57 protein-coding genes and 1 riboswitch (2 of these 58 running past the window's edge) are annotated in these 55,878 nt (G+C 73.5%); of the genes, 40 read left to right on the forward strand and 17 right to left on the reverse strand.

Annotated elements, in window-relative coordinates:
* Both ACQPZA_RS09995 and ACQPZA_RS10000 read left to right on the forward strand, forming a co-directional pair.
* Window positions 1-11, forward strand: partial view of an aconitase X gene (locus ACQPZA_RS09995; protein ID WP_433279929.1) — the final stretch only. 1,270 nt of this gene lie to the left of the window's left edge; 11 of the gene's 1,281 nt are visible here — the last part of the coding sequence; the start codon falls outside the window, past its left edge; its stop codon occupies window positions 9-11.
* A complete protein-coding gene (locus ACQPZA_RS10000) occupies window positions 8-454 on the forward strand; it encodes an aconitase X swivel domain-containing protein (RefSeq protein ID WP_433279930.1) in 447 nt (148 codons plus the stop codon). Before ACQPZA_RS09995 ends, ACQPZA_RS10000 begins: the two co-directional genes overlap by 4 nt.
* Window positions 455-544: 90 nt before the next feature.
* Here the strand turns inward: ACQPZA_RS10000 and ACQPZA_RS10005 are convergent, their stop codons facing one another.
* The 5 genes from ACQPZA_RS10005 to ACQPZA_RS10025 form a co-directional block, all read right to left on the reverse strand.
* The gene (locus tag ACQPZA_RS10005; protein WP_433279931.1) at window positions 545-2,263 is read right to left on the reverse strand and encodes a thiamine pyrophosphate-requiring protein; all 1,719 of its coding nucleotides are present in this window, start codon (window positions 2,261-2,263) and stop codon (window positions 545-547) included.
* A 32-nt stretch (window positions 2,264-2,295) separates the two neighbouring features.
* Window positions 2,296-3,000, reverse strand: a complete 705-nt coding sequence (locus tag ACQPZA_RS10010) for an alpha/beta fold hydrolase (RefSeq protein WP_433279932.1) — start codon at window positions 2,998-3,000, stop codon at window positions 2,296-2,298.
* Between the two features lie 232 nt (window positions 3,001-3,232).
* Window positions 3,233-3,508: a muconolactone Delta-isomerase gene (locus ACQPZA_RS10015; RefSeq protein ID WP_433279933.1), complete on the reverse strand. Its 276-nt coding sequence runs from the start codon at window positions 3,506-3,508 to the stop codon at window positions 3,233-3,235.
* Between the two features lie 48 nt (window positions 3,509-3,556).
* A complete protein-coding gene (locus ACQPZA_RS10020) occupies window positions 3,557-4,693 on the reverse strand; it encodes a cobalamin-independent methionine synthase II family protein (protein WP_169399760.1) in 1,137 nt (378 codons plus the stop codon).
* A gap of 54 nt (window positions 4,694-4,747) precedes the next feature.
* On the reverse strand, window positions 4,748-5,419 hold the full coding sequence (locus ACQPZA_RS10025) for a GntR family transcriptional regulator (protein ID WP_433279934.1): 672 nt from the start codon (window positions 5,417-5,419) through the stop codon (window positions 4,748-4,750).
* Between the two features lie 224 nt (window positions 5,420-5,643).
* On the opposite strand from ACQPZA_RS10025, the gene ACQPZA_RS10030 reads away from it, so the two are divergent.
* From ACQPZA_RS10030 to ACQPZA_RS10100, 15 genes are all read left to right on the forward strand, one after another.
* Entirely contained in the window at window positions 5,644-6,402 is a 759-nt protein-coding gene (locus ACQPZA_RS10030; protein ID WP_433279935.1) for a 4-carboxy-4-hydroxy-2-oxoadipate aldolase/oxaloacetate decarboxylase, read from the forward strand.
* Complete coding sequence (locus ACQPZA_RS10035; RefSeq protein WP_433279936.1) at window positions 6,395-7,567, forward strand: hypothetical protein; 1,173 nt, start codon at window positions 6,395-6,397, stop codon at window positions 7,565-7,567. The genes ACQPZA_RS10030 and ACQPZA_RS10035 overlap by 8 nt, the downstream gene beginning before the upstream one ends.
* Before the next feature lie 97 nt (window positions 7,568-7,664).
* Window positions 7,665-8,954: a Rieske 2Fe-2S domain-containing protein gene (locus tag ACQPZA_RS10040; RefSeq protein ID WP_433279937.1), complete on the forward strand. Its 1,290-nt coding sequence runs from the start codon at window positions 7,665-7,667 to the stop codon at window positions 8,952-8,954.
* Between the two features lie 145 nt (window positions 8,955-9,099).
* Complete coding sequence (locus ACQPZA_RS10045; RefSeq protein WP_433279938.1) at window positions 9,100-10,719, forward strand: ABC transporter substrate-binding protein; 1,620 nt, start codon at window positions 9,100-9,102, stop codon at window positions 10,717-10,719.
* Between the two features lie 67 nt (window positions 10,720-10,786).
* On the forward strand, window positions 10,787-11,131 hold the full coding sequence (fdxA, locus tag ACQPZA_RS10050) for a ferredoxin (protein WP_169399755.1): 345 nt from the start codon (window positions 10,787-10,789) through the stop codon (window positions 11,129-11,131).
* A gap of 16 nt (window positions 11,132-11,147) precedes the next feature.
* Window positions 11,148-12,185 carry an ABC transporter permease gene (locus tag ACQPZA_RS10055; protein WP_433282744.1) on the forward strand — a complete coding sequence of 346 codons (1,038 nt, stop codon included), beginning with the start codon at window positions 11,148-11,150 and terminating at the stop codon, window positions 12,183-12,185.
* On the forward strand, window positions 12,178-13,110 hold the full coding sequence (locus ACQPZA_RS10060; protein ID WP_169399753.1) for an ABC transporter permease: 933 nt from the start codon (window positions 12,178-12,180) through the stop codon (window positions 13,108-13,110). Before ACQPZA_RS10055 ends, ACQPZA_RS10060 begins: the two co-directional genes overlap by 8 nt.
* Window positions 13,107-14,246 carry an ABC transporter ATP-binding protein gene (locus ACQPZA_RS10065; RefSeq protein WP_433279939.1) on the forward strand — a complete coding sequence of 380 codons (1,140 nt, stop codon included), beginning with the start codon at window positions 13,107-13,109 and terminating at the stop codon, window positions 14,244-14,246. The genes ACQPZA_RS10060 and ACQPZA_RS10065 overlap by 4 nt, the downstream gene beginning before the upstream one ends.
* Window positions 14,247-14,320: 74 nt before the next feature.
* Window positions 14,321-15,925: an ABC transporter substrate-binding protein gene (locus ACQPZA_RS10070; RefSeq protein WP_433279941.1), complete on the forward strand. Its 1,605-nt coding sequence runs from the start codon at window positions 14,321-14,323 to the stop codon at window positions 15,923-15,925.
* Window positions 15,910-16,968: an ABC transporter ATP-binding protein gene (locus tag ACQPZA_RS10075; protein ID WP_211175173.1), complete on the forward strand. Its 1,059-nt coding sequence runs from the start codon at window positions 15,910-15,912 to the stop codon at window positions 16,966-16,968. The genes ACQPZA_RS10070 and ACQPZA_RS10075 overlap by 16 nt, the downstream gene beginning before the upstream one ends.
* Window positions 16,968-17,819 (forward strand): MaoC/PaaZ C-terminal domain-containing protein, encoded by an 852-nt coding sequence (locus ACQPZA_RS10080; RefSeq protein WP_433279943.1) that lies wholly within the window; start codon window positions 16,968-16,970, stop codon window positions 17,817-17,819. Before ACQPZA_RS10075 ends, ACQPZA_RS10080 begins: the two co-directional genes overlap by 1 nt.
* Window positions 17,820-17,853: 34 nt before the next feature.
* Window positions 17,854-18,768, forward strand: a complete 915-nt coding sequence (locus ACQPZA_RS10085) for an SDR family NAD(P)-dependent oxidoreductase (RefSeq protein WP_433279945.1) — start codon at window positions 17,854-17,856, stop codon at window positions 18,766-18,768.
* Window positions 18,768-19,688, forward strand: coding sequence for an amidohydrolase family protein (locus tag ACQPZA_RS10090; RefSeq protein WP_433282746.1), 921 nt, complete (start codon window positions 18,768-18,770; stop codon window positions 19,686-19,688). The genes ACQPZA_RS10085 and ACQPZA_RS10090 overlap by 1 nt, the downstream gene beginning before the upstream one ends.
* Complete coding sequence (locus tag ACQPZA_RS10095) at window positions 19,688-21,355, forward strand: AMP-binding protein (RefSeq protein WP_433279947.1); 1,668 nt, start codon at window positions 19,688-19,690, stop codon at window positions 21,353-21,355. Before ACQPZA_RS10090 ends, ACQPZA_RS10095 begins: the two co-directional genes overlap by 1 nt.
* Window positions 21,352-22,650: an MFS transporter gene (locus tag ACQPZA_RS10100; RefSeq protein ID WP_433279949.1), complete on the forward strand. Its 1,299-nt coding sequence runs from the start codon at window positions 21,352-21,354 to the stop codon at window positions 22,648-22,650. The genes ACQPZA_RS10095 and ACQPZA_RS10100 overlap by 4 nt, the downstream gene beginning before the upstream one ends.
* On the opposite strand, the gene ACQPZA_RS10105 is transcribed toward ACQPZA_RS10100, so the two are convergent.
* Both ACQPZA_RS10105 and ACQPZA_RS10110 read right to left on the reverse strand, forming a co-directional pair.
* Window positions 22,613-23,416, reverse strand: coding sequence for an alpha/beta fold hydrolase (locus tag ACQPZA_RS10105; RefSeq protein ID WP_433279951.1), 804 nt, complete (start codon window positions 23,414-23,416; stop codon window positions 22,613-22,615). The genes ACQPZA_RS10100 and ACQPZA_RS10105 overlap by 38 nt on opposite strands.
* A gap of 86 nt (window positions 23,417-23,502) precedes the next feature.
* A complete protein-coding gene (locus tag ACQPZA_RS10110; protein ID WP_169398688.1) occupies window positions 23,503-23,781 on the reverse strand; it encodes a DUF6158 family protein in 279 nt (92 codons plus the stop codon).
* Between the two features lie 184 nt (window positions 23,782-23,965).
* Between ACQPZA_RS10110 and ACQPZA_RS10115 the strand changes: the two genes are divergently transcribed.
* Complete coding sequence (locus tag ACQPZA_RS10115) at window positions 23,966-26,152, forward strand: DUF6461 domain-containing protein (protein WP_433279953.1); 2,187 nt, start codon at window positions 23,966-23,968, stop codon at window positions 26,150-26,152.
* 43 nt (window positions 26,153-26,195) lie between these two features.
* Window positions 26,196-26,498: a hypothetical protein gene (locus ACQPZA_RS10120; protein ID WP_169398689.1), complete on the forward strand. Its 303-nt coding sequence runs from the start codon at window positions 26,196-26,198 to the stop codon at window positions 26,496-26,498.
* 30 nt (window positions 26,499-26,528) lie between these two features.
* On the opposite strand, the gene ACQPZA_RS10125 is transcribed toward ACQPZA_RS10120, so the two are convergent.
* A complete protein-coding gene (locus ACQPZA_RS10125; RefSeq protein WP_433279955.1) occupies window positions 26,529-27,404 on the reverse strand; it encodes a Rieske 2Fe-2S domain-containing protein in 876 nt (291 codons plus the stop codon).
* 114 nt (window positions 27,405-27,518) lie between these two features.
* Between ACQPZA_RS10125 and ACQPZA_RS10130 the strand changes: the two genes are divergently transcribed.
* Entirely contained in the window at window positions 27,519-28,136 is a 618-nt protein-coding gene (locus ACQPZA_RS10130; protein WP_433279957.1) for a flavodoxin family protein, read from the forward strand.
* A gap of 4 nt (window positions 28,137-28,140) precedes the next feature.
* On the opposite strand, the gene ACQPZA_RS10135 is transcribed toward ACQPZA_RS10130, so the two are convergent.
* Both ACQPZA_RS10135 and ACQPZA_RS10140 read right to left on the reverse strand, forming a co-directional pair.
* Window positions 28,141-28,845 (reverse strand): DUF1990 family protein, encoded by a 705-nt coding sequence (locus ACQPZA_RS10135; RefSeq protein ID WP_433279959.1) that lies wholly within the window; start codon window positions 28,843-28,845, stop codon window positions 28,141-28,143.
* A 5-nt stretch (window positions 28,846-28,850) separates the two neighbouring features.
* The gene (locus tag ACQPZA_RS10140) at window positions 28,851-29,066 is read right to left on the reverse strand and encodes a hypothetical protein (protein WP_433282749.1); all 216 of its coding nucleotides are present in this window, start codon (window positions 29,064-29,066) and stop codon (window positions 28,851-28,853) included.
* Between the two features lie 86 nt (window positions 29,067-29,152).
* Between ACQPZA_RS10140 and ACQPZA_RS10145 the strand changes: the two genes are divergently transcribed.
* Window positions 29,153-29,833, forward strand: coding sequence for a DUF1990 family protein (locus ACQPZA_RS10145; RefSeq protein ID WP_433279961.1), 681 nt, complete (start codon window positions 29,153-29,155; stop codon window positions 29,831-29,833).
* Window positions 29,834-29,843: 10 nt separating this feature from the next.
* On the opposite strand, the gene ACQPZA_RS10150 is transcribed toward ACQPZA_RS10145, so the two are convergent.
* The gene (locus ACQPZA_RS10150) at window positions 29,844-30,776 is read right to left on the reverse strand and encodes an alpha/beta fold hydrolase (protein WP_433279963.1); all 933 of its coding nucleotides are present in this window, start codon (window positions 30,774-30,776) and stop codon (window positions 29,844-29,846) included.
* A 47-nt stretch (window positions 30,777-30,823) separates the two neighbouring features.
* Window positions 30,824-31,441: a TetR/AcrR family transcriptional regulator gene (locus tag ACQPZA_RS10155; RefSeq protein WP_169398695.1), complete on the reverse strand. Its 618-nt coding sequence runs from the start codon at window positions 31,439-31,441 to the stop codon at window positions 30,824-30,826.
* Between the two features lie 96 nt (window positions 31,442-31,537).
* Between ACQPZA_RS10155 and ACQPZA_RS10160 the strand changes: the two genes are divergently transcribed.
* Window positions 31,538-32,176, forward strand: a complete 639-nt coding sequence (locus ACQPZA_RS10160) for a DUF5709 domain-containing protein (protein WP_169398696.1) — start codon at window positions 31,538-31,540, stop codon at window positions 32,174-32,176.
* Window positions 32,177-32,391: 215 nt separating this feature from the next.
* On the opposite strand, the gene ACQPZA_RS10165 is transcribed toward ACQPZA_RS10160, so the two are convergent.
* Entirely contained in the window at window positions 32,392-32,805 is a 414-nt protein-coding gene (locus tag ACQPZA_RS10165; RefSeq protein WP_169398697.1) for an SsgA family sporulation/cell division regulator, read from the reverse strand.
* Window positions 32,806-33,031: 226 nt separating this feature from the next.
* A complete protein-coding gene (locus tag ACQPZA_RS10170; protein ID WP_433279966.1) occupies window positions 33,032-33,502 on the reverse strand; it encodes a hypothetical protein in 471 nt (156 codons plus the stop codon).
* A 159-nt stretch (window positions 33,503-33,661) separates the two neighbouring features.
* Here ACQPZA_RS10170 and ACQPZA_RS10175 point away from each other — a divergent pair, with 159 nt between their 5' ends.
* The 3 genes from ACQPZA_RS10175 to ACQPZA_RS10185 all read left to right on the forward strand — a co-directional run bounded on the left by ACQPZA_RS10175 (window position 33,662) and on the right by ACQPZA_RS10185 (window position 36,817).
* A complete protein-coding gene (locus ACQPZA_RS10175) occupies window positions 33,662-35,353 on the forward strand; it encodes an AMP-binding protein (RefSeq protein WP_433279968.1) in 1,692 nt (563 codons plus the stop codon).
* 295 nt (window positions 35,354-35,648) lie between these two features.
* Entirely contained in the window at window positions 35,649-35,828 is a 180-nt protein-coding gene (locus ACQPZA_RS10180; protein ID WP_169398682.1) for a hypothetical protein, read from the forward strand.
* Window positions 35,829-35,851: 23 nt separating this feature from the next.
* Window positions 35,852-36,817 (forward strand): cobalamin biosynthesis protein, encoded by a 966-nt coding sequence (locus ACQPZA_RS10185; protein ID WP_433279970.1) that lies wholly within the window; start codon window positions 35,852-35,854, stop codon window positions 36,815-36,817.
* Between the two features lie 15 nt (window positions 36,818-36,832).
* Here ACQPZA_RS10185 and ACQPZA_RS10190 read toward each other — a convergent pair whose 3' ends face one another.
* Window positions 36,833-37,318 (reverse strand): VOC family protein, encoded by a 486-nt coding sequence (locus ACQPZA_RS10190; RefSeq protein WP_433279972.1) that lies wholly within the window; start codon window positions 37,316-37,318, stop codon window positions 36,833-36,835.
* 207 nt (window positions 37,319-37,525) lie between these two features.
* Here ACQPZA_RS10190 and ACQPZA_RS10195 point away from each other — a divergent pair, with 207 nt between their 5' ends.
* A complete protein-coding gene (locus tag ACQPZA_RS10195) occupies window positions 37,526-39,052 on the forward strand; it encodes a GMC family oxidoreductase (RefSeq protein ID WP_433279974.1) in 1,527 nt (508 codons plus the stop codon).
* 208 nt (window positions 39,053-39,260) lie between these two features.
* On the opposite strand, the gene ACQPZA_RS10200 is transcribed toward ACQPZA_RS10195, so the two are convergent.
* Window positions 39,261-40,124, reverse strand: a complete 864-nt coding sequence (locus tag ACQPZA_RS10200; protein ID WP_433279976.1) for an SURF1 family cytochrome oxidase biogenesis protein — start codon at window positions 40,122-40,124, stop codon at window positions 39,261-39,263.
* A 64-nt stretch (window positions 40,125-40,188) separates the two neighbouring features.
* On the opposite strand from ACQPZA_RS10200, the gene ACQPZA_RS10205 reads away from it, so the two are divergent.
* The 14 genes from ACQPZA_RS10205 (at window position 40,189) to ACQPZA_RS10270 (ending at window position 55,813) form a co-directional block, all read left to right on the forward strand.
* The gene (locus tag ACQPZA_RS10205; protein ID WP_433279978.1) at window positions 40,189-41,727 is read left to right on the forward strand and encodes a cobyric acid synthase; all 1,539 of its coding nucleotides are present in this window, start codon (window positions 40,189-40,191) and stop codon (window positions 41,725-41,727) included.
* Complete coding sequence (locus ACQPZA_RS10210; RefSeq protein ID WP_433279980.1) at window positions 41,724-43,799, forward strand: putative cobaltochelatase; 2,076 nt, start codon at window positions 41,724-41,726, stop codon at window positions 43,797-43,799. Before ACQPZA_RS10205 ends, ACQPZA_RS10210 begins: the two co-directional genes overlap by 4 nt.
* Before the next feature lie 13 nt (window positions 43,800-43,812).
* Window positions 43,813-44,427: a cob(I)yrinic acid a,c-diamide adenosyltransferase gene (gene cobO, locus ACQPZA_RS10215; protein ID WP_169398878.1), complete on the forward strand. Its 615-nt coding sequence runs from the start codon at window positions 43,813-43,815 to the stop codon at window positions 44,425-44,427.
* Window positions 44,428-44,461: 34 nt separating this feature from the next.
* Entirely contained in the window at window positions 44,462-45,436 is a 975-nt protein-coding gene (locus tag ACQPZA_RS10220) for an aldo/keto reductase (protein ID WP_433279982.1), read from the forward strand.
* A 63-nt stretch (window positions 45,437-45,499) separates the two neighbouring features.
* Window positions 45,500-46,888, forward strand: coding sequence for a cobyrinate a,c-diamide synthase (locus tag ACQPZA_RS10225; protein ID WP_433282751.1), 1,389 nt, complete (start codon window positions 45,500-45,502; stop codon window positions 46,886-46,888).
* A gap of 81 nt (window positions 46,889-46,969) precedes the next feature.
* The gene (locus tag ACQPZA_RS10230; protein ID WP_169398875.1) at window positions 46,970-48,013 is read left to right on the forward strand and encodes a patatin-like phospholipase family protein; all 1,044 of its coding nucleotides are present in this window, start codon (window positions 46,970-46,972) and stop codon (window positions 48,011-48,013) included.
* A 208-nt stretch (window positions 48,014-48,221) separates the two neighbouring features.
* Window positions 48,222-48,383, forward strand: coding sequence for an alpha/beta fold hydrolase (locus ACQPZA_RS10235; protein WP_433279985.1), 162 nt, complete (start codon window positions 48,222-48,224; stop codon window positions 48,381-48,383).
* 133 nt (window positions 48,384-48,516) lie between these two features.
* Entirely contained in the window at window positions 48,517-49,341 is an 825-nt protein-coding gene (gene cobM / locus ACQPZA_RS10240; protein WP_169398874.1) for a precorrin-4 C(11)-methyltransferase, read from the forward strand.
* The gene (gene cbiE, locus ACQPZA_RS10245) at window positions 49,338-50,537 is read left to right on the forward strand and encodes a precorrin-6y C5,15-methyltransferase (decarboxylating) subunit CbiE (RefSeq protein ID WP_433279987.1); all 1,200 of its coding nucleotides are present in this window, start codon (window positions 49,338-49,340) and stop codon (window positions 50,535-50,537) included. Before cobM ends, cbiE begins: the two co-directional genes overlap by 4 nt.
* A gap of 28 nt (window positions 50,538-50,565) precedes the next feature.
* The gene (cobJ, locus tag ACQPZA_RS10250) at window positions 50,566-52,263 is read left to right on the forward strand and encodes a precorrin-3B C(17)-methyltransferase (protein WP_433279989.1); all 1,698 of its coding nucleotides are present in this window, start codon (window positions 50,566-50,568) and stop codon (window positions 52,261-52,263) included.
* Between the two features lie 117 nt (window positions 52,264-52,380).
* A riboswitch (cobalamin riboswitch) is annotated at window positions 52,381-52,437 on the forward strand.
* 65 nt (window positions 52,438-52,502) lie between these two features.
* Complete coding sequence (locus tag ACQPZA_RS10255) at window positions 52,503-53,105, forward strand: precorrin-8X methylmutase (RefSeq protein ID WP_433279991.1); 603 nt, start codon at window positions 52,503-52,505, stop codon at window positions 53,103-53,105.
* A complete protein-coding gene (locus ACQPZA_RS10260; RefSeq protein WP_433279993.1) occupies window positions 53,102-54,037 on the forward strand; it encodes a sirohydrochlorin chelatase in 936 nt (311 codons plus the stop codon). The genes ACQPZA_RS10255 and ACQPZA_RS10260 overlap by 4 nt, the downstream gene beginning before the upstream one ends.
* 5 nt (window positions 54,038-54,042) lie before the next feature.
* Window positions 54,043-55,254: a uroporphyrinogen-III C-methyltransferase gene (gene cobA / locus ACQPZA_RS10265; protein WP_433279995.1), complete on the forward strand. Its 1,212-nt coding sequence runs from the start codon at window positions 54,043-54,045 to the stop codon at window positions 55,252-55,254.
* A 13-nt stretch (window positions 55,255-55,267) separates the two neighbouring features.
* Complete coding sequence (locus tag ACQPZA_RS10270) at window positions 55,268-55,813, forward strand: cyclodeaminase/cyclohydrolase family protein (RefSeq protein WP_433279997.1); 546 nt, start codon at window positions 55,268-55,270, stop codon at window positions 55,811-55,813.
* 6 nt (window positions 55,814-55,819) lie between these two features.
* On the opposite strand, the gene ACQPZA_RS10275 is transcribed toward ACQPZA_RS10270, so the two are convergent.
* Window positions 55,820-55,878 carry the 3' portion of a serine/threonine-protein kinase gene (locus tag ACQPZA_RS10275; RefSeq protein WP_433279999.1) on the reverse strand. Its footprint extends 1,474 nt past the window's final position, so the window shows 59 of its 1,533 coding nt (coding positions 1,475-1,533); its start codon lies beyond the right edge, outside the window — the gene reads right to left on this strand; it ends in the stop codon at window positions 55,820-55,822.

Here is a 55,878-nt window from a genome sequence, read left to right on the forward strand (position 1 = left end):
AGCTGCGATGACCCAGGAGGCTGCGGCCCAGCAGGTGCGCGCGCCGTTCGTGCTGCGCGGACGCACGGTCGTGCCCGGGGTCGTGGAGGGCGAGGCGCTCGTCTCGCACGAGACGATCTCCGGCTGGGGCGGGATCGACCCGGCCACCGGCACGATCATCGAGCGCCGTCACGAGCTCCACGGCGTCTGCTTCACCGGCAAGATCCTGGTCTTCCCCGGCGCGAAGGGCTCATCGGGCTGGTCCGGGTTCTTCCAGACCACCCGACTGCTGGGCACCGCGCCCATCGGGATGATCTTCACGGTGACCACGACGAAGGCCGCGCTGGGCGCGGTGGTCACCCGGGTCCCGGCCCTCACCGACCTGGACCAGGACCCGGTGGCGATGATCCGCACCGGCGATCGGTTGCGCCTGGACGCGACCGCAGGCCTGGTACACGTCACCCCACCCCCCTGACCCGCCCCCCGGCACCCCCCGCAGGGGGTTCAGGAAAGCCACTTTCAGGCCCTCTCCGGGCAGGAAAGTGGCTTTCCTGAACCTGGGCCGTCAGGCGCACTCCACGTCGACCAGGGCGTGGCGGCGCTCGTCCTGCACCGTGCGCAGGGCGCGCTGCAGGGCCGGCACCAGCTCCGCGCGCTGCGTGACCCGCAGACCCAGGCCCCCGGACGCCTCCGCGTAGGCGGCGAACCGGGGTGCCGGGTCCAGCCGGGCGAGCGGGGACAGCTCGGGGGCGGACGCGGCGTGGCCGTCCGGGTACATGCGGGTGGCCGAGGACTGCACGGCGCCCCAGTGCGCGTTGGTGCAGACGATCGTGAGGACCGGGAGGTGGTGCATGGCCATCGCCTGGTGGCACGCGGCGGGGTTGGCGAAGAGGTAGGCGCCGTCGCCGAGGGTCGCGATCACGGTGGTGGCCGGCCGGGCGAGCTGGAAGCCCATGGCCGCTGGTAGCCCCCAGCCGAGCCCGCCTGCCGGTGGCGTGCCGAAGTACGTGCCGGGCACGGTGGAGCCGAGCATCTCGGGGGAGGCCCAGTACTCGTTGACGACCACGGCGTCGGCCGGACGCACCTGCGTGAGCGCCGCGTTGAGGAAGGTCTTGGTGATCGGCCCGTCGGTGGTCGTCTCCTCCTCGAGAACGCGCGCGCGTGCCTCGCGCCAGCCGCTCACCCTGGCGGCCAGCCGCTCGGCCCGGGTCGGCTCGACGGTGCGCTCGGCCAGCGCCGCGATCAGCGCGGTCAGCAGCGCCGTGGTGTCGGCGGTGATCGTCAGGTCGGTGCGGTGCGTGCGCATCGGGTAGCGGGTGAAGCTGGGGTCGGGCCCGCACTGCACCACCACGGCGTCCTCGCGCGGGGCGGTGGAGCCCTGGATCCACGGGACGTCCAGGTCGAGCACGCACACCACGTCGGCGTCGGGCAGCACGGCGCCCACCGCGTACCCGGCGTGCAGCGGGTGGTCGGCCGGGACGTTGACGTGCCGCACCCCGGTCTCGACGACCGCGATGCCGAACCGGCGGCAGAGCTCCGCGAGCAGGGGCACGGCCCGGCGGTCGGCGCCGGCGTCGCCGGTGACGAGGAGGGGGAACTGCGCGGTGGCGAGGTGGTCGGCCAGCCGGGCGACGGCGGCCGGGTCGGGGTGCGCGACGGTCGGCGGCGCGGGGGCGGCGCCGGGCTCGCTGCTGAAGACCGGCCCGGCCAGCACCTCCCGCGGCAGCGACAGGTAGACCGGGCCGCGCGGCTGCGTGGTGGCGATGTCGAGCGCCCGGTCGACGACGTCCAGCACGTGGGCACCGTCGCGCAGCTCGTAGTCCCACTTCACGAGCTCGCGGAGCATCCCGGCCTGGTCGAACATCTCCTGCGCCCAGTGGATCGGGGCGTCGCGGGCCCCGAGCATCGAGTGCTCGAACAGGGGTGTCCGGCCCGCGGTGAGCAGCACCGGGACCCGGCTGCGGGCGGCGTTGAACACCGCGCACACCGCGTTGGCGGTGCCGACGCTCGTGTGCAGCATGACCGCCTGCACGCGCCCGTCGCCGAGGTAGGAGCCGTGCGCCATCGACACCGCGAGGTTCTCGTGGGCGCAGACGACCACGTCCGGCAGGTCGAGCCCGGAGTCCTTGCGGCGCGCGTACGCCTCGACGAGCGACGCGAAGTCGGTGCCGCTGTTGACGAACAGCCGGTCGACGCCGCGCCGGCGCAGCTGCACCAGGAACGCCTCGGCCACCGTCTCCGCGGCCTGGGTGGGTACGGCCTGGGTGGGTGCTGGCAACTCCATCGTTGCTCCCGGTCTCGTGCTCGGTTGGGTCGTCAGTCCGCCGTGTCGATGAGGATCTTGGCCAGGGCCTCCGGGGCCGTGACCATCGCTTCGTGCCCGGTGGGCAGGCTGAGCACGGGCCAGCCCGCGCTCTCGGCCCGCTCCGCGTGGGCGCGGAAGACCCGCATCCAGTCGGTGCATTCCACGAAGGTGGCGGGGACGTCCCGCTGTCGGCCGGTCAGGGCCAGTGGCTGCGTGTAGGTGCGCCAGGGGTGCGGTGTCAGCCGGGGCGTCAGCCACTCGACGTCGGCCTGGTCGGTGACCCCGAGCGCCTGCAGCGACCGCACCGGGATGAGCCATCCGAAGCCCGGGCCGGCCACCGACTCGCGGTAGTGCCCGGCGACCTGGGCAGGCAGCAGGTCGATGGCGGCCTCGCCGTCCTCGCCGACGAACGCGTCGAGGTAGACCCGGCGCCCGATGGCCTCCGGCCGCTCGTCGGCGACCCCGGTGACCACCTGGCCCGCGTAGCTGTGGCCGACGAGAACGACGTCGGACGAGCCTTCGGCGTCGAGCAGCGCGACGACGTCGCGGACGTGGGTGTCGAGCCCGACCGCGGGGCTGAGCAGGTGGGCGCGGTCGCTGATCCCGGTGAGGGTGGGGGCCAGCACCTCGTGGCCGGCGGTGCGCAGCTGCGCCGCGACCCGGCGCCACACCCAGCCGCCGTGCCAGGCGCCGTGCAGGAGGACGAACGTGCTCACTGCGTTCCCTCCCCGCTGTCAGCAGTCATGGAGTCCTCGTCTCTCGCGGCAGGCTTCCGTGCGTACAGATCGTCAGCATAGTTGTCACCGAGATTGTTAACAATAATGTCGACGATTCGTCCGGATCTGCGCTGCCGAGCCGAGGAGAGCGCGGTGCCCGCCGGGCCGGTGGGGGTGGGCCGGCGGGCACCGCGCCCTCCTGGCGATCAGGGGAGCGGGTTCCGGGGTGGGGTCACTGCTCCTGGGGGTGGGTGGCGACGGCCTCGACCGTGATGTCCATCCACGGGAACATCGGCAGCGAGGACAGCACGTCGTGCAGTTCCGTGGCGTCGGTGCACTCGTACAGCCCGATCGTCGCGTTGCGCCCCGGCACCCGCCACAGCCGCTTGAGGTTCCCGGCCGCCCGCAGCTCGTCGGCCCGAGCCCGTTCTCCCTTCTTCAGGCGGTTGCGCTCCTCGTCGGGGGTGTCCGGGGGCAGGCGGTTCTCCGCGCGGACCAGGAACTCCATGTCGTGCCTCCTACGGTCGGGTGATCGCCGGGCCGGTCTCGGTGACCGTCACCAGAGCTTCGCGGACGCGATGGCCGCGCCCTCGGTGAGCGAGCGGAGCTTCTCCCAGGCCAGCTCGGGCACGACGCCGCCCCAGCCGGCGAAGGTGCCGAAGCCGCAGTCGGTGCCGGCCATGACCCGCTCCCGCCCGACGATGTCGGTGTAGCGCAGGATGCGCTCGGCGACGAGCCCCGGGTGCTCCACGAAGTTGGTTGTCGTGTCGATCACGCCGGGGGCGAAGACCTTGTCGTCGGGGATCTTGGCCGCGGCCCACCCGGCCCAGTCGTGCCCGTGGCGGGGGTTGGCGGCCTCGCACAGGATGGTGCCGGGCTTGGCGCGCAGCACCAGGTCGGCGATCTTCTCCACGGCGATGTCGAACGTGTGCGGGCCCTCGTAGTTGCCCCAGCACAGGTGGATGCGGCTGCGGTCGGACGGGACGTCGCGCAGCGCGTGGTTGAGCACCTCGACGAGCACCTCGGCGCGGGCGAGGAACTCCTCGTCGGAGAGGTGCTTGTACTTGTTGTGGCGGCCCATCCCGAGGTCGGGGGCGTCGATCTGGAGGTCGAAACCGGCCGCGACGATCCGGTCGTACTCCACCTTGAGCGCGTCGGCGATCGCGTTCAGGTAGGTGTCCTCGTCGGGGTAGTACTCGTTGGGCTGGAACAGCGCGGTGATGCCCGGCGACGGGGCGTTCATGAAGGCCCCGTCGACGTCCACGGCGTCGGTGGCGGCCTTGAGCGTGGCGAGGTCGGTCTCGAGCGGGCCGAAGTTCTCGTACGTGATCGGGCCGCGGCAGATCGGGCGCAGGTAGGCCACGGTGGCCCCCGAGCGGTGCAGCTGCTCCTTGTAGTCCGGGTAGGCGTCGAGGTCGGCCGGGGTGGCGCGCGGGGCGTCGCCGATCTCGAACCCGCTCATCCGGTGCCGGATGTAGGTGGCGTAGCCGATCTTGCTCATCTCGCCGTCGCTGACCACGTCGATGCCGATCTCGGCCTGCCGGCGCACCTGGTCGTGCACCGCCGACTCGATGGTGGCCGCGAGCGCGGCCTCGTCGACCGGTTCCCCGCGGTCGCTCGCGTTGATCATCGCCAGCAGGTCCGCGGGCCGCGGCAGGCTACCGACGTGCGTCGTGCGGATGCGATCGGACATGTTCCGGCCTCCTCGTTGAGTACTCGGGCAGGTGTTCGGTCGAACCGTCGCCGCTCACCACTGATGCAGGTTCGCGTCGAGCTGGTGGAGCGCCTCCACGACGCTCAGCAGGTGGCCGCGCATCGTCTGCTCGGCGACGTCCGGGTCGCCGCTGCAGACGGCCTCGATCACCTGCAGGTGCTCCTCCAGGCCCACCGACGGGCGGCCGGGCAGCAACGCGATCGTGTAGTGGTAACGCACGCTCTGCGTGCGCAGCCGGTCGAGCATGCGGCCCGCCGTCTCGTGGCCGGACAGGTCGCGGACGGCGCGGTGGATCTGCTGGTTGATGCGGCTGTAGGCCACCACGTCCGAGCTCTCGACGGTGACCGCGAGCTCGGTGCCGAGCTCGCGCAACGCCCGGCAGTCCTCCGCCGTGACCCGGGCCGCGGCCTTGGCCGCGCACAACCCTTCGACGACCGCGCGCGCCTCCGTGATCTCCACGGCTTCCTGCAGCGAGATCGGGCGCACCCGGGCACCCCGGTTGCGCTCCCGCTCGACGATGCCCTCGTTCTCCAGCTGCGCGAGTGCGGAGCGCACGGCACCCCGGGACGCGTCGTACAGGGCCACCAGGTCGGCCTCCGGGAGGCGTTGCCCCGGGGCGAACCGGCCCTGCATGATGCCGTCACGGACCGCGCCCACCACCACGGCGACCGCGTCGCCCGTCGCAGTACCACCGCCTGCGGTCATGCAGGTCCTTTCGCCCCGCGCCGTCCCCGCTGACCGGCGCCCCGGCCTGTCAGAGTAACTGGCAACCAGATTGTTAACAATCTGGTTGCCACTGACGGGTGCCGGAGTTATGGTCCACAGACTGATCCCGACGCCAGGAGGCACAGGCACATGGGTTCATCCGTCAGAGGCGACGGGCCGATCGTGCGGTGCCCCCGGCAGGACATCCCCAGGAGCGCGGTGCGGTGAGCAGGCCAGAGGTGAGCGGGCACGTCGTCGTCCGCAACGATCTCGCCCCCGACGTCGACGCGGTGGCCCAGCTGGGCCGCCAGGGCGTGGCCACGGTCCACGAGGCGCAGGGCAGGCGCGGGCTGCTCGGTCCGGAGATCCGGCCGGTGCAGGACGGCGCCGCGATCGCCGGGCGCGCCGTCACCGTGCTGTCCCACCCGGGCGACAACCTGATGCTGCACGCCGCGGTCGAGCAGTGCCGGCCCGGCGACGTGGTGGTCGTGTCCACCACCTCGGAGTCCACCGACGGCATGTTCGGTGAGCTGCTCGCGGTCTCGATGCGCAGCCGCGGGGTGATCGGTCTCGTCACCGGCGCCGGCGTCCGCGACGTCGCGGATCTGCGCCGGATGGGCTTCCCGGTCTGGACGCGGGCGGTCAGCGCGCAGGGCACGGTGAAGGCGAGCCCAGGTTCGGTGAACGTGCCGGTGGTCGTGGGCGGCACCCTCGTGGAGCCGGGCGACGTCGTGGTCGCCGACGACGACGGCGTGGTCGTCGTTCCCCGCACCCAGGCGCCCACGGTCGCCGCCGCGGCCGAGGAGCGGCTGCGCAACGAGGCCGACAAGCGCGCCCGGCTCGCCGCCGGGGAGCTGGGCCTGGACATGTACGGGCTGCGCGCCGACCTCGAACGACTGGGTGTCCGCTACGTGGACGGCCCTACCGACGGCCCTACCGACGGCGCCGTCTCCGGGCTTCCGGAGGGGGTGCTCCATGGCTGAGATCGTCGCGGCCGCCGCTGCGGTGCACGCCCCGCAGCTGCTGAGCCGCCCGCCCCACGAGGACCCGGCCAAGCTCGACGGCAGCACCGACGCGCTGCGCCGCTTCGGCGAGGTGCTCGACGACACCCGCCCCGACGCGCTGCTGGTGATCGGCATCGACCACCTCGAGACGTTCTGGCTGGAGGCGGTGCCCACCTTCACCCTCGTCCTGTCCCCGGAGGCCGAGGCCTACTACATGCAGAAGGAGCGGCGCGTCCCGGTGCACACCGGGCTCGCCAAGCACCTGCTGCACGGTGTGGTCGGCCGCGACATCGACCTCACCTACTCGCAGGAGGCCAAGCTCGGGCACGCGTTCCTCACACCGTTCGAGTACGTGCTGGGCGACCGGGACATCCCCGTGATCCCCCTGCTGGTCAACGCCTACCTGCCGCCGCTGCCCAGCCCGCGCCGGTGCTTCGCGCTCGGCAAGGCGATCGCGGAGTCGCTCGCCGACCGCCCGGAGCGCGTCGCCGTGCTCGCGAGCGGCGGGATGTCCCACTTCCCCGGCACCGCCCGCTACACCGCGCCGCAGTTCTCGTTCGACGAGTGGGTGCTGCAGGAGGTGGCCGCCGGCCGCTACGAGGAGCTGCTGGACCTCACGCCCGTGCAGCTCGACGAGGTGGGCGAGAGCGAGCTGCTCACGTGGTTCGTCATGCTCGGGGTTCTCGCCGGATCCGGCGCCGCGGTGCCCGGCTCGCTGCTGTCCTACCAGCACCTGAGCCACCACGGCCACGGCGTCGTGCAGTTCGTGCCGCCGGTGGCCGATGGCGCCGAACCCACCGTGGACGAGCCGCTGGCGAGCCCGGTGCCCAGGCACGGCGGCTACGAGTTCACCTCCACCGACTTCATCTACTACCGCTTCCCGGAGCCGGTGAGCTTCCCGCTCAACCGCCTCCTGCACCGCGTCATCACCGACGAGGAGCTCCGCAGCGAGTTCGTCCGCGACCCCGCGGCCGTGGCGGCGACGGCCGACCTCACCGACGAGCAGCGCGAGGCGCTGCTGGCCGACGGCTTCGACAAGCTCACCGAGGTCGGCGCCCACCCGCTGCTCGCGCTCTCCGCCCGCCAGGTGTCACTGCTGGAGCAGCAGCGCCAGGACGCAGCCGCCGCGGTGAGCACCACCTGATCTTCCCGACCGGATTCACCACCACTCTGGAGAGAGGCCGACGATGCTGTCAGCACAGGACAACGAACTCCTGACCCGTGTGGGGCCCGGAACTCCGATGGGCGAGCTGCTGCGCCGTTACTGGACGCCCGCTCTGCTGGTCAGCGAGCTGCCGGCGCCGGACAGCGACCCGGTGCGGGTGCGGCTGCTGGGTGAGGACCTGGTGGCGTTCCGCGACACGAACGGCCGGGTCGGGCTGATCCAGGAGAACTGCCCGCACCGCGGCGCGTCGCTCTACTTCGGACGCAACGAGGAGTGCGGGCTGCGCTGCCCGTACCACGGCTGGAAGTTCGACGCCGACGGCGCGTGCGTCGACATGCCGAGCGAGCCGCCGAACAGCGTGTTCAAGGACAAGGTGAAGGCCACGGCCTACCCGACCCACGAGTCGGGCGGCATCGTGTGGACCTACATGGGTCCGGCCGACAAGATCACCCCCTTCCGTGACTTCGGCACCGAGTCCCTCGAGCCCGACCAGGTCGCCGCCACCAAGCTGAACACCCCGTGCAACTGGGTGCAGGCGATGGAGGGCAACCTCGACACGTCGCACATCTCCTGGCTGCACCAGTGGAACGGCGTCGACGACATCCCCGACGACGGCAGCGACAAGCCGGGCTACCCGAGCAACGCGATGTCGTGGAAGTTCTGGAAGCACGACCGCGCGCCGCGGCTGGAGATCGAGGACACCTGGTACGGGTTCAAGTACGTCGGTATCCGCGACACGCCCAACGGGCACAAACACGTGCGGATGAGCGCGTTCGTCTTCCCGTACAACACGGTGATCGCGTCGGTGCCCTTCAGCACCCAGCACGGCCTGTTCGTGCCGATCGACGACCACAACACGTGGCGCTACAGCTTCTCCACGCGCGTGAACCCCGGCCTGCAGGAGGTCGGCGGCACCAACCTCTTCGCGCTGAGCCCGTTCGAGTTCGGGCCGGCCGAGGTGGGCCGCAACGGGATCATCCCGCGGCGCTACACCGCCGATAACGACTACGGCATCGACCGCGAGGAACAGCGCAACGTCACCTACTCCGGCGTCCGTGAGTTCATCAGCCAGGACTTCATGGTCACCGAGTCGATGGGCCCCATCTACGACCGCACCCAGGAGAAGCTGGGCACGTCCGACAAGGCGATCATCCGGATGCGCCGCCTGCTGCTGGCCGCCGCCAGGTCGGTGGCCGACGGCGGTGAGCCGCCCGCGGTCGCCCAGGATCTCGACTACAAGAGCATCCGGTCGGCGGAGAAGATCCTCGAACCGGACGAGGACTGGCGGGTGCTCGGCACCGCCGACGACCCGATGGTGCAGAAGTACGACGCCGGCAACGCCCGCGTGCCGGTCGCCGGTTCCTGATCGTCCCCGGCCGCCGTCCCGTCAGGGGCGGCGGCCACCGGGGCCGTCCGGCCCCCGCCTGTCGTCCGCCGCTTCTCCCGGCGCTGCTCGTCGACTCCGCTGTTCCTGATACATCGCCATTCCTGACACATCGAGGTGTTCTGAGATGCGATTGCGATGTTGCGCGTCCCGTGCCGTCGCCGCGGTGGCGCTCGCGTGCTGCGCGGTGCTGCTGGGCGCGTGCGGGGCGGCCAACCGGGAGGCGGTGTCGGCCGGTGCGCTGCAGGCCCGCGATCCCTACGGTGCCGACCTCGCCACGGAGGGCACGCCCCGGCGCGGCGGCACCCTGACCCTCGGGATGGACCGGGAGGTCGTCAGCTTCGACCCCACGGTCCAGAACTCGAACATGGCCGCGCTGGCCGTGTACGACTCGCTGCTCAAGGTCGACCCGCAGGGCAAGGCCCAGCCGTATCTCGCGCAGTCGATGGACAGCGCCGACGGCGGACTGACCTGGCGCCTCGGGCTGCGGCCCGGCGTGCAGTTCACCGACGGCACCGCCCTCGACTCCGCCGCCGTGCTGGTCAACGTGCAGCGCCACATCGACAAGCTGTCCTCGCCCGCCCACGCCTTCGCCTCGAACATCGCGTCGATGCGGGCGGTGGACCCACTCACCGTCGAGTTCGTGCTGAAGGCCCCGCTCGGCGACTTCCCGGTGCTGTTCGCCCAGCCGATCACCTACGGCAGCCTCGGCATGATCATCTCGCCCGCGGCGCTGCAGCAGTACGGCGACGACATCGGGCGCCACCCGGTGGGCGCGGGACCGTTCCGGTTCGTGGAGTGGATCCCCGACTCGCGGATCGTGCTCGCCCGCAACGAGAGCTACTGGCAGCAGGGCATGCCCTACCTCGACGGGCTCGAGTTCCGTCCGCTGCCCGACACCGAGACGCGCTACGCCTCGATCGAGAACGGTGACGTCGACCTCGTGTTCGGCGGGTACAACCAGGAGCTCGTCCGGGCGAGCTCCAACCCCGGGTTGCGCGTGTACTACGGGCCCGGCAACGCCGGCGAGTACCTCTACTTCAACTTCAACAAGGCGCCGTTCAACGACCGCAGGATGCGCGAGGCGCTGATCAGGTCGCTGGATCTGAACGCACTGGCGGCGAGCCAGTACAGCGGCCGGCTCGTGCCGTCCACCAGCCTGTTCACCGAGGACAGCCCGTACCACACGCAGGCGGCGTCGGACGCGTGGCCGAAGTTCGACCCGGAACGGGCGAAGCAGCTGATCGCCGAGTACAAGGCCTCGGGCGGCGACCCGACATTCACCTTCAAGACGACCCAGGCGCGGGTGCCCTTCGGGGAGTTCATCCAGGCCCAGATGGCGGCCGTGGGCATCGACATGAAGGTGCAGTTCTACGACCTGGCGCAGTTCTCCTCGGCGGTGGTGCAGAGCAACGACTTCCAGCTCACCACCTGGGTCGGAGCCTTCGACGTGCCCTACCCGGGCGCGACGCGGCTCCTGCACACCGGCGGCAACACCAACTACGGCGACTACTCCAACCCCCAGGTGGACGCCCTGCTCGACGAGGCAGCGCGCACCACCGACCAGGCGGTCCGGACCCACGCCTACCAGCAGGTCGAGCTGCTGGTGGGGCAGGACCTCTCGATGGCGTGGTTCAGCCGCAGCTACCTGTCCACGATCACCAGACCCGAGGTGAAGGGCATCGACCGCTACCCGTCACGGGACATGTTCTTCGCCACCACCTGGCTCGACCGCAACGCGAACTGAGCCCGCCACCGACTCGCGACCAGCACGCGCCCCCCGACAGGGCGCCCCACGAAAGGGGGTCAACGAGATGACCTACGTCATCGCCGAAGCCTGCGTCGACCTGATGGACCGCAGCTGCGTCGACGTCTGCCCGGTCGACTGCATCTACACCGGTGAACGCAAGCTCTACATCAACCCGGCCGAGTGCATCGAGTGCGGCGCCTGCGAACCGGAGTGCCCGGTGGACTCGATCGTGCTGGAGCAGGCGGCGTCCGGCGCGGAGGCCACCCACATCTCCGACAACGCGGCGTTCTTCTACGACGTGCTGCCCGGCCGCGACGCCCCGCTCGGCGACCCCGGTGGCGCCTCGGTCGTCGGACCCATCGGGGTGGACACCCCGCTGGTGTCGGCACTCCCGGCGCGGGAGAGCTGAGCGCGCCGTGGCCGACATGACGCTGACCACGCCGGCGGGCCCGGCCCTCACCCCCGCCGGTGGTGCGTCGCCCGCGCCGAAGCCGGGCGGCCGCCACCGCCCGGCACTGCGCCGCATCCGCAAGCGGCTGGTGCACCTGCTGATCGTGCTGCTCGCCGTCACCTTTCTGTCGTTCGTGGTGGTCGACCTGCTCCCGGGCGACGCCGCGGTGGTCGTGGCGGGGGACAACGCGACCCCGGAGCAGGTGCAGCAGGTCCGGGAGGACCTGCAGCTCGACCGGCCGCTCCTGGTGCGCTACGTCGACTGGCTCGGCGGGGTGGTGACCGGCGACCTCGGCAGCTCGTTCCGCACCGGGCAGCCGGTGGCCGAGGCGCTGGCGCAGCGGATACCGGTGACGTTCGAGATCACGATCATCGCGCAGCTGCTGGCGCTGCTGATCGCGATCCCGCTGGCGGTCTACTCCGCCTATCGGCCGGGCCGGCTCGTGGACAGGGCATCGATGACGATCGGGTTCGGCGCCGCCGCGATGCCGACCTTCGTGTTCGGCATGGTGCTGATCGTGCTGTTCGCAGGTGGTGTCTCGAGCATCCTGCCGGCCACCGGCTACGTCGGGTTCTTCGAGGATCCGCTCGGCAACCTGAGATCGATCATCCTGCCGTGCCTGACGCTGATGATCGCCGAGGCCGCGGTCTACCGACAACTGCTGCGCTCGGACATGATCTCGACGCTGCAGGAGGACTTCATCCTCATGGCCCGCTCCAAGGGTCTGAGCGCCCGCACGATCCTGCTCCGCCATGCGCTGCGGCCCTCGTCGTTCTCGCTGATCACGCTGTCCGGGGTGAACATCGGCCGCCTGCTGGGCGGCACCGTGATCGTCGAGACGCTGTTCGCCATCCCCGGGCTCGGCCAGCTGATCGTGCAGGCCGTGTTCAACCGCGACTACATGATCCTGCAGGGCGCGCTGCTGTTCGTCGCGGTCGCCTACGTCGTGATCAACATGCTGATCGACCTCCTGTACCTGGCCCTCGACCCGCGGGTGCGCAGAGATGCCTGAGACGACGACTCCGGGAATGACCCCGGACACGACCACCGGCGACGCCGTCGCCACCCAGGTGCCGATCGCGACGATGGCGGCAAAGGGAAAGGGCAAGCGGATCCAGCGCGCCGGCCGCGCGCCGATCGGCTGGTACGTGGCGTGGGTGTGGCTGGGCGCGGTGGTGCTCTCCGCGGTGTTCGCCCCGCTGCTGCCGCTGTGGGACCCGGCGGTGCCCGACTACAACAACGTGTTCGGCGGGATCACGCCCCAGCACTGGCTGGGCGGTGACACGCTGGGTCGCGACAACCTCTCCCGGATCATCTACGGGGCACGGGCGTCGCTGCTCGTCGGCATCTGCGCCGTCCTGCTCGGCGCGCTGGTGGGCGGCATCCTCGGCATGCTCGCCGGTTACTTCGGCGGCCGCACCGAGCGGGTGCTGGCGTTGGTCACCGACGTGGTGCTCGCCTTCCCCGGCCTGGTGTTCATCATCGCGCTGGTCGCGATCCTGGGCTCCAGCCTCACCAACCTGATCATCGGCCTGGCGATCCTGTCGGTGCCGACGTTCATCCGGCTCAGCCGGGCCGCCACCCTGACCGTCGCGCAGCGGGAGTTCGTGCAGGCCGCGCGGGCGTACGGGTGCAAACCACTGCGGATCATCGCCCGGGAGATCGCGCCCAACGTGGTGCTCCCGGTGGCCGCGTACGGCTTCATCATGATCGGCGTCTTCATCGTGGTGGAGGGCTCGCTGAGCTTCCTCGGCCTCGGCATCCCGCCGCCCACGCCGAGCTGGGGCGGCATGATCGCCGGCGGTCGCACCGAGCTGCTCAACTTCCCGCACATCTCGCTGTTCCCCGCCGCCGTCATGTTCCTGACGGTGCTCTCGATCAACTACATCGGCGAGCGCACCCGCAAGCAGTTCGAGGTCAAGGAGAGCAACCTGTGACCGGCACGCGGAGCGAGACCCGGAACGGCCGGAGCGAGGACGTCCTGAGTGCCGGTGCGCAGGATCCCGACGGCGCCGACCTGCTCACGGCCGAGGACGTCGTGGTGCGCTTCCACACCAAGAAAGGTGTGGTGCACGCCGCCGAGGGCGTGTCGCTGCGCCTGAAGGCGGGCGAGGTGCTCGCCGTGGTGGGGGAGAGCGGCTCGGGCAAGACCGTGTTCACCCGCCGGGCGATGGGGCTCATCAGCGGCGGGCGCGGCACCGAGGTGTCGGGCACCGTCACCTACGACGGCACCAGGATCAGCGAGCTGTCGGGCAAGGCGCTCTCGGCGTTCTGGGGCTCGGAGATCGCGCTGATCCTCCAGGACCCCATGACCTCGCTGAACCCCGTCAAGCGGATCGGCGCGCAGCTCACCGAGACGATCCTGCTGCACGAGCGCGTCACGAAGAAGGAGGCGCTGGAGCGGGCCGTCGAGCTGCTGCGCTCCGTGGGGCTCTCCGAGCCCGAGCGACGGGTGCGCCAGTACCCGCACGAGCTCTCCGGGGGCATGCGCCAGCGCGTGACGATCGCGATCGCGCTGTCCTGCAACCCGCGGCTCCTGCTCGCCGACGAGCCCACGACCGCGCTCGACGTCACCGTGCAGGCCCAGATCCTGGACCTGCTCGCCGACCTGCAGGCGCGCAGGCGGATGGCGATGCTGCTGGTCACGCACGACCTGCGGGTGGTGCGCAGCCGGTCGGACCGCATCGCGGTGATGTACGCGGGCCGCATCGTCGAGACGGCGCCCACCCCGGAGCTCTTCGCCGAGCCGAAGATGCCCTACACCGAGGCACTCATGAACGCGGTGCCGCCGGTCGCCGGGCCGAACCACGTCCGGCTCCAGGTGATCCCCGGCCGGCCGCCGGACCTCATCAACCCGCCGGCGGGCTGCAAGTTCAGCCCGCGGTGCCCCTACGCGCAGGACAGGTGTCTCACCGAAGAGCCGCCCCTGCGCGACGCCGGCTCGCCCGACCACCAGTACCGCTGCTGGTTCCCGGTGGGCAGCCCGGCCTGGGCCGAGGCCAAGGCCCGCAACATCGAGCGTGGGACGAGTGCCGCCGGCACGCCCGTGACCGAGGAGATGGTGTTGACATGACGCAGCAACGGAGCTGCTCATCCGGCCCGCCGGGAACGCCCGGACGGGGGGTCAGCCGACGAGGCTCGCGCGCCGTGGGCGCGCTCGCCCTGTCACTGGGCGTCGTGCTGCTCGCCGCGTGCGGGAGCAACGTCGCGCCGGCCGCGGCGCCGGGGGCCGGCGACGGGATCACGGCCACCAACCCCGTCGGGGGCGACCTCGCGGCGGAGGGGCAGCCCAAGAGCGGCGGCGTGCTGGTGATGGGCACCGACCGCGAGGCCGTCGGGTTCGACCCGACCGTGCAGAACACCAACCAGGCGGCCATCGCGATCTACGACTCGCTGATGAAGCTCGGCCGCGACGGCACCGTCGAGCCCTACATGGCCGAGTCGATGGAGAGCCCGGACGAGGGCCGCACCTGGCGGCTCGTCCTGCGCGACGGCGTCCGGTTCAGCGACGGCACACCGCTCGACGCGAACGCGGTGATCACCAACGTCCAGCGCCACATCGACAAGGCCTCCTCGCCCGGCCACAAGTTCACCGAGCCGATCGTGTCGATGCGGGCGGTGGACGCGAAGACCGCCGAGTTCTCGCTGAACGGACCGTTCGGGCAGTTCCCGGTGACCTTCGCCGGCAGCTTCACCGGCGGCAGCCTCGGCACGATCGTCTCGCCTGCCGCGCTGGCCCGGTACGGCGAGCAGATCGCGCGCAACCCGGTGGGTGCGGGCCCGTTCAAGATGGTCAGCTGGACGCGCGACTCCCGGATGGTGCTGGAGCGCAACCCGGACTACTGGCAGAAGGACAAGGGCCTGCCCTACCTCGACGGGCTGGAGTTCCGCCCGCTGCCCGACACCGAGTCGCGCTACGCCTCGATCGAGAACGGTGACGTCGACCAGATCTTCGGCGGGTACCACACGGAGCTGATCCGCGCGCTCGACAACCCGAACCTGCGCGTCTACTACGGGCCGGGCAACGGGGCGGAGTACATCTACTTCAACGTCGAGAAGGCCCCGTTCGACGACCGCAGGATGCGCGAGGCCCTGATCCGCGGCATCGACCTCAACGCCCTCGCCGCCACGCAGTTCCGGTCGCGGATGACCAGGGCGAGCGGGTACTTCGGCTCGGACAGCCCGTACACCACGCCGGAGGCCGAGGCGGCCTGGCCGGCCTACGACCCCGAGAAGGCCAAGCAGCTCGTCCAGGAGTACGTGGCGGGAGGCGGCAGCGCCACCGTCCAGTACAAGACCACCAACGCGCCGAACCGGGTGGCGTTCGCGGAGTTCCTGCAGGCCCAGATGGCGGCCGTCGGCATCACGCTGCAGCCGCAGTTCTTCGACCTCGCGCAGTACTCCTCCAGCGTGGTGCAGAGCCAGGACTTCCAGATCGCCGGCTGGGTGGGCGGCCCGGTCGACGCTGCCTACCCGGCCGCGACCAACCTGTTCCGCACCGGCGGCAACGCCAACTACGGCGGCTACTCCAACCCGCAGATGGACTCGCTGCTCGACCAGGCCACCGCCTCGTCGGACCAGGCCGAGCGCACGCGGCTCTACCAGCAGGTCCAGCTGCTCGCCAACCAGGACCTGCCCGTGGCCTTCTACAGCCGCGGCTACCTGTCCACGATCACGAAGCCGGAGGTCAAGGGCGTGGTGCGCTACCTGACACGCGACCAGTTATTCGCGACGACATGGCTCGACCGGTGACGGCGCCGCACATGGAGGCGTCCGCACCGGTGGTGGACGACGCGGCCGAGTCCGACGTCGTGCTCCGGCTGGACAACCTCGTCGTCGAGTTCCCGGCAGGCGGGGGCCGCACCGTGCACGCGGTCTCCGGGATCAGCCTCGACGTCCACCGGGGCGAGACCCTCGGCCTGGTGGGGGAGTCGGGCTGTGGCAAGTCGACCACCGGGCGGGCGATCATGCAGCTGCCCCGTCCCACCGGCGGGTCGGTGCTGTTCGAGGGCCGCGACCTCGCCGGGCTGTCGGCCGACGAGCTGCGCCAGGTGCGGCCCAAGCTGCAGATGATCTTCCAGGACCCGATCTCGTCGCTGAACCCGCGGCGGCGCATCCCGGACATCGTCGGCGACCCGCTGGTGGTGTGGGGCCGCGGCAAGGACCGGGCGAAGGTCGTCCCCGAGGTGCTCGAGGCCGTGGGGCTCGACCCGGAGCAGGTGGCCGACCGCAGGCCGCACCAGTTCTCCGGCGGCCAGTGCCAGCGGGTGTCGATCGCCAGGGCACTGGTGCTCGAGCCGGAGGTGCTCATCTGCGACGAGCCGGTGTCGGCGCTCGACGTCTCGGTGCAGGCTCAGATCCTCAACCTGCTCGAGGACATGAAGCGCCGCTACGGGCTGACGCTGGTGTTCATCGCCCACGACCTGGGCGTGGTGCGCAACATCAGCGACCGGGTCGCGGTGATGTACCTCGGCAAGATCTGCGAGGTGGGCGAGACCGAGGCCCTCTTCGACCACCCCGTGCACCCGTATACACGGCTGCTGGTGTCGTCGATCCCCTCGATGGAACGCGCCGGCATCCCCACCGATGTGGGCAGCGGCGAGATGCCCTCTCCGGTCAACCCGCCGAGCGGCTGCCGGTTCCGTACCCGCTGCCCGATCGCCACGGAGCGGTGCGCCGCCGAGGAGCCGCTGATGCGGGAGGTCGCACCGAAGCGCTTCGTCGCGTGCCACCACCCGATGCTCGACGGCGCTCCCGACGGCGGGGCAGTCGCTGCGGGGACGGAGGGGGCCTGATGCCGATCGACCCCTCCGCCGTCGGGCGGGAAGGCGCACCCCGTACGCGGTCCTGGACCCCCACCGACGCCCTGCTCTACGCCGTCGGCGTCGGCGCGGGGCTCGGGGAGCCGACGAGTGAGCTGGCGTTCACCACCGAGAACTCCGACGGGGTGCCGCAGCAGGTGCTGCCGACGTTCGCGGTGCTGCTCTCGCAGGCCCCGCCCCCGTCGTTCGGGACGTTCGACCCGGCCCGGCTGGTGCACGCCGAGCAGGCCATCACCCTCCACCGGCCGGTGCCGGTGGAGGGCACGGTCACGGCCACGGCGCGGGTGGTCGGGGTGCACGACAAGGGTTCCGGCGCGCTCGTCGTCACCGAGTCCGAGGCCGTGCTCGCCGACGGGTCGCCGCTGGCCACCAACCGCACCGCCCTGTTCATCCGGGGCGAGGGCGGCTTCGGCGGTGACCGCGGGCCCCGCGACGACTGGACGGCGCCCGACCGCGCGCCCGACCGCACCGTCCGTTACGAGACCCGGCCCGAGCAGGCGCTGCTCTACCGGCTCTCCGGTGACCGCAACCCGTTGCACTCCGACCCGGTCTTCGCGGCCAGGGCCGGTTTCGGGAAGCCGATCCTGCACGGGCTGTGCACCTACGGCGTCGCCGGGCGGGCACTGATCCACGAGGTCGCCGGCGGCGATCCCACCCGGATCACCGGGATGTACGGGCGGTTCAGCGCCGTCGTCGTGCCGGGTCAGGCACTCACCGTCGAGATCTGGGCGGGCGACGCGGGCGCGGAGGTCCTGTTCCGTACCCGTACCGACGACGGGACGGTGGTCATCGACCGTGGCCGCGCCACTGTCGCCCCCGCCTGACCTCGACCACCACTAGCAGAGGAGAGACAGGACTGTGACGGGAGATCTGGTGCTGGCGGGACGGGTGGTGGTCGTGACCGGCTCGGGCCGGGGCCTCGGCCGCGCGTACGCGCTGGCGGTCGCGGCCGCGGGCGCCGCGGTCGTGGTGAACGACGTCGACGCCGACGCCGCCGATGCGGTGGTCGCGGAAATCGCCGCGGCGGGCGGGCGGGCCGTCCCCGTCGTCGCGCCGGTGGGGCCGACGGCCACGGCGGATGCGCTGGTCGCCGCGGCGGTGGAGCACTACGGGCAGCTGGACGCCGTGGTCACCAACGCCGGGCTGCTGCGGGACCGGACGGTCGGCAAGATGACCGACGAGGACTTCGACCTCGTGCTCGAGACCCACCTGCGCGGCACGTTCACCTGCGCGCGGGCGGCGCTGGCCCGGTTCCGTCAGCAGGGCGGGGGCGGCCGGCTGGTGCTCATCGGCTCGCCCGCCGGCCAGCGGGCCAGCTTCGGGCAGACCAACTACTCGGCGGCCAAGGCCGGCATCGTCGGCATGGCGCGGACGCTGGCGGTGGAGGCGGCCCGCCACGACGTCACCGTGAACGCGCTGATCCCGGTGGCGCTCACGCGCATGGTCGCCACGATCCCCGCGTTCGCCGACGCCGTGGCCGCCGTCGAGGCGGGGGAGCCGGTGCCCGCGCGCCTGCGCGCTGCGGGGGTGGGCACGGCCGACGACGTGGCACCGCTGCTGGTCTACCTGCTCTCCGACGCTGCCGCGGGGGTCACGGGACAGGCGCTCGGAGTCGGGGGGGACCGGATCAGCGTGTGGACCCACCCCACCGTCGCGGCCGAGGCGTCCCGCGAGGGCGGCTGGACGGCCGAGGCGATCGCCGAGGTGTTCCCGGAGCAGCTCGCACCGCACCTGCAGCCCTACGCACCGGACGTCCCGGCGGAGGCCCGATGATGGCGGAACAGCCGCGGCTCCAGCACACCGACCTCGTCGCCATCGACGTCCACACCCACGTGCACTTCTCCACCCGCGCCGCCCAGAGCGAGGCGGGCAGTGCGCGGATGGTGGAGATGAAGCAGCACTTCAGGTCCGACGTGCTCGGGATGGACCTGCACGGGCTCGCCGAGTTCTACCGCGAGCGGCGGATGGCCGCGGTGACGTTCACGATCGACTCCCTCGGGGACGTCGACGAGCACGCTCCCACCAACGAGGAGATCGGGGAGCTCGCCGCCGAGCACCCGGACGTGATCATCCCGTTCGCGAGCGTGCACCCCCTGCGGGGCAAGGCGGGAGCGCGGATCGCCCGCAGGCTGATCGAGCAGTACGGCTTCCGCGGGTTCAAGTTCCACCCGAGCGTGCAGGAGTTCTACCCGAACGACCCGGTGGCCTTCCCGATCTACGAGGTGCTGGCCGAGCACGGGCTGCCCGCGCTCTTCCACACCGGGCAGAACGGCGTCGGGAGCGGCACCAAGGGCGGGGGAGGGATCCGGCTGAAGTACTCCAACCCGATCCACCTCGACGACGTCGCCGTCGACTTCCCGGACATGCCGATCATCATGGCCCACCCCTCGTTCCCCTGGCAGGACGAGGCACTGGCCATCGCGGTGCACAAGGCGCAGGTGTACATCGACCTCTCGGGCTGGTCCCCGAAGTACTTCCCGCCGCAGCTCGTGCAGTACGCCAACACGCTGTTGAAGAAGAAGGTGCTGTTCGGCACCGACTTCCCGCTCTTCACCCCGGAGCGGTGGATCGCCGACCTGGAGAAGACCGAGATCCGCGACAGCGTCAAGCCCGACCTGATGCTGCACAACGCGGCCCGGCTCTTCGGGCTGGAGGTCGGGGGCGGGCCCGACCACCCGCAAGCGGGGTCGTGATGGCCGGCACCGCTGTCACCGGGCCTGGCGAGCTCGCCGACAACTTCGCGTCGCACTTCGAGCACATCGCCGACCTCGCACCCACGCGGGTCGCCGTCGCCGCGGGTGAGCGGCAGCTCACGTGGGCACAGTTCGACGAGCAGGCGGACCGGCTGGCCGGGTACCTGGCCGCGCGGGGCATCCGGGCGGGTGACCGGTTCGGCATCGATGCCCGCAACTCGCCGGAGTACCTGGTGACGCTGCACGCCCTGTTCAAGCTGATGGCCCTCCCGATCAACATCAACTACCGGTACCGGGCCGAGGAGGTCCGGCACCTGCTGGAGAGCTCGGGCGCGCGCGGCGCCGTCGTCGACGCCGACCTGGCAGGCGTGGTCGCCGAGGCCGCAGAGCCGGTGGCGGGCTGCGACCTGCTCGTGCCGATCGGGGCGGAGGGCAGCGGCTTCGGTGCCGAGGTCACCACCGCCGAGCGGCTGCCCCGCAGGCCTCGGGGTGACACGGAATGGCTGCTGTTCACGGGCGGCACGACGGGCTACCCCAAGGCGGTGGTCGGCCGGCAGGCGGAGCGGCTGCGTGCGGTGCGGTCGGGCGGGCTGTCCGCGCTCGGCATCGATCCCGCCGACGGGGTGGAGGCGCTGCACCAGGCACTCGACATCGACCCGTACGGCGAGGGCGGCCGGGTGGAGCTGCCCGCCCCGCCGCTGATGCACGGCACCGGCCTGTACGGGGCGCTCGGTGCCATGTCGGTCGGTGCGCCGGTGGTGCTGCTGCCGGGCCGCAGCACCACGGGAGAGGACCTGCTGGCCGCGATCTCGCGGCACCGCGTCACCGACATGCACATCGTCGGCGACGCCTTCGCGCTGCGGCTGCTCGACGCGCTCGACGCGGCGCGGGAGGCGGGACGCCCGTCGGGCATCGGGACGCTGCGCCGGATCCGCAGCGTCGGGGCCGTCTGGAGCCCGGCGGTCAAACGCAGGCTGCTGGACCACGCCGACCTCACGCTGCTCGACACCATCGCGGCGTCCGAGGGCGGGGTGTACGCGCACTCCTCGGTCACCCGCAGCACGGTCGACGACCAGGACGGGACGTTCGTGCTGGCCGCAGGCGCGCGGCTGCTCGACGAGGACGGGAACGACGTGCCGGCCGGGTCCGGCCGGGTGGGCATGCTCGCCGCGCCGGTGGTGGCCGAGGCGGGCTACGCCGGCGCCCCTCAGCAGACCGCCGCCGCCTTCCGCGACATCGACGGGGTCCGGTACTCGGTGCCGGGAGACATGGCCGTGCTCGAGGCGAACGGCAGGCTGCGGCTGCTCGGCCGGGGCAGCTCGGTGATCAACACCGGCGGGGAGAAGGTGTACGCCGACGAGGTGGAGCTGGCGCTGCACGCCCACCCCGCCGTGCGTGACGTGGTGGTGCTCGGCGTACCGGACCCGCGCTGGGGCAGTGCCGTGGCCGCGGTCGTGTCGATGGAGCGGGGGGCCCACGCGGACGCCGGCGAGCTCGCGGCGTTCGTCGGTGCGCGGCTGGCCTCCTACAAGAAGCCCCGCCACGTCGTCGTGGTGCCGGAGGTGCAGCGGCTCAACACCGGGAAGTCCGACCTGCGCTGGGCACGCGCGCAGTTCGCGCGGCTGCAGAACGAGGAGCGGGACGCCACGGCGCCGACCACCCGATGACGCCGCTGCGCGTGCGCGGAGCGGCGAGGAACGGCTGGTGGGTGGTGGTGGGTGGCTCGGTGCTGCTCACCCTGCAGAACGGGCTGATCATGAGCGCGTTCGGGGCCTACCTGGTGGCGATCACCGCCGACACCGGCTGGTCACCGGGGGTGGTCGCCGTGGGCTACGCGATCGTCCAGCTGGGCAACGGGTTCCTGTCGCCGCTGACGGGGTGGTGCTGTGACCGGTTCGGGACCCGGGCGGTGTCCCGGCTCGGGACGGTCGGCACGGCGGCCGGCTTCGCGCTGGCCAGCACGGTGGAGGACGCGACGCACTTCATCGGTGCGGTCGTGGTGATCGCGCTGGGCTGCTCCGCCGCCGGGATCACGCCGTTGACCGTCGCGGTGGTGCAGACGGTCAAGGAGCGCCGCACCCTCGCGCTGGGCCTGCTGCCCACCGGCGTCGCGCTCGGGGGCCTGGCCGTGCCGCTCGTGACGTGGGCGCTCGACGGCTTCGGCTGGCGGGCCACGTTCCTGGGCGTGGCGGTGGTGATCCTCGTGGTCGGGGTGCTGGCCGGCACCGTCCTGCCCTCCGACCGGGCACTGCGGCGCGCCGTCACGCCGGCGGCCGCTGAACCGGCCGTACTCGCCACCGCGGTGGCCGACCGCGAGCACGGCCGCGATCGCGACCACGACCTCGGCAGCGCGTTGCGCACCAGCGCGTTCTGGCTTCTCGTGGTGGGGCACGGGTCGGCCCTCGTCGCGGTGAGCGCCGTGAACCTGCACCTGGTGCCGTTGATGACCCACCACCACGGCATCCCGCTGGCGACCGCGGGCCTCACGGTGGCGGTGATGTCGACCGCGCAGCTGCTCGGCCAGGTCGTCACCGGCCTCATCGGCGACCGCGTCGACCAGCGCAGGCTCGCGGCGTTCTGCATGATCGTGCAGACCGGGGTGCTGGTGGCGCTCGCGCTGGTGTCGGGCGTCGGGCTCGTCGTGGCCGCGGCGGTCGTGCACGGCATCGCGTGGGGGCTGCGCGGCCCGGTGATGACCTCGCTGCGCACGGACTACTTCGGGATCGGCTCCTTCGGCACGATCATGGGCTGGTCGATGGGCTTCGTCTCCGTCGGTCTGGTGGTGGGGCCGCTGCTCGTCACCGCGCTCGCCGACGGCGCGGGTGGGTACCCGGGGGCGTTCGTCGCGCTGGCGGTGGTGACCGCACTCGGGTCGGTGGCGTTCTTCGTGCTGAGGAGGCCGCGCCGCCGCATGGCCGTGGCGGTCACCGGGCAGGACGTGCGGTGCTCCACCACGCCCTGATCTCGGCGGCGACCTCCGGTGCGCGTTCGATCTGGAGCCAGTGCCCGCACCCGGTCATGACCACCGCGCGGGACGCCGGGTGCCGGAACGTCGACTCCTCGTAGGCGGCCGCGTCGGCGTCGCGCTGGATCACGAGGACCGGGCACTCCCGGCGGGCGAGGTAGCCGTCCGTGCCGGGGCGGAAGGCGATGTCGCGGTCGTCCCACATGCCCCAGAACATGTCGTGGAGGGTGGCGGCCGGCAGCGTCTCGATCCTGCGGAACACGAGCGTGGCCAGCCAGTCGGGACTGGTGTCGGGGAACCACGTCGCGCCGAGGTACGAGCGGATCCCCGGCACGGGCTCCTCGGTCGTCAGCCGCTCCTTCATCGCCTCGATCACGGGGCGGCGCGCAGGGTCCGCCGCGTAGGGGGCGTCCAGGACGACCACGCCGAGTGTGAGCTCGGGGTGCTCCACGGCCATCGTGGAGGCGATCGCCCCGCCCAGCGAGTGCCCGACGACCACCGCGGGTCCAGCGGCCACCCGCGTGATGAGCGCGGCCAGGTCGGCGCGCTGCCGGGCGAGGTCGTAGCTGCTCGCGGGAGCGGAGCGGCCGGCGCCCCGCTGGTCGTAGGCGATCACGCGGAAGTCCTGCGTGAGCGCCGGGATCAGCCAGGACCAGTCCACCGAGTCGGCGGTCCAGCCGTGCACGAGGACGATCGGGGGGCCCGTGCCGGGACCCGTGTCGGTGTAGAAGATCTCGCTGTCCTCGGTACGGAGGTAGGGCACGCCGTCATTCTTCAACAATGTGCCGGAACCGAGGACCGGGATGATTCCCTTCGTTTTCCGCGCGCCGAATGAGGCGATTGTTCCGATCAGCCCGGTGCGCCGTCCAGGTCGCGGCCCGGCACCGACTGCCCGGCGCTCTCGCGGCTACCGGCCCGGGTGCGCATCGGGTCGGGTGCGCTGTCCTCCGGGAAACGGCGGAGGAACTCGCGTTCGAGCGCGAGCATCCGCTCCGTGTGCGCCTCCAGCGCCGACTCGCTGCCACCCAGGAGCGTGTCGTGCCGGGTCTCGTGCAGGTGCGCCACCTCGCGGCGGAGGTCGTCGTCGTCGAGCTCCTGGGGGGCGATTCCGTGTGTCCGGTCCGTCATGGCGCAGGAGTGCCCACACAGCGCGTCGACCATTCACCTCGGGGCCACCGGACCGGGTGAGGGCCGGTCCCCGGCGTCGTCCAGAATGGCCGCTCCACGATCAAGGGGCGGGTCTGCTGTGGACCGACGCGAACGAGTAGAACAACCACCGGCCGTGCGGCCCGCCGCGCCCGTGGGGGTGCGGATGCCTGCGGAGTGGGCCGTCGGCGCACCGGGCGGGGAGGGCGCGGACCGGCTGCCCGAGGCACCTGCCGCGCTCGCGGCCACCCTCGTGGAGCCGGTGCTGGCCGCGCTCCCCACGGTGGCCGCCCGTATCCCCGCGGCGCCCGTCGCCGCGCTCGGCAGGCTCGTGGCGCCCTCGGGGCCGGTGGATCGACTGCGGCCGGCGCCCCCGCGCGGGTCGCCCGTCGACCAGCTGCTCGCCGAGCGGCTCCTCGGTGCGCTGGAGCTCACGATCCCCGACGTCCTGATCGTCGTCCCGGAGGTGTTGGCCAGGCACGTCCGGGCGCGGATGCCGCAGGCCCCCGCCGCGGTGGCCGGTCTCTCGGCGAGCGGGGAGAGCGAGACCCGGTCGGCCGTCGCCCTGCTCGACCAGGTGGCGCCGGGACTGCGCGACCTGGTCACCGGTCTCGTCGCCGCCCTCGCCGGGCACGAGCGCGTCTCGCCGTTGCTGGAGGCCGCTCCCGGCGCCGAGCACGAGGTCGCCGCCGCGCACGGTGGTGTGCACCTGGCACTCGCCGTCGTCACGTCGCTCGCGGTGCTGCGGGCGGCCCGCCCCCCGATCGTCGGGTCGGACCCGCCGGTGGTGGTCGGCGTGGCGCTCGACGCGGCCGTCCGAGTGCTGCGGCAGCGTCCGATGCCCGACGCGTACGCGGTCGCGCTGCGCGAGCGGCTGCGCGCCGACTACGTCCTGCCCCGGTTCTCCGCAGGCGACGTGCCGGTGCAGGAGCACCACTTCGCGCTGGTCGAGGGTGACTTCCCGGCCGTCGCGGCGGAGCCGTCCAACGGGCTGGTCCAGGTGGTGCCCGGTGGCATCGTCGTCCGGACCGGCGTGCCCAGCGCTGCGGTGCCGGTGTGGCTGCGCGTGGTGGGCGAGGAACCCGCCGTCGTCGAGCTGGACGCGTGGCAGGAGGTGGTCGACGTCAGCTACACCGCCGTCGACGGGGCGGCGTCGGTGCTGGGCCCGGCCGCCCCGGCGCCCGCGCACCTGCAGGGGCAGACCCCACCGTGGCCGGGGTCGATCAGGGCGCGGGTCTCGGCGCGGGGCCGCGACGAGCACGGGGACGGACGGGAGGGCGGCGAGCGCTACGAGATCGTGCTCTGGTCCGCGGCGCCCGCCGACGAGGTGGTGCACAAGGCGACCGACCGGCTCGGCCACCGGCTGCGCGGCGAGCCGGAGCCGCCGGTCGCCCCCCGCCCGGAGGCGGCCTACCGCTGGGTGCGCAACACCGTTCTCGGCATGGCGGCCACGGTCACGGTCGTCACCGGCTCCGGGCCCGAGCGGGTGCTGGCGGCGTTCGGGGCCGACCCCACGGAGCCCGTCGCACTCACCGAGCTGTTCGAGGAGGGCGGGAGCGACCCGTGGGTCGCGGTGCTGCCGGTCGGCGACGCGGTGCTGGCGGTCGAGTACAACGGCTGGCAGGGAGCCCAGATGCCGGTGCTGCGGCTGGCCTCCGCGCGGGGGCGCGCCGCCAGCATGTACTGGAACGTCAACGCGCTGACGAACCTGTCGTTCGCCCGCGGCGGGGTGATGTTGGCCTCGTTCGAACCGCCCCCGCCCGACGCCCCCGGTGATGCGGAGGTGATCGCCGTGCTCGAGGGGCTCGAGCTCGAGGACTACCACGAGCGGGTGGAGAAGTGCCTCGTAGCCGTCGAGCGGTTCACCGGCCGCGGGCTGCGGGCCGAGGACCTGGAGCGCATCGAGGCGGCCGGCGTCGCCTACCGCATCCTGCCCCGGCTGCCCGAGCACCACCCGGAGGAGCGCCGCCCCGACGGCACCCGGCGCTGGAGCAAGCCCGACCCGCTCGGCCCGGACACCGACGCGCTGCTGGCGCTGCCCGAGCCGGCCCTGCGCGAGCTGGCCTGGTGGGCCGCCGCGCAGGCGGTGGAACACAGCGGGCTCGGCTCCCACCCCGCCGTCTCCGCGAGCCTGGCCACCCGCACCCTCACCTCCGACGCCGACGTGCTCGCCCGGACGTCCGGACTCGAGGGCCGCGGCGCACACCGCTACGTCTGGTTGGCGCTGCACCAGGCGATGAACCCCGACGCGCTCTCCGCCGCGATCCGCGCGCTCGACGCCGCGCGCTACGCGTTCGGCCCGGACGCCTCCGCGTTCCTCGACCAGGCCAGGGAGCGTGCGTTCGGGCGGTGACTCGACTTTCGCGATCTCGGCCCTCCGGGGCAGGATCACCAGGATGATCGTCCGACTCACGGCAGAGGGTGCCGTCGTGCAGGACGCCGACGACCTCGGCCGCCTGCACCTGCAGACCGACCTCGACGCCGAGGGGATCCGGACCGCGCTGACGACCACCGGCACCGGCGAGCTGATCGACCCCGACACCGCCTGGCTGGACCTCGGCGTGCTGCGCTCCCGGGCGCAGCTGCTCGCGACCGCCCCCGACTGGGACGAGCGCTGGGCGGCGATGACGGCGTACGCGGAGCGGAAGGGCTGGCTGTCACCCGACGCCCGGTCCGTGCAGGTGCACATCGAGCGCTGAGCATCGAGCGCTGAGCCGGGGGAGCGCCGCCTACGCCGTGGGCGCGCCCGCGCTCGCGACGATCCTGGCCTCGAGCGCACCGTCCACGACCCGGGCCTCGAACCGTGGCACCGCCGCGGTGGCCGGCCCGTGCACGACGCAGCCGTCGTCGAGCCGGAACTCGCTCCCGTGCCACGGGCAGACGACCCGGGCGTCGCCGCCGGTGCCGACCACCTCGCCGCCCGAGAGCGGCCCTGCCAGGTGCGGGCACTGGTCGGCCAGCACGACGACCTGCTGCCCGCGCCGCAGCACGAACACCGGCACCTCACCGGTCGTGCGCCGCACCGGCTGTCCGTCGGGCAGGTCGGCGAGCAGCCCCAGCGGCTGCCAGCCCTTCGGGGCGAGGTCGCGCACCCGGTCGCTGTGGTTGGCCCCGAGTGACAGGTGGTAGGACAGGTGGCCGCCCAGGGTGGCGCCCACACTGCTCACGGCGGCTCCGGCGAGCGAGAGCAGCCGCCCGCTCCGGCCCCGGGCGCGCCGGCGCAGGGCCCCCGCGTAACACGTGATCGCCACGGCGTTCGTGGCCGCATGCACGAGACCGACCCGCTGCTGGTCGGGGTGCGCCGAGGACCAGTCGGCCCACCCGGCGGCGACGGTCGGCGGGGTGAGGAGGAGCCCGGTGGCGATGAGCCCGGTGGAGTAGCGCCGCTGCCCGCCGACCAGGTCGATCAACGACGCCGAGACGAACGACCCCAGCGTGACGTGCACCAGTGCCGAGTGCAGGGGATGGCCGAGCCACACCCCGTGCAGCGCGTCCTTCACACGGCGGTCGGACAGCAGTCGCTGCACCCGCGTGCGGATCGCCGCAGCCGGGCCGTCCAGCACCTCTGCGCGTTCGAGACGTTCGATCTGGTCGAAGGGCCGCATGACCGGCGGATTCACCGTTCGGCGGCCCGGCAAACCCGAAGATCGGCAGATCCCCCCGGGTGGTGGATCCCCGATCGACCGGTTCCGCATGATCCGACCGGGTACCCGCGCCCCATGAGCACACCGACATCGCTGACCGCGCTGGCCCTCACCTGCAGTCTCTCGCCGTCGCCGACGGAGTCGAGCACGCAGGTGCTGACCGACCAGGTGCTCGACGCGCTGGGTAAGCACGGGGTGGCGGGCGAGAGCATCCGCGTCGTCGACCTCGACGTGAAGCCCGGCGTCGAGAAGGACATGGGTGACGGCGACGCCTGGCCCGGGATCCGGGAGAAACTGCTGGCCGCCGACATCCTCGTGCTCGCCACGCCCACCTGGATGGGGAACATGAGCAGCGTCGCGCAGCGCGTGCTGGAGCGGCTCGACGCGGAGCTCTCCGAGACCGACGACGAGGGCAGGCTCGAGACCTTCGGCAAGGTCGCGCTCGCCGTCGTGGTCGGCAACGAGGACGGCGGGCACGCGATCACCGCCAGCCTCTTCCAGGGCCTCAACGACGTCGGGTTCACCGTGCCGGCCAACGGCGGGGTCTACTGGAACGGCGAGGCCATGACCACCACCGACTACAAGGACCTCGCCGAGACCCCGGAGGCCGTGGCGTCCACGCTGGCGACGATGTCGGCGAACGCCGCCCACCTGGCGGCGCTGCTGAAGGAAGCGGGCTACCCGCCGGCCTGACGGGTCACCGGCCGGGATGCGCGAACCGCACCGTCCACCTCTCGGACCGGCCGGGCTCCGCCCCGCTCGGGGCGCGGACGATCCCGTCCGGCCCCGGCGCGGGTGGGCCCGGGGGTGCCTGCATCAGGCGGTGCAGCCGGACCAGCGCGTGCCGGTAGAACTGCAGTTGCGTGTGGCGCCCGAAGAGCCGGAACCCCAGGTGGAGCAGCGGGTTCGGGATGGGTGCGCGCCGGGAGTAGGCGATGATCCGGAACTCGACGCGGCCCGTCTCCAGTTCCTTGGCCACCTCGTAGGTGAGTCGGCCCTGCTCCAGGTGGCCCTGCAGCGTCCGGTAGGACCAGCCGATCACCCGCTCCGGCCCGTTCGCCCCCGGGCGGACCTCGTTGTGCTGGTCGGTGATGCGCACCCCGATCAGGAAGCGCAGGACGAGGAACCGGCCCTCCAGCAGCATGTCCCGGCCCACGAGGTCACCGGGGAGGTGGTAGGCGGCGCGCAGGATGCGGGGATCGCTGAACTCGTAGCTGTTGACCAGGGCACCCGCCGTCTCGACCACCCCGCCGGGCTCGGGTTCCCCGGGTCCCTCCCGGCCGAGCACCAGCACGCGCCGGTCCTGGTGCCAGCCGTCGACGACGACCGGGGGTGCCTGGCCCTCGTCGTAGTTGACCGGACGGTGGCGAAGGTCGGCCACCGCGGTCGCGAGGTCCCGCACGGCTCTCAGCGCCGGTTGCCTTCACGCTGCGCGGCGTCCCCGATCAGCCAGAACATCGGCGGCCACAGCCCGACGAACAGGGCCCGGCGCTCGGCGTTGCCCCGCTCGTCCTGGTCGACGGTCTTGGCGCGCAGCCACAGTGCGATGCAGAGCCCGATCGAGCCGAGCGACGCCCCGTACAGGGCAGGCGCCGCGCGGCGCAGGAGAGGACCGGTGGCGATCACGAAAACCGGGTACCCCCGTTCTCGTGTTCCTACTCCGGCGATCCCGTCCCTCGCCCGGCAGCCTCGCTCGCCGCGTCGCGATCGTGCTCCGCTGGCCGCTCGGGCTGGCGCTGGTGTCCTGGCGCTACATGTGGCGCACCACCCCGGTCCACCGGTCGGAGGCCGACGGCGACGCATCGGACCTGCCACCCGACATCCCGCCCGACCTGCTCGACGACGACGTACAGCCCGCCGAGGACGGCGTCGGGCCGCTGTTCCACCGGCGCTTCTCCGTGCGCGTCGACGGCGCGACCCAGGAGCCCGAGGAGCTGATCGCCGCCTTCGCCGGCGAGCCGAACTCCGGCGCTCCGTCGGAGGTCGCGGTGTTCGTGAAGAGCCGGGGAGAGCCGGGCTCCCTGAGCGTGGGCGACGAGTTCCTCATCCGGATGCCCGGCCCGTGGGACGGGCCGGTGCGCGTGGTCGACCGGACGGACACGTCGTTCCGGCTGGCCACCCTGCGCGGGCACCTGGAGGCGGGGCAGATCGAGTTCAGCTGCCGCCCCGAGGGGGACCGGCTGCTCATCGGCATCGAGGCGTGGGCCCGGTCGGGCGACCGGCTGTCGCACCTGCTCTACAGCGGGGTGGGCGTGGCCAAGGAGATCCAGCTGAACCTGTGGGTCGAGACCTGCCTGCGGCTCGCCGCGGGCGCCGGCGGGCGGTACCGCGGAGGCGTCCAGGCGCACACCCGCCGGCTGCCGGAGCCGTTCCCGCCTCCCGAGGAGTGACCGGGCGGCGTCAGCGCCGTCGGGCCGACGGTGCCTTCTCCGCCAGCCAGCCGGCGATCGAGCCGGCGATCTCCCGGCTGTTGTCGTCGAACATGAGCATGTGGCCGTTGCCGGTGATCCCGGCGTCGGCGAGGAAGCGGTACTCGAGGTCGGCGCCGAGCCCGGCGAGCCACGCGGCCGTGGCGCCGTCCTCCTCCCGGGAGTGCTCCAGGTCCGCGCTTCCGGTGACCACCAGTGCGGGCAGCCCGGCGAAGTTGTCCGGCCGCTCCACCCGGACCCCGCTGCCTTTCAGGTTGTAGCGCTCCAGCACCAGCGGCGTCGGCAGGGGCTGGAGCCCGGCTCGGAAGACGTCGACGGCGTGGCGGGGGAACCGGGTCGCGTCCCGGCCGATCAGCTTGTCCAGGACGAACTCCTCCGTGGCGACGAAGGCGCCCGTCTTCGGGAACCGCCACCGGGTCCCCGGCGCGAGGACCTCGATCTCCGTGTCGGTCTCGGCCGTCACGGTGGGCTGCGGCTGGAGGTTGCCGGGCGCCGCCGGCGCGACCGCCACCAGCGCCTCGATGAGGTGCCCGTGGGTCTCCACGACCCGGAACACGTAGGCGCCTCCCATCGAGTGGCCGAGCAGGACGACCGGCCGTCCCAGGCGCTCCAGGAGGGCCCCCAACGCGGCGCACACCAGCTCGCCGGACAGCGCGTGCTCGGCGACGGACCCGCTCCGGCCGATCCCGGGCCAGTCGGGGACGACCACGTCGTAGCCGTGGTCGGCGAAGTCGTGGGCCCATCCCGGGCGGCCGTCCGGCGTGCCCAGGTAGCACGCGCCGGTCAGGAGACCGCCGTGGACGAGGACGATCACGGGGCGGTCACCGTCGCCCGCGGTGGTGAACTGCTCGTAGTAGAGCGCAGCGGGTGACGTCACGTACCCGATGCGATGGTCGGTGAACACCGTGCCCATCCTGAACCGCGCCGACCGGCCGCGCGAGGTGACAGTGGCTACCGGTCGCGCCGGGCCAGCAGGGTGGCGACGGCGCGCATCACGTGCCCCGTCACCACCTGGGGATCGGGCAGCGGTCCCGCCTGCAGCACGGAGCGGTTGAGGGCGATGCCGAGCAGCCAGGCCAGCAGCAGGTCGGCGCGCACCTGCGCGTCGGCCGGGTCGTCGGTGTCGACCAGCGACGCGAACGCGGTGGAGTACGCCTCGCACAGCCGGATCCGGATGTCGTCGGCCACCTGGGAGCTGCCGGCGGCCCGCAGCACCGCCATCAGGGTCTCGGCGGAGCGGCCCTGCTCGTCGTCCAGCACCGCGGCCAGCGTGCGCTCGAGCAGGACCTCGCGCGGGACCTCGGCCAGCAGCTGCGTCGCCTTGTCCAGCACGGCCTCGGCGAACAGGCCCTCCTTGCTCCCGAAGTACCGGAACAGCAGTGCTTGGTTGACCCCCGCACGGTCCGCGATCGCCCGGACGGTGGTGGCGTCGTAACCGACGGTGGCGAACAGGGCGCGGCCGGCGTCGACCAGCGCCCGCCGGGTCGCCGCGGAGTCGCGGGGCCGGACCGCCGGGACCGGTGCCGCCGCGGCGCTCGACCCGGAGTGCGAGGGTGGCTGCGGGCTCATCGTTCTCCTCCGGCGGGTGGGTGTGATCAGAACACACGGCGCGGAGCGACAGGAAATACCCGGTGTGGCCGGCTACCTGCCCGGGTAACCGCCGCCATGGCTCAGCGAGACTATGAGGAGCAGCCCGAGGCACCCGACCTGGGCGCATCCGTGCAGCTGGAGAGCGACGAGCAGCTCACGGCGCCTCCCGGCGACCACGACGCCCTGGATGCAGGGTACGTGCCGGCGGACCGGCCCTACGCGCTCGACGAGGACGGCGTCACCGCTCGCGGGATGCGGGAGGGCGACACGCTCGACGAACGGCTCAGCCGCGAGCAGGGCGAGGAACCGGTGGACGTCGACCGGGCCGGCCGCCTGACGACGGCGGGTGCGGGCGCCGCGTTCGAGACGCCCGACGCGATGGATGCGGTGGACGTCGGGATCGACGGCGGCGCCGCGTCCGCCGAGGAGGCCGCGATGCACGAGTTCGACGGCCCGGGCGCCCCGATCGAGGTGGAGCCGTCGGTGGCCGACTCGCCCGCACTGGACGACCCGGCACTCGACGACGCGCTCGGCGACGACCCGCTCGCCGAGCGGGCGCGCGCCGAGGCCGCGCGGGACGTCCGCGCGGACGGTGACGTGTTCGACCCGGGTCGTGATCCTGCCGCCGGCATCGACGCCGTCGCGGACGCCGCGGGCGCAGCCGCGCCGGCATCGGGACGGGACGACGTGGGGCCGGGCTCGGGCCTGCCCTGAGCCGGAGCGCCACCGCCTGCCGGGGGCTGCATGCGGTGGTGGGCCGGGGGAGCGGAACGAGCCGGTCGCTGCGGTGGACCGGCTCGAGGAAGAGTGGGTCGTCGCCCGTGCGCGGCGGGGGAGCACGACGGGACCGTGCGCGGGCAGACACACGCGAAGCAGCCACGAGGCGCAGGGCGGCGCGGTTCGAGCAGTCCTAGCGGGTGTTGCCGTGCCTACTCGGCGCGACTGCGCGTGATCTTCGCGATCTCCTCGTCGAGGTCCAGCCGGTTCAGCTCGTCACCGAGCGCCACGATGTCGATCGTCGCCTCGATGAAATGGCGCAGCAGGTCACGGTCGACCTCCAGCACGGCGCGACCGTCGGCGGAGCGGATCTCGATCTCCACGATGTCGTAGCCCTGCACCTCCTGCGGCGTCATGCGGATGTCGCCCTCGCCGACCGGGCCGGAGATCGAGTCGATCACGAGATCGCGCGCCACCAACCACTCGATCCACCGATCGCTCCTGGTCGCCACGGCTAGGGAGATCGCGAAGGGGTCGGACGCGGTGTAGGTCCACCGCGTCACGACCGGAGCCGGCTGGCCGTGCAACACGGTGAACATGTCCTGCTGGACTGAGTCGGTGGTCATGCTCGTCGCCCCCTGGCGATCGGGCCGTCGCTCGTGCGGCGGCGTCTGTGAAGGAGATCGACGGCCGGACCCGGAACGCTGCACATGTGGCAGCGGTTCACCCGAACAAGTGAGTCAAGGTCTCCGGGTTACGGATGGTCACGGCCGTCGAGTTAAGCTGATCGACGCTCTGGCGGCGTCGGTTCCCTGCCGGCTACCGCCGGTAGTCTGTGCACCTCACCTGTCGCTACCCGTCGTTCTCCCTGGTGACCACCCAGATCCCACCGGCCCCGGTGCGACCCGGCTGGGCGAGGGTGAGTGCGAGACGCTCACCGTCGGGCCGGCGGACATCGACACTGGTGCCGTCCGTTCGCGGGACAGCCTCGGCGTCCGTCCATCCGTGCGCTGCTGCGACATAGGACATGGCCACCTCCGACGGATCGAGCAACCAGGGCTGGGCACCGCGGTCGGCCGCCGCCTGGAGCGCGGCGGCATCGGCGGCACCGGCCGCGGGCCAGGGCAGCTCGGCCGAGGGCTGAGGACTTTCCCGCGTCGTCTCCCGTGTGGACTGCTGTGCCGTCTGCTGGACCGTCGGGTCCGCAGGCGGGGCGGCCGGCCCGGCACCGACGGGCGGGCCGCCTGTGCCGCAGCCTGCCAGCAGCAGGCCGGTGAGGAGCGCGGCCGCCGCGATGCGGCCGCTCCACGGGAAATCGATCACGCCGCAAACGGTAGGCGGTGGGGCGTGATGCGCAGGCCCGATGTGTTCGGCGCGTCCGGGGGATCAGACCTTGCCACCCCGCCGAGCGGAGTTGGAACACAGCGTGACGCGCTCACTAGGGTGCGACGAGCAGAGTTGCGAACTTCCCGAGGTGAGGTCATGAATCGGTCGGCTGAGGCTTTCTACGCGGCGCGCGAGTTCCTCGTGGCACATCGGGAGGACTACGAGACCGCCTACCGTGAGTTCCGCTGGCCCGAGATCGACGAGTTCAACTGGGCGACCGACCACTTCGACACCGTCGCCGCCGACCCCGAACGTGGCGCGGCCCGGGCACTGTGGATCGTCGAGCAGGACGGCAGCGAGGCGTACTGGAGCTACCGGGAGCTCTCCGCACGCTCGAACAAGGTCGCCAACTGGCTGCGCGACCACGGGGTGGCCCGCGGGGACCGGATCATCCTCATGCTCGGCAACCAGGTCGAGCTTTGGGAGACGCTGCTCGCCGCGATGAAGCTCGGCGCCGTGGTCATCCCGGCCACCACGCTGCTCACCCCGGCCGACCTGCGCGACCGGCTCGACCGCGGCGGCGCGCGGCACGTCGTCGTCGGTGCCGCCGACACCGGCAAGTTCGACGCCGTCGACGGCGACTACACGCGCATCGCGGTGCGCGGCGCCCCCGAGGGCTGGCTCGACTACGGCGACGCCGACACCGCATCCTCCGTCTTCGCGCCCGACGGCGTGACCAGGGGTTCCGACACGCTCCTGCTGTACTTCACCTCCGGCACGACGGCGAAGCCGAAGCTCGTGGAGCACACGCACGCGTCCTACCCCGTCGGCCACCTGTCCACGATGTACTGGATCGGCCTGCAGCCCGGCGACATCCACCTCAACATCTCCTCGCCCGGCTGGGCCAAGCACGCGTGGAGCAACGTCTTCGCGCCGTGGATCGCCGAGTCCTGCGTGCTGGTCATGAACTACTCGAAGTTCGACGCGGAGAGCGTGCTCGCGGTGCTCGACCGCTGCGCCGTCACGAGCTTCTGCGCCCCGCCGACGGTGTGGCGGATGCTCATCCAGGCCGACCTGTCCGGCCTGGCGAACCCGCCCGCGAAGGTCGTGGGGGCGGGGGAGCCGCTCAACCCCGAGGTGATCGACCAGGTCGAGAAGGCGTGGGGCGTCCGGATCCGTGACGGGTTCGGGCAGACCGAGAGCACCGTGCAGATCGGCAACCCGCCGGGGCAGCTCGTCAAGCCCGGGTCGATGGGCCGTCCGATCCCGGGCTACCCGATCGTGCTGGTGGACCCGGTGAGCGGGCAGCCGGCCGACGAGGGGGAGATCTGCATCGACCTGTCGCAGCGGCCGCTCGGGTTGATGGTCGGCTACCACGGCGACGAGGAGCGCAACGCCGAGGCGATGGCCGGGGGCTACTACCACACCGGCGACGTCGGCTCCCGCGACGCGGACGGCTACATCACCTACGTCGGGCGCTCCGACGACGTGTTCAAGGCCTCGGACTACCGGATCAGCCCGTTCGAGCTGGAGAGCGTGCTCATCGAGCACCCGGCGGTCGCGGAGGCCGCGGTCGTCCCGTCACCGGACCCGGTGCGCCTCGCCGTCCCCAAGGCGTACGTGGTGCTCGCCGCGGGACACGAGCCGACGGAGGAGACGGCGCGGGCGATCCTGGAGTTCGCCCGCGACAACCTCGCCCCCTACAAGCGGATCCGGCGGCTGGAGTTCGCCGAGCTACCCAAGACGATCTCGGGGAAGATCAGGAGAGTGGAGCTGCGTGGGCGGGAGACGGAGCTACGCGGCACCGGCGCCGGTGCCGGGCCGTCCGGCGGCGAGTTCGTCCTCTGACCGATGGAAGCAGCTGTTCCGCTGCGTGAGCAGGCCCGGCGGTGGAGCGCCGGGTCGGCCGGGGCAGCCGCCCGCACCCATCACCTGTTCGGGGCGACGAGCGGCGGACGGTAACCGGCGATCCCCGACAGTCAGGACGGATTCGGCCGGACGGGTGGCGCTGACCGCAGCCTGTATACCGCTCGTCGACAGGACGGCGGGGCCGGGCATGCTCTCCTCTCCTGGCGGAGTTCAACGAGTTGTGACGCAACCACGCACGCCCGGTGCTGGTCCCTTGGCGGAGGTGATGGCGGGCATGCCGGAGGTGTGGCGACGGTTGCTGGCAGCGCACGTCGCCGACCGGATGGGCCGGTGTGTCGCCTGCCGCACCTCCAGCGGGTCGGGCTCCCGATGGCCGTGCTCACTGCACCGGATCGCCCGTGAGGCCGAGCGGCTCTACGGACTGCGGCTCGGTCAGGCAGTGGGCGGCGAGTAGCTGCGCCGCCGTACCGTCGCGGCGTGAGAGCGAACGGGTGGGTCCGACCGGCCGGCCTCCTGCTCGGAACGGTCGCGGACGCCGTGGCGGGTGACCCCCGCCGGGGGCATCCGGTGGCCGGCTTCGGTGCGGTGGCCGCCGCTCTCGAACGCCGCTGCTACGCCGACAGCCGGGTCGCCGGGGCCGGCCACACCGCCGTGCTCGTGACGGCGGCCGCGGGGCTGGGTGTGCTCGCCCGGCGTGCGGTGGCGGGCCACCCGCTGGCGGACGTGGCACTCACCGCCGTGGCCACGTGGGCCGTGCTCGGCGGCACGTCGCTTTCCCGCCACGGCAGCGCACTCGCGACCGAGCTCACCGACGGCGACCTGGCGGCGGCCCGGCTGCGGTTGCCGTCGCTGTGCGGCCGAGACCCCGCGGCACTCGACGCCGCCGGGATGGCCAGGGCGGGCACCGAGTCGATGGCCGAGAACACCCCCGACGCGGTGGTGGCCCCGCTGCTGTGGGGCGCCGTGGCGGGGGTTCCCGGGCTTCTCGGCTACCGCGCCGTGAACACCCTCGACGCGATGGTCGGCTACCGCTCGGCCCGCTACCTGCGGTTCGGGTGGGCAGCCGCGAGGCTCGACGACCTGGCCAACCTGCTGCCCGCCCGGGTGGCGGCGCTGCTGTTCGCGGCGCTCGCCCCCGCGGTCGGCGGCTCGCCGGTGGCGGCACTGAGGGCGTGGCGCCGGGACGCCGGTGCGCACCCCAGCCCGAACGCCGGCCCCGTGGAGGCGGCCGCGGCAGGGGCGCTGGGCGTGGGCCTCGGCGGGCGCACGGTCTACCCGCACGGGGTGGAGGAGCGCCCCCGCCTCGGCGCAGGCCCCGCGCCCTCGCCCGCGGATCTGCGACGGGCCGCCCGGCTGTCCCGGCTGGTCGGATGGGCTGCTGCCGGGCTGGCGGCCGCGGTGGCGACGGTGCGGGCGTCGGCGCGCGGGCGCCCCTCGTCGTAGCGGCCCGTCGCTCCGTCAGGTCACCGGAACACCGTCGGCGGCGCTGCGCAGGGCGGCGATGTCGAGCTTGGTCATCGAGAACATCGCCTGCATCGCACGCTGGGCACGTGCCGGGTCGGGATCGGCCAGCAGTTCCTCGAAGGCCGTGGGGACGACCTGCCACGACAACCCGAACCGATCCTTGAGCCACCCGCAGGGCCCTTCCTCCCCGCCATCGGACAGCCGGTCCCAGTAGTGGTCGACCTCCTCCTGGTTCTCGCAGCTGATCTGGAAGGAGACGGCCTCGTCGAACGTGAACTCGGGGCCCCCGTTGATGCCGACGAACCGCTGTCCGTCCAGTTCGAACTCCACGGTCATGACCATGCCGGCAGGCCGGGGGCCACCCTCGCCGTAGTGGCTGACCTTCCTGATGCGTGAGTTCGGGAAGACCGAGAGGTAGAAGGCCACGGCCTCCTCGGCCTCGGTGTCGAACCACAGGTTGGGGATGATCTTCTGCTGCACAGCTGGTCCCTTCGGCGGTCGGTACGACAGGTGAGACCGCCCCGGGAGCGGTAACTCATCGCCGTCCCCTCGAAGCTGTCGCGAGCGGATCGGAACGGCGCGATTCACAAGACCGAATTCCCGATTCCGGTGAGAGGAGTCACGGAGGTGTGACGGGTGGCCGAAACCTATGATTAGTAATACTAATAACTACAGAAGGGTCGGATTGTGGGACCTTCAGCGGATGAGTACGACTTCATCGTCGTCGGTGCGGGATCGGCGGGTTGCGTGGTCGCGGCGCGGCTGACCGAGGACCCGGACACGCGGGTCCTGCTACTGGAGGCGGGTGGGCGTGAGCCGCTGGAGGCGGCGGCGGTGCCGCGGGCGTGGCCGAGCCTGACCGGGTCCTCGATGGACTGGGGGGATCACACCGTCGTGCTGGAGGGTGTGGGTCGCACGGAGGCGTGGCCGCGGGGCCGTGGTCTGGGTGGGTCGTCGGCGATCAACGCGATGGCGTTCATGCGTGGCCATCGGGCGAGCCACGATGCATGGGTCTCGGCCGGGTTGAAGGGCTGGGGCTTCGACGACCTGTTGCCCTGTCTCAAGCACACCGAGCGTGTGGAAGGGCGCGATCCGGCCGTGCGCGGCCAGGACGGCCCACTGTCGCTCTGGACGCCCACGGAACCCCACCCGTTGTCGCTGGCCGCGATGGAGGCGGTCGGGCAGGTCGGCTACCCCGTCGTCGACGACATCAACAGCGGCCTGGCCGAAGGGTTCGGTTGGGGGGAGTTCACCATCGTCGACGGCAAACGGCAGAGCGCCGCGGATGCGTACCTGCTGTCTGTGCTCGACCGGCCCAACCTCGACCTGGTCACCGACGCGCTCGTACACCGGCTCGTCGTCGACGGCGACCGCTGCACCGGTGTCGAGTACTCCACCGGCACCTCGGTCGTCACCGCCCACTGCAGCAGCGAGGTGCTCCTGGCCGCCGGTGCGGTCGGCACCCCGCAGTTGCTGATGCTGTCGGGTATCGGCCCGCAGGAGCACCTGCGGGAGTTCGGGATCCCGGTCCTCGCCGACGTCCCCGACGTGGGTGCCAACGTCCATGACCACCCGATGACGACGCTGATCTACCACTCGACCCGCCCCGTGCCGCCCTCCACGAGCAACGGTGGTGGTGAGGTCAAGGGCACGCTGCGCAGCAGCCCGGAGGTCCCGTGGCCCGACCTGCAGGTGTTCTGCTCGGTCGTTCCGTTGCGTACTGCCACCCTGCCGGGCCCCGAGCCCGGCGCCGGCTACACCCTCGCGGTCAGCCTGATGGCGCCGTTCAGCCGGGGCACCGTCCGCCTCGCGGGCCCGACCCCGGGCGCGTTGCCGGTGATCGACCCTCGCTACTACACCGACAGTCGTGATGTCGATGCGATGGTCACCGGGCTGCGCATCGCCCGTGAGCTGGGCATCGCGCCCGCCTTCGATGCCTGGCGCGGTGAGGAGGCCCAGCCGGGTGTCGGCACGCAGAGCGAGGAGGAGCTGCGGGCCTACGTATACCGCAGCCTGCGCAGCTACCACCACTACGCCGGAACCTGCCGCATGGGCGTCGACGACCACGCCGTGGTCGACCCGGACCTGCGGCTGCGGGGCTTCCAGGGCGTCCGGGTCGTCGACGCCTCGGTGATGCCGAGCCCGGTGCCGGCCAACACCAACGCCACCGTCTACGCCATCGCGGAACGAGCCGCCGAGCTCGTCCGCTCCTGACCTACGGCGGGGCCGGCCGCGGCGAGCGCCCGGCGGGCCCTGCGCGGTGGCGGTGATCCCCACGTCGTGACGAGGTGTGCCGCTCGATCCGTGCCGCCCGTCATCGAGATGCGGGCGCCGTACTCCCCGGCATTCCCGGTCCACGAACGAACGGCGGACGGGAACGGCTCCCCCTGCCGATGACACGGACCGCCCGTGCCGGGTTCGGCTAGTTACGGCCGTAGCGGTCGGCGAGCGGGGTCTCGTCCGGCGCGGGCCGCTCCGGCGCCGGAGGCGGATCGTCGTCGTCACCCGCGAGTGCCTGGCGCAGCGCGGTGCGCTCGCCGCGCCGGTCGCGTCCCCGGCGCTGCAGGATCTCCAGCCGGATGAAGTAGCCCAGCGCGAAGATCGCGATCGCGCCGAAGGTGAGCCACTGCAGGGCGTAGGAGAAGTTCGTGAACGGGGCGCCGCCCGTGCTCTCCGCAACGGCGAGGGGCCCGAGAACTCCCGGCTGGCCGGCCGACAGCTGCAGGTAGCCCGGCTCCAGCGTGAGGCCGGTGGCGGCGCCGAGTGCGCGGGAGTCGGCGGCGTAGAGCTGCCGGTGGCCGGAGTCGATCTGCACAGGGCGGTTCTGCGGATCTGTCTCGTCCAGCCGCAGCCGGCCCGTCAGGGTGACGGTTCCCGGCGGCGCGGGCGCGAAGCTGGGCACCGTCACCCCGCCGGTGGTGATGACGTACCCGCGGTCGACCGCGACGAGCCGCCCGTCCTCCGTCCGCAACGGGGTGAGGACCTCGAACGCCGGCTTGCCGTCCACCACGCGCAGCCGCACGAGCCCCTCGGCCTCGGGCACGTAGGTTCCGGTCACCGTGACCTGCCGCCACTCGACGTCCGGGCGCACCCCGGTGCCGCTGGCCACGAGGTCGGCGAGCGGGACGGGCGGCGTGCGGTAGGAGGCGTCGATGGCCTGCTGCTCGGCGTCGCGCTGGGCTTCGCGGCCGAACTGCCACGGCGCCAGCAGCGTGTAGCAGGCCACGGCGAACCCGATCACGACCGCGACGAACGCCAGCCACCCAGGGCGAAGAAGGAACCGCACAGGTCCACGGTAGGCGCTCGCGCCACTCGGGAGCAGGAGGGCTCCGCCGACGTAGTGTTCTGGCGTGGTCAGTGGGGCGTTGCTCGTGGCCGGCACGACGTCGGACGCCGGGAAGAGTGCCCTCGTCGCCGGGATCTGTCGCTGGCTCGCGCGCCGGGGCGTGGCCGTGGCGCCGTTCAAGGCGCAGAACATGTCGAACAACTCGGTGGTCACGGCCGACGGCGGCGAGATCGGGCGGGCCCAGGCGATGCAGGCGCACGCCTGCGGGCTGGAGCCCAGCGTCGCCTTCAACCCGGTGCTCCTCAAACCGGGGAGCGACCGCAGCTCGCAGGTGGTGGTGCGCGGGCGGGTCGAGGGCACGGTGAGCGCGCGGTCCTACTACGCGCGCAAGGCGGCACTGCTCGACGTGGTCGCTGCGGAGCTGGCCGGACTGCGCGAGCGCCACGACGTGGTGGTCTGCGAGGGGGCCGGATCGCCTGCGGAGATCAACCTGCGGGCCACCGACATCGCGAACATGGGTCTCGCGCAGGCCGCCGACCTGCCGGTGGTCGTGGTCGGCGACATCGACCGCGGCGGTGTGCTCGCGCACCTGTTCGGCACCCTCGCCGTCCTGGACGCGGCGGACCAGGCCCGCATCGCGGGGTTCGTCATCAACAAGTTCCGCGGCGACGTCTCCCTGCTCACCCCCGGGCTCGACCGGCTCGGTGTGCTCACCGGACGTCCGACGCTGGGGGTCGTGCCGTGGGCCGACGACCTCTGGATCGACGCCGAGGACTCGCTGTCCGCCGTGGCCGACGGGGTGCTCGGCCGGCCGGCGCCGCCGCACGGGTCGCAGTGGCTGCGCGTGGCCGTGGTCCGGCTGCCCCGGATCTCCAACGCCACCGACGCGGAGGCGCTGGCGTGCGAGCCCGGCGTCGCCGTCCGCTACGCGACCGAGCCGTCCCGGCTGCTCGACGCGGACCTGGTGGTGCTGCCCGGCTCGAAGGCCACCGTCGCCGACCTGGCGTGGCTGCGCCGCACCGGGCTCGCCGACGGAGTGGTCGCCCACGCACGTGCCGGACGTCCGGTGCTCGGGATCTGCGGCGGCTACCAGATGCTCGGGCGCCGGATCGCCGACCCGCACGGCGTGGAGGGGGGAGAGGCCGACGGACTCGGGCTGCTGGACCTGGAGGTCGAGTTCGCCGCCGACAAGCAGCTGGGCAACCCGGCGGGAACGGCGTGGGGCGAGGTGGTGCGGGGCTACGAGATCCACCACGGCCGCGTGGTGCACACCGGTGATCCCGCCCTGCTGACGGACGCGGCCTCGGGCGAAGCGGAGGGGTCCGACGCGGGTGTCGTCCTCGGCACCCATTGGCACGGCCTGCTCGAGAACGACGGCTTCCGGCGCAGGTTGCTGCGCCGCGTCGCGGACCAGACCGGACGGACGGGGTTCCGGCCCGCCCCCGACACCAGCTTCGCGGCGCGCCGCGGCGCCCAGCTCGACCTGCTCGGCGACCTGGTCGAGGAGCACCTCGACACCCGCACACTTGAACATGTCATCAATCACGGAACACCGGCGGACCTCCCGGTGGTGACCTCCGGTCTGGCAGGCTCCCCGGCGTGAGCACGTTCCCCTTCTCCGCCGTCGTCGGCCACGACGACCTGCGGCTCGCCCTGCTGCTCAACGCCGTGCACCCCGGTGTCGGCGGGGTGCTGGTGCGCGGGGAGAAGGGCACCGCGAAGTCCACGGCCGTGCGTGCCCTGGCGGCGCTCCTGCCCCGGCTGCACGTACTGGCGGGCTGCCGGTTCAGCTGCGACCCCGCGGCCCCCGACCCGGAGTGCCCCGACGGGCCGCACGCCACGACCGCCGGCCACGAGACCCGCGCCGCCCGGCTCGTCGAGCTGCCCGTGGGAGCCACGGAGGACCGGCTCGTCGGTTCGCTCGACCTCGAGCGCGCGCTGAGCGAGGGCGTACGCGCCTACCAGCCGGGACTGCTCGCCGACGCCCACCGCGGCGTGCTCTACGTCGACGAGGTCAACCTCCTGCACGACCACCTCGTCGACCTGCTCCTCGACGCCGCCGCCATGGGCCGCGCCCACGTGGAGCGCGACGGCGTCTCGGTGTCACACGCTGCCCGGTTCCTGCTGGTCGGCACGATGAACCCGGAGGAGGGCGAGCTGCGCCCGCAGCTGCTCGACCGGTTCGGGCTCGCCGTCGAGGTGCGGGCGGCCCGGGACGTGGCCACGCGGGTCGAGGTGGTCCGCCGCCGGCTGGCGTTCGAGGCCGATCCGGTCGCGTTCACCGCCGCATGGCGCGACGCCGAGTCCGCCACCGCCGAGCGGATCGCCGCCGCGCGGGCCCGGGTCGGGTCCGTCGTGCTGCCCGACGCCGAGCTGCGCCGGATCGCCGCCGTCTGCGCGGCGTTCGACGTCGACGGCATGCGCGCCGACCTCGTCATCGCCCGTGCCGCCGTGGCCCACGCCGCCTGGCGGGGCGCCGACGCGGTGGCCGAGGAGGACGTGCGCGTGGCCGCCCGGCTCGCGCTGCCACACCGCCGCCGCCGCGACCCGTTCGACGAGCCGGGGATCGACGACGATGCCCTCGACGAGGCGCTGCGGGAGGCGGGGCAGCAACACCCCGACGGCCCGGACGGCCCCGACGACGGCGGGGGCCCGGACGACGACGGCCCCGGTGGCGGTGGCTCCGACGGCGCCCCGGACGACGGGCGGCGCACCGGCGGCGATGCGCCCGCCGACCCTCCGCAGGCCGAGGACACGACCGCCCCGGAGCCGTCGCAGCCCGACGGTGAGCGGCAGCCCGCCCCGAGCGGTGCCGCCCCCGGTGGCGACGGCCGGGCCGCCCCCGCGCCGCCCCCGTCCACCCCGTTCCGGGCCCGCCTGCTGCAGGTCCCCGGGGTGGGGGAGGGCGCACCCGGGCGCCGGTCGCGGGCGCGCACCGACACCGGACGGGTCGTCCGCGCGTCCGGCGAGGCCCCGCGCCGCGCCGCCGACCTGCACCTCGCCGCCACCATCGCCGCCGCCGCCCCGCACCAGCGGGCCCGCGGCCGGGCGGGCGCCGGGCTGCTGCTGCGCACCGGCGACCTGCGGCGCGCCGAACGGGAAGGCCGGGAAGGCAACCTCGTGCTGTTCGCCGTGGACGCGTCGGGCTCGATGGCCGCCCGGGCGCGGATGTCGGCCGTCAGCGGGGCGGTCCTGTCCCTGCTGCGCGACGCCTACCAGCGCCGGGACAAGGTCGGGCTCGTCACGTTCCGGGGCACGGCGGCCGAGCTCGTGCTGCCGCCCACGTCCAGCGTCCCGGCGGCGCAGGTCCGGCTCGCCGCGATGCGGACGGGCGGGCGCACGCCGCTGGCGGACGGGCTGCTGCGCGCCAGGGCCGTGCTGCGCGTCGAGCGGCTGCGCGACCCGCGCCGCCGCCCCCTGCTCGTGCTGCTCACCGACGGCCGCGCCACCGTCGCCGCGCGGCCGGGCGGCGACCCCGTGCACGACGCCTGCCGCGCCGCGGCCCTGCTAGCGGCCGACGGGGTGGCCACCGTGGTGGTCGACTGCGAGAGCGGCCCGGTCCGGCTCGGCCTCGCCGCCCGCGTCGCCGCCGCGGCCGGGGGACCGGCTCTCGGGCTCGCGGAGCTCTCGGCCGACCAGGTGGCCGGGGTGGTCCGCGCCGCCCGGGCCGCGTGAGGGAGGAGCACACATGCCGCAGGGACAGGTCACGGTCGTGCCGGAGGACGGGCTCACCACCCGCCAGCGCCGCAACCGGCCGCTCGTCGTCGTCCACACCGGCGAGATGAAGGGCAAGTCGACCGCGGCGTTCGGGCTCGCGCTGCGCGGCTGGAGCCAGGGCTGGTCGATCGGGGTGTTCCAGTTCGTCAAGTCCGCCAAGTGGAAGGTCGGCGAGGAGGCCGCCTTCCGGGCGCTCGGCCGCGTGCACGCCGAGACCGGCGAGGGCGGCCCGGTCGAGTGGCACAAGATGGGCGAGGGCTGGTCCTGGACCCGCAAGCCGGGCACCGACGACGACCACGCCGCTGCCGCCGCCGAGGGCTGGGCGGAGATTCGCCGCCGTATCGAGGCACAGGCCCACGACGTCTACGTGCTCGACGAGTTCACGTACCCGATGAAGTGGGGCTGGGTCGACGTCACCGAGGTGGTCGAGGTGCTGAACGCGCGGCAGGGCCGTCAGCACGTGATCATCACCGGCCGGGACGCGGCCCCGGAGCTCGTGGCTGCGGCCGATCTCGTCATGGAGACCACGAAGGTCAAGCATCCGATGGATTCCGGGCAGAAGGGACAGCGCGGCATCGAGTGGTGAGCCGGTCACAGAACGGCGGGCTAGGGTCCGAAGCGTGGAGTACACACGACTTGGTTCGACCGGACTGCAGGTCTCGCGGGTGTGCCTGGGGATGATGAGCTACGGCTCGTCGTCGTGGCGGGAGTGGGTGCTCGACATCGACGCCTCCCGCCCCCTGGTGCGCAGTGCCGTCGAGGCCGGCGTCACCTTCTTCGACACCGCCGACGTCTACTCACTCGGAGTCAGCGAGGAGGTGACCGGCACGCTGCTCGGCGAGCTCTTCCCCCGCCGGGACGACTACGTGCTCGCCACCAAGGTCTTCTCGCAGATGAGCGACCGCCCCAACGACCGCGGCCTGTCGCGCAAGCACATCATGGCGAGCATCGACGACTCGTTGCGACGCCTGGGCACCGACTACGTCGATCTCTACCAGATCCACCGCTTCGACTCCGAGACCCCGATCGAGGAGACGATGGAGGCGCTGCACGACGTCGTGAAGGCGGGCAAGGCCCGCTACATCGGCGCGTCCAGCATGTACGCCTGGCAGTTCGCGAAGGCGCAGTACACGGCCGACCTCGGCGGCTGGACGCGCTTCGTCTCGATGCAGGACCACTACAACCTGATCTACCGCGAGGAGGAGCGGGAGATGCACCCGCTCTGCCTCGACCAGGGCGTCGGCGTCATCCCGTGGAGCCCCCTGGCCCGCGGGCGCCTGGCGCGGGTGCCGGAGCAGCGCGCCACCACCACCCGGTCCGGCAGCGACCCGATCGGCGACCGGATGTACAACGAGGCCGACGACGCCGTGGTGCACGCCGTCGCCGACGTCGCGAAGGCCCGGGGCCTGCCGCTCGCGCAGGTGGCGCTCGCCTGGATGCTGCACCAGGACGCGATCACCGCGCCGATCGTCGGGGCCACCAAGCCCGGCCACATCGAGGACGCGGTGGCGGCCGTCGACATCGAGCTGTCCGACGACGAGATCGCCGTGCTCGAGGCGCCGTACGTCCCGCACCCGGTCCTCGGCCACTCGTAACCGACACCCCCACATGGACACCTCAGGCTGTTCCCCAGCGGTCCCGGACCGCGACAGGTGTCCATGTGGTGGGCGGGGTCGGCCGTGACGGCGCGGGCGGTCGTGGTCGCGGCTCCCTCGTCCGGGAGCGGGAAGACCACCGTCGCGACGGGGCTCATGGCCGCGCTGCGGCAGCGCGGCACGGCCGTGGCCCCGTTCAAGGTCGGGCCGGACTACATCGACCCCGGCTACCACACGCTGGCGGCCGGCCGGCCGGGCCGAAACCTCGACCCGGTGCTCGTCGGGGCCGAGCGCATCGCACCGCTCGCGCGCCACGGTGCGGCCGGTGCCGAGGTGGCCGTCGTCGAAGGGGTGATGGGCCTGTTCGACGGCCGGCTCGCCGACGGCCGCGGCTCGACGGCGGAGGTGGCCGCGCTGCTCGGGGCGCCGGTGGTGCTGGTGGTCGACTGCCGGGGGCAGTCGCGCAGCCTGGCGGCGCTGCTGCACGGGTTCCGGTCGTTCGACCCGACGGTGCGGCTCGCCGGCGTCGTCCTCAACCGGGTGGGGAGCGCCCGCCACGAGACCGTGCTGCGGGCAGCCGCCGACGAGGTCGGGCTGCCGGTGCTCGGGGCGCTGCCGCGCCACGACGCGCTGGCCGTCCCGTCGCGGCATCTCGGGCTGGTCACTGCGGCCGAGCACGGAGCCGACGCGGTGGCGGCCGTGGCCGCGATGGCCGAGCTCGTGGCCACCCACGTCGACCTCGACGCGGTGCTCCGCCTGGCCGAGCCGCTGCCGGCGGGCGAGACCTGGTCGGCAGCGGATGCCGTTCCCCCGCCGGGAGCGGGGTACGCCCGGCGCACGGCGGTGTTCGGCGGCCCCGCGTTCACCTTCGGCTACGCCGAGCACGTCGAGCTGCTGGCGGCGGCGGGTGCCGAGGTCGTGGTGGTCGACCCGCTGCGCGACGAGTCGCTGCCCGCCGGGACGGCGGCGCTGGTGCTGCCCGGCGGGTTCCCGGAGGAGCACGTCGCCGTGCTGGGGGCGAACGAGAAGCTGCGTGCGGCGGTGGCCGCGCTCGCCGCCTCCGGGGCGCCGGTGCACGCCGAGTGCGGCGGCCTGCTCTACCTCTGCGAGTCCCTCGACGACGCGCCGATGTGCGGGGTGCTGCCTGCCCGGGCCGCGATGACCGGGCGGCTCACACTCGGGTACCGCGACGCCGTCGCGCTCACCCGGTCGCCGATGTTCCCGCCGGGGAGCCGGGTGGCCGGACACGAGTTCCACCGCTGCTCCGTGACCCCGGGCGCCGGTCCGGCCCGGGCGCGCGGCGGTCCTGCGTGGGGCTGGCACGGTGGCGCACCCGACGGGCCGACCACCGAGGGGTGGGTCCTCGGCGGGGTGCACGCCTCGTTCCTGCACACCCATCCGGCCGCCGATCCGGAAGGCGTCGCCCGTTTCGTCGGCGCAGCGGCCCACTGAGGCGTGATTCGTCGGTATTCCTTTTTCCTCACCGTCGTTGCTACCGTCGGGTAACTGGTCCTCACCGTTGAGGAGGGCACCATGCCGGACCGCCGGAGCACACGGGACGCGTCACGACGAGCGCCGAGGGTGGGGCTGGTGCTCGGCGCCGGTGGCATCCTCGGCTCGGCCTGGATGGTCGGCGCGCTGTCGGCGCTGGCGGCCCGGCTGGACCGCCCGCTGGGCGAGGTCGATCTCGTCCTCGGCACGAGCGCGGGCAGCGTGCTCGCCGCGGCGTTGCGCTGCGGCATGGACGTGCCTGAGCTGCTGGCCCACCAGCGGGGCGCCGACCCGGCCGACCCGGCGGACCGACGCCCCGAGGACCTGCCCGAGATGCGGGCGATCGACCGCGAGTCCGGCGAGGGGTTCCCGCCGCTGCCCCTGCCGCTGCTCGGTTCCCCGCGGCTGCTGGTCGCCGCCGCGACACCGCCGTGGCGGATGAACCCGGTGATCGCCGCGTCCGGGCTGCTGCCCCGGGGCCGAGGCCGGATGGGGTCGCTCGTCCGGATGGTCGACGTGCTCCAGGCCCGGATCGGGATCACCGCGGACGGGTGGGTGCCCGGTGCACCGCTGTGGGTCGTCGCCGTCGACTACGACAGCGGCAGGCGGGTCGTCTTCGGCCGGCCCGGAGCACCGCCGTCCTCCGTGGCCGACGCGGTGCTGGCCTCCTGCTCGATCCCCGGCTGGTTCGCGCCCCGGACGATCGACGGGCGCCGGTACGTCGACGGTGGGGTGGCCTCGTCGACGTCGCTGGCGCTGCTCGCCCGGCCCGGTGCGCCGGAGCTGGACGAGGTGTACGTGCTCGCCCCGCTGGCCAGCCACGACTACGACCGGTCCCTCGACCCGATCGTCGGTGTGGAACGGGGGGTCCGGCGGCTGATCACGCGCTGGCTCGACGCGGAGGTCGAGGCGGTGCGCGCCACCGGCGCGCGCGTCACCGTCCTGCTGCCGGGAGCGGCCGACCTGCTGGCGATGGGCGGCAACCTGATGAACCCCCGCCGTCGGGAGCAGGTGCTCGACACGGCACTGACGACCGCGTCCGAGACCCTGGCCGAAGCGCTCGGCAGCGGCCGGAGCGCCGCGTGACCGGTACCGCAGCGCGCGCCAGGAACGGCGAGGTCGAGCTGGTCTTCGAGCGGGTCGGTCCCGAGGATGGCGAGCCGCTGCTGCTGATCATGGGTCTGGGGATGCAGATGCACTTCTGGCCCGACGAGCTGTGCGCGCAGTTCGCCGACGCGGGCTTCAGCCCCGTCCGGTTCGACAACCGGGACGTGGGGACCTCGACGCATCTCACTTGCACGGCGAGGCCGACCCCCTCGTCCGCCCGGCCGCCGGGCGCGCGACGGCGGCGGCCGTCCCGGGGTCGCGGCTGGTCACCTGTCCCGGGATGGGCCACAACCTGCCCCGCGAGCTGTGGTCGTCGATCGTGGCGGAGGTGGCCGCGCTGGTGCGCTGAGGGTTCACCCAAGTTCAGGAAAGCCACTTTCAGGCCCTCTCCGGGCAGCAAAGTGGCTTTCCTGAACCGCAGGGAGCGCGGCGGGACGGGGCGCGTTTTACTTCGCTCGGCCCCGCAGCTCAGACTGTCCGGCGTGGATCGCGGGAGAGTGTCCTTCATCGGGGCGGGGCCGGGGGCGGCCGACCTCATCACCTTGCGCGGCGCGCGGCGGATCGCCGAGGCCGACGTGGTGATCTGGGCCGCGAGCCTGGTGATGGAGGAGTGCGTCACCGAGCACGCCCGGGCCGACGCCGAGCTCGTCGACTCCTCGGCGATCGCCCACGAGGACGTGCTCGCCCTCTACCGCCGGGCCGCCGCCGAGGGGCTGAAGGTGGCCCGCGTGCACTCCGGTGACCCGTCGCTGTGGGGCGCGGTGCAGGAGCAGTACGACGCGGCGGAGGAGATCGGCCTCGACGTCGAGATCGTGCCGGGGGTCTCCGCGTTCGGGGCCGCCGCCGCCGTCGCCGGCCGGGAGCTGACGATCCCCGAGGTCGCGCAGTCGGTGGTGCTCACCCGGCTCGAAGGGGGCAAGACGCCGATGCCGGAGCGGGAGAAGCTGCGCGAGTTCGCCCGGCACGGCACCACGATGGCGATCTTCCTGTCCGCCGCCCGCACCGCCCAGATGGTCGACGAGCTGCGCGCCGGTGGCTATCCGGACGACACGCCCGTCGTGGTGGCCTACCGCACCAGCTGGCCCGACGAGCTGACCCTGCGCTGCCGGCTCGACGAGGTCGAGGCGGTCTGCAAGGAGCGCAAGCTGTGGCGGCAGACGTTGTTCCTGGTCGGCGCGGCACTCGGCGCGACGGGGCGGCGCAGCCACCTCTACCACCCCGGCCACTTCCACACCTTCCGCAAGCCGGACGCCGCGGCGCGCCGCGAGCTGCGCGCGGCCCGGGCGGCCGGACGCCCCGCCCCGTGACCCTCACCGTCGTCGGGCTCGACGGCTCGCCGCTCCCGCCGGGGGCGGCCGCGGCGCTCGCGGAGGCCGAGCTCGTGGTCGGGGCGCCCCGGCACCTGGCGGCCGTGCCGCTGCCGGATGCGGCCGAGCGCGTCGAGCTGGGCCCCGTCGAGCCCGCACTGGCGAAGCTCGCGGGTCGGCGGGCCGTGCTGCTGGCCAGCGGGGACCCGGGGTTCTTCGGGATCGTGCGGCTGCTGCGCGAGCGCGGTCACGAACTCGTCGTGCTGCCCGCCCGGTCGAGCGTGCAGCTGCTGTTCGCCCGCGTCGGCCGCTCCTGGGACGACGTGGCCGTGGTGAGCGCGCACGGCCGCGCCCTCGGTCCTGCCGTCAACGTCTGCCGGGCCCGCGGGGCGACGGCCGTCCTCACCGGGCCGGGCGCCGGGCCCGCGGAGATCGGCGCCGCCCTCGACGGCTGGCCGCGCGCGCTCGTCGTCGCCGAGGACCTGGGCGGTCCGGGGGAGCGGGTGACGACCGTGCCGGCCGCCGAGGCCGCCACCCGGGCGTGGCATCCGCTCTCCGTGGTGCTGTGCCTGCGCGCCACCGACGCGCCGGAGGTACCCGCCCGCGGCTGGTTCGCCGGCGGCGATCCCGCGCCGCCCCCCGGGGGGTGGGCGCTGCCCGACACCGCCTTCGAGCACCGCGCCGGGATGGTCACGAAGGCCGAGGTCCGGGCCGTCGCGCTGGCCCGGCTCGCCCCGCGCCCCGGCACCCTCGTCTGGGACGTCGGCGCCGGGTCGGGCTCGGTGGCGGTCGAGTGCGCCCGCCTCGGTGCGGCGGCGCTCGCGGTGGAACGCCGCGACGACGACGCCGCCCGGGTCCGCGCCAACGCCGACGTCCACGGCGTCGAGGTGCGGCTCGTGGCCGGCACGGCGCCCGCCGCGCTGGCCGGGCTGCCGCGCCCGGACGCCGTGTTCGTCGGCGGTGGGGGCCCCGAGGTCGTCACCGCCGCTGCTGCGGCCGGCCCGCAGCGGGTCGTCGTGGCGCTCGCCGCGCTGGACCGGATCGCCCCGACCCGCGCCGCGCTCCTGGCCGCCGGCTACGCGACCGGCGGCACGCAGATCGCCGCGAGCCGGCTCGCCGAGCTGCCCGACGGCTCGGTCCGGCTCGCGGCCACCAACCCGATCACGCTCGTCTGGGGAGAGGTGCAGGACCGATGACCGACGCTCCGCTCGGTGGGTGCGGCGCATGAGCATCGCGCTGTTCGCCGTGACCGAGGCCGGCAGGCGGGCCGCCGCCGAGGTGGCCGGCCCGCTCGGCGCCACCCCGCACGAGCTGGACGAGCTGGCGCAGCTGTGGCCGCGCCTGGACGGGGCCGTGTTCTTCCTCGCCACCGGCGCCACCGTGCGGCTGATCGCCCCGCTGCTGGCCGACAAGCGCACCGACCCCGGGGTGGTCTGCGTGGACGAGGCCCGCCGGTTCGCCGTGGCACTCGCCGGCGGGCACGAGGGCGGGGCCAACGCCCTCGCCACGCGGGTCGCGGCGGCGCTCGGCGCCGAGCCGGTGATCACCACCGCGTCCGACGCCGCGGGGAGCACGGGCCTCGACGAGCTGGTGGGGCTGCTCGGCGCCACCGTCGACGGAGACCTCGCCGCCGCCGGCACCGCGCTGCTGGACGGCGCCGCGCACGTGGAGAACCCGCTCGGCTTCCCGCTGCCACCGATGCCGCCCGGCACCGGGGAGCCCCGGCACCGGATCGTGATCACCGACCGGGTGCCACCGGCTCCGGCCACAGCAGCGGGTGTGACACGGCTCGTGCCGCCGACGCTCGTGGTCGGAATCGGCAGTGCCCGCGGGGTCCCGCCCGAGGCGGTGGCGGCGGTCCTGGACCGGCTCCGGACCGGGCCCGGGCTCGACCTGCGGGCCGTCCGCGCCTACGCGAGCGTCGACCTCAAGGCCGGGGAGGCCGGCATCCTCGCCGCGATCGCCCCGGCCGAGCTGCTCACCTACCCGGCCGCGGTGCTGGCCGGCGTCGACGTGCCGAACCCCAGCGAGGTGGTGCGCGCCGAGGTCGGCACGGCCAGCGTCGCGGAGGCGGCAGCGCTGCACGCCGCGGCCGAGCTGGGCGGCGGCGCCCCCGTCGAGCTGGTCGTCGAGAAGATCAAGGGCGACAACGTGACGGTCGCGGCCGCGCGGATCCGCCCCCGGGGCCGGCTGGCGATCGTCGGTCTCGGGCCCGGCGCCGCCGACCTGCGCGTGCCGCGGGCCGACACGGAACTGCGGCGTGCGTCGATCGTGGTGGGCCTCGACCAGTACGTCGACCAGGTTCGGCACCTGCTGCGGCCGGGCACCGAGATCCGGGCCAGCGGTCTCGGCGACGAGGAGCAGCGCGCCGCCGACGCCGTCGCCCTCGCGGCGAAGGGGCACGCCGTGGCGCTGATCGGCTCCGGCGACGCCGGCGTCTATGCGATGGCGAGCCCCGCGCTGCAGGGCGCCGGACCCGACATCGACGTCGTCGGGGTGCCCGGTGTGACCGCCGCGCTCGCCGCCGCGTCGCTGCTCGGGGCTCCGCTCGGCCACGACCACGTGCTGATCTCGCTGTCGGACCTGCACACCCCCTGGCCGGTGATCGAGCAGCGGGTGGCGGCCGCCGCGTCCGCCGACCTCGTCACCTGCTTCTACAACCCGCGCAGCCGCGACCGGCACTGGCAGCTCGGCGCCGCACTGGACGCGTTCCGGGCCCACCGCCCCCCGACGACACCCGTGGGCGCGGTGCGGCAGGCCGGCCGGCCCGGGCAGCGGGTCTGGACGGCCGCACTGGCCGACTTCGACCCGGGAGAGGTGGACATGCTCACCACGGTGGTGGTCGGCTCGTCGGCGACGAGGATGGTGGCGGGCCGCATGGTGACCCCCCGCGGCTACCGCTGGACGGCTGCCCCGCCGTGAGCGCACCCCCGGCAGGTTCAGGAAAGCCACTTTCCTGCCCTCTGCGGGCAGCATCGTGGCTTTCCTGAACCAGGGGGCCGGCAGCCGCGGGTTATGCTCGGCGCGATCGGCAGCGTGGAACCCGGTGCGATCCCGGGACGGTCCCGCCACTGTGACCCCGGGCGATCCGGGGGAGTCAGACCCCCGCCGCCGATGACCACCGAACCCGTCCGGGCGTGGACACCCGGGGAGGAGAGAGCGTGCGCGCCACCGTGCACCCCATCGAGGTGCAGTCGTACGCGATCCTGCGTTCCCGGCTCGACGTCTCGGACCTGCCCCCGCTCACCCGCGCGGTCGTGGAGCGGGTGGTCCACACCAGCGCCGACCCGAGCTGGGCGGGCGACCTCGTCTGCGCCGAGGACGCGCTGCGCGCCGGCCGCACGGCGTTGCTCGCCGGGGCGCCGCTGGTGACCGACGTGCGCATGGTCGCCGTCGGGATCACCGCCCGGCCCGCCACGGTGGCCATCGATCTGCCCGGCGTGCGTGAGCTCGCGGCCGCCGAGGGGCTCACCCGGTCGGCTGCGGGGATCCGCGTCGCCGTCGGCGAGCACCCGGCAGGCGCCGTCTGGGCCATCGGCAACGCGCCCACCGCGCTGGCCGAACTGGTGCGCTGCGCCGTGGCCGGCCTGGTCACCATGCCGCTGGTGGTGGGGCTGCCCGTGGGGTTCGTCGGCGCGGTGGCGGCGAAGGCCGCACTGCGCTCGGCGCCGCTGCCCGCCGTGTCCAACCGATCGGAACGGGGCGGGGCGGCCGCGGCGGCCGCCGCCGTCAACGCGTTGCTGTACAGCGAGGAGACCCCATGAACGTCCCGCCGGTGCTGCTGGTCGGCCACGGAACGGTCGACGCCACGGGCGTGGCCGAGTTCGTGGCGTTCACCGACCGGGTCCGGCGGGTGCTCGCCGCCGAGAACGTCGACGTGGACGGCGGGTTCATCGAGCTGTCCCAGCCGACCGTGCACGAGGCCTGGACGGCCCTGTCCGGCCGGGGCCACACCGCGCTGGCGGCGGTGCCGATGGTGCTCGTGGCCGCCGGGCACGCGAAGGGCGACATTCCCGCGGCGCTGCAGCGGGAGGTGGTGCGCGACCGGGCCACCAGCTACGTGCTCGGTCGCCCGCTCGGCCCGCACCCGGTGCTGCAGCACCTGCTCGACCAGCGGGTCACCGCAGCGCTGCGGGGCGACCCGGGAGCGGGCACGGCCGTGCTGCTGGTCGGGCGGGGCTCCACCGACCCGGACGCCAACGCGGAGGTCTGCAAGGTCGCGCGGCTGCTGCAGGAGGGCAGGCCGTACGACTTCGTCGAGCCCGCGTTCGTCTCGCTGGCCCGCCCCGACGTCACCGCCGGGCTCGCCCGCTGCCGGGCGCTGGGCGCGCGTCGAGTGGTGGTGGCGCCGTACTTCCTGTTCGACGGCGTGCTGCCGCGGCGGGTCGTCGACCAGGCCACGGCGTTCGGCGCGGAGCACCCGGACGTCGACGTGCGCATCGCGGGCTACCTCGGCGACTGCGACGAGCTCGCCGGGCTCGTCGTCGAGCGCTACCGCGAGGCGCTGCACGGCGACATCAGGATGAACTGCGACACCTGCGCGTACCGGGTGCTGCTGCCCGGGTTCGAGGACAAGCTCGGGGCCGCCCAGACCCCGCACCACCATCCCGACGACCCGGCCCACGGCCATGGCCATGGCCATGGCCACGGGCATGGGCACGGGCACGAGCAGGTGGAAGCGGTGGCCGGAGAATGAGGATCGTGGACCCCTATCTGGTCGGGCTGGACCTCGGCGGCAGGCGCGTCGTCGTGGTGGGCGGTGGCGCGGTCGCCCAGCGGCGGATCACCGGCCTGCTCGCGGCCGGAGCCGACGTCGAGGTCGTGGCGCCCGAGGTCACCCCGGCGGTCGAGGGCATGGCGACGGCCGGGGAGGTGCGCTGGAGCGCGCGGACCTACCGCGACGGTGACCTCGACGCCGCCTGGTACGTCGTCGCGTGCACGGACGACCCGGCCGTCAACGCGGCGGTGGGCGCCGACGCCGAGGCCCGGCGGATCTTCTGCGTGCGCGCCGACGACGCACCGGCAGGCAGCGCGGTCACCCCGGCCGTGGGACACCACGACGGGCTCACCGTCGGGGTGCTCGCCGGCCGCCGCCCCCGGCGCTCGGCGGCGGTCCGCACGGCGCTGGTCGAGGCGCTGCAGACCGGCCTGGTCGACGACTCCGCCGAGCCGGTGCATCCGGGCGTGGCGCTGATCGGCGGCGGCCCGGGCGACCCGGAGCTGATCACCGTGCGGGGCAGGCGGCTCCTGGCCCGCGCCGACGTCGTCGTCACCGACCGGCTCGGCCCCCGTGACCTGCTCGACACGCTCGCCCCGCACGTCGAGGTGATCGACGCCTCGAAGATCCCCTACGGCCGCGCGATGAACCAGGCCCGGATCAACGAGCTGCTCGTGGAGCACGCCAGGGCCGGCCGGTTCGTCGTCCGGCTCAAAGGCGGCGACCCCTACGTCTTCGGCCGCGGCTTCGAGGAGGCGCTCGCCTGCGCCGAGGCCGGCGTCCCCGTCACCGTCGTGCCCGGCGTGACCAGCGCGTTCGCCGCGCCCGCGGTGGCCGACGTCCCGGTGAGCCATCGCGGGGTCGCCCACGAGATCGTCGTGGTGTCGGGGCACGTCGCCCCCGGCGACCCGCGCAGCCTCGTCGACTGGCCCGCGCTCGGCCGCCTGCGCGGCACGCTCGTGCTGCTGATGGCGGTGGAGCGGATCGACGCGTTCGCCACCGCGCTGATCGAGGGCGGCCGCCCCGCCGACACGCCCGTCGCCGTGGTGCAGGACGGGACGATGCGGATCCAGCGTTCGCTGCGCGCCACCCTCGCCACGGTGGCCGACGCCGTGCGCGAGCAGGGGATCAGCCCGCCCGCGGTGATCGTCGTGGGACCGGTCGCCGGGCTGGCCCACGAGCCGGTCACCGGCTGAGAGAGGGAGACCCGTGCCGGACGAGGAGTCGCTGCTCGATCTCACCGTGCGTGAGCTGCTCGACGCGGTGGCCGCCCGCACCTCCGCCCCGGGCGGCGGTGGGGCTGCCGCACTCGCCGCCGCGCTGGCCGCCGCGCTCACCGGGATGGCGGCGCGGTTCGGCGACGGTTCCGCCGCGCAGGAGGCCGACGCCCTGCGCGCCCGCGCCGCCCTGCTCGCCGATGCCGACGCCGCGGCGTACCGGGCGTACCTGGCGGCGGTGCGCCTCCCGCGCGACGACCCCTCCCGAGCCGATGCCGTGACCGTCGCCCGGCGCGACGCTGTGGGCGTGCCCGCGGAGATCGGGGAGATCGCGGGCGCGGTGGCCGACCTGGCCGCGGGGATCGCCCGTGACGGCAACCCGAACCTGCACGGCGACGCGGTGGCGGCGATCCACCTCGCGGCGGCGGCCGCGGCCACCGCCGCCGAGCTGGTGGCGGCGAACGACCCGCCCGACGACGCGCTGGCAAGCGCCCGCGCGGTGGCCGACGCCGCGCGGGCGCGCGCGGCGCAGGCCTGAACCCTCTCAGCAGGCCTGCGGCGGGGCGATCGTGCGCGCCCCGCGGATCAGCAGGCCAGGGGCGG

It is taken from the genome of Pseudonocardia xinjiangensis (genome assembly GCF_050948425.1).
Taxonomy (GTDB): Bacteria; Actinomycetota; Actinomycetes; order Mycobacteriales; family Pseudonocardiaceae; genus Pseudonocardia; species Pseudonocardia xinjiangensis.

Coding starts and splice junctions, on each gene's coding strand:
- ACQPZA_RS10000 (WP_433279930.1), top strand. CDS start 8: ATGACCCAGGAGGCTGCGGCCCAGCAGGTGCGCGCGCCGTTCGTGCTG.
- ACQPZA_RS10005 (WP_433279931.1), bottom strand. CDS start 2,263: ATGGAGTTGCCAGCACCCACCCAGGCCGTACCCACCCAGGCCGCGGAG.
- ACQPZA_RS10015 (WP_433279933.1), bottom strand. CDS start 3,508: ATGGAGTTCCTGGTCCGCGCGGAGAACCGCCTGCCCCCGGACACCCCC.
- ACQPZA_RS10020 (WP_169399760.1), bottom strand. CDS start 4,693: ATGTCCGATCGCATCCGCACGACGCACGTCGGTAGCCTGCCGCGGCCC.
- ACQPZA_RS10025 (WP_433279934.1), bottom strand. CDS start 5,419: ATGACCGCAGGCGGTGGTACTGCGACGGGCGACGCGGTCGCCGTGGTG.
- ACQPZA_RS10035 (WP_433279936.1), top strand. CDS start 6,395: ATGGCTGAGATCGTCGCGGCCGCCGCTGCGGTGCACGCCCCGCAGCTG.
- ACQPZA_RS10040 (WP_433279937.1), top strand. CDS start 7,665: ATGGGCGAGCTGCTGCGCCGTTACTGGACGCCCGCTCTGCTGGTCAGC.
- ACQPZA_RS10045 (WP_433279938.1), top strand. CDS start 9,100: ATGCGATTGCGATGTTGCGCGTCCCGTGCCGTCGCCGCGGTGGCGCTC.
- fdxA (WP_169399755.1), top strand. CDS start 10,787: ATGACCTACGTCATCGCCGAAGCCTGCGTCGACCTGATGGACCGCAGC.
- ACQPZA_RS10055 (WP_433282744.1), top strand. CDS start 11,148: ATGACGCTGACCACGCCGGCGGGCCCGGCCCTCACCCCCGCCGGTGGT.
- ACQPZA_RS10060 (WP_169399753.1), top strand. CDS start 12,178: ATGCCTGAGACGACGACTCCGGGAATGACCCCGGACACGACCACCGGC.
- ACQPZA_RS10075 (WP_211175173.1), top strand. CDS start 15,910: ATGGCTCGACCGGTGACGGCGCCGCACATGGAGGCGTCCGCACCGGTG.
- ACQPZA_RS10080 (WP_433279943.1), top strand. CDS start 16,968: ATGCCGATCGACCCCTCCGCCGTCGGGCGGGAAGGCGCACCCCGTACG.
- ACQPZA_RS10090 (WP_433282746.1), top strand. CDS start 18,768: ATGGCGGAACAGCCGCGGCTCCAGCACACCGACCTCGTCGCCATCGAC.
- ACQPZA_RS10095 (WP_433279947.1), top strand. CDS start 19,688: ATGGCCGGCACCGCTGTCACCGGGCCTGGCGAGCTCGCCGACAACTTC.
- ACQPZA_RS10100 (WP_433279949.1), top strand. CDS start 21,352: ATGACGCCGCTGCGCGTGCGCGGAGCGGCGAGGAACGGCTGGTGGGTG.
- ACQPZA_RS10110 (WP_169398688.1), bottom strand. CDS start 23,781: ATGACGGACCGGACACACGGAATCGCCCCCCAGGAGCTCGACGACGAC.
- ACQPZA_RS10115 (WP_433279953.1), top strand. CDS start 23,966: ATGCCTGCGGAGTGGGCCGTCGGCGCACCGGGCGGGGAGGGCGCGGAC.
- ACQPZA_RS10120 (WP_169398689.1), top strand. CDS start 26,196: ATGATCGTCCGACTCACGGCAGAGGGTGCCGTCGTGCAGGACGCCGAC.
- ACQPZA_RS10125 (WP_433279955.1), bottom strand. CDS start 27,404: ATGCGGCCCTTCGACCAGATCGAACGTCTCGAACGCGCAGAGGTGCTG.
- ACQPZA_RS10130 (WP_433279957.1), top strand. CDS start 27,519: ATGAGCACACCGACATCGCTGACCGCGCTGGCCCTCACCTGCAGTCTC.
- ACQPZA_RS10155 (WP_169398695.1), bottom strand. CDS start 31,441: ATGAGCCCGCAGCCACCCTCGCACTCCGGGTCGAGCGCCGCGGCGGCA.
- ACQPZA_RS10160 (WP_169398696.1), top strand. CDS start 31,538: ATGGCTCAGCGAGACTATGAGGAGCAGCCCGAGGCACCCGACCTGGGC.
- ACQPZA_RS10165 (WP_169398697.1), bottom strand. CDS start 32,805: ATGACCACCGACTCAGTCCAGCAGGACATGTTCACCGTGTTGCACGGC.
- ACQPZA_RS10175 (WP_433279968.1), top strand. CDS start 33,662: ATGAATCGGTCGGCTGAGGCTTTCTACGCGGCGCGCGAGTTCCTCGTG.
- ACQPZA_RS10180 (WP_169398682.1), top strand. CDS start 35,649: ATGCCGGAGGTGTGGCGACGGTTGCTGGCAGCGCACGTCGCCGACCGG.
- cobO (WP_169398878.1), top strand. CDS start 43,813: ATGCCGCAGGGACAGGTCACGGTCGTGCCGGAGGACGGGCTCACCACC.
- ACQPZA_RS10225 (WP_433282751.1), top strand. CDS start 45,500: ATGTGGTGGGCGGGGTCGGCCGTGACGGCGCGGGCGGTCGTGGTCGCG.
- ACQPZA_RS10230 (WP_169398875.1), top strand. CDS start 46,970: ATGCCGGACCGCCGGAGCACACGGGACGCGTCACGACGAGCGCCGAGG.
- cobJ (WP_433279989.1), top strand. CDS start 50,566: ATGAGCATCGCGCTGTTCGCCGTGACCGAGGCCGGCAGGCGGGCCGCC.
- ACQPZA_RS10260 (WP_433279993.1), top strand. CDS start 53,102: ATGAACGTCCCGCCGGTGCTGCTGGTCGGCCACGGAACGGTCGACGCC.